Raw genomic sequence first — 56,232 nt, forward strand, 5'->3', positions numbered from 1 at the left:
AGGTCTTCGTGGCCAATCCGCGCGGCTGGGCCACCCCGCCCGGAAATCCGGCCCAGGACGAGCTGTTCCGGTCCCGGTGCCACCAGGAGTCGATACCGGCGTACGTCCACGCCCCGTATCTGATCAACTTCGGCTCGCACACCGAGGCGACGGTGGACAACTCGGTGCGGTCGCTGCGCCACTCGCTGCGCCGGGCCCGGGAGATCGGCGCCCTCGGTGTGGTGGTCCACACCGGCTCGGCCACCGGCGGGCGCCCGCGCGAGGTGGCGCTGGCCCAGGTGCGCGAGCGGCTCAGGCCGCTGCTGGACGAGCTGACCCACGACGACGACCCGTTCCTGCTGCTGGAGTCGACCGCCGGGCAGGGCTCCTCGCTCTGCTCCCGGACCTGGGACTTCGGCCCGTACTTCGAGGCCCTGGACTCCCATCCCAAGCTCGGCGTCTGCCTGGACACCTGCCACATCTACGCGGCGGGCCACGACCTGACGGGCCCCGCCGGGATGCGGCAGACGCTGGACCTGCTGGTGGACACCGTGGGCGAGGGCCGGCTGAAGCTGATCCACGCCAACGACTCGAAGGACGTGGTGGGCGCGCACAAGGACCGCCACGCGAACATCGGGGCGGGCCACATCGGGGCCGAGCCGTTCCGCGAGCTGTTCGCGCACCCCGCGACCGACGGCGTACCGCTGGTCATCGAGACGCCTGGCGGCACGGAGGGGCACACGGCGGACGTGGCCCGGCTGAAGGGCCTCCGGGACCGCCCTTGAGGCGCGAGTCCGAGGATCTCGGGACGTCGGCCCGCCACGGCGCACGGCCCCCGCCGCCGAGCCGGTACGGGTCTCAGAGCTCGGGGCCGTCCCCGGGCTCCTCCTGGTAGGAATAGCGCTGCTCGCTCCAGGGATCGCCGATGTTGTGGTATCCGCGCTCTTCCCAGAAACCACGGCGGTCGGCCGTCATGTACTCGATACCGCGGACCCATTTCGGGCCCTTCCACGCGTACAGATGGGGCACGATCAGACGCAGCGGGAAACCGTGTTCCGCGGTGAGCAGTTCGCCGTCCTTGTGGGTGGCGAAGAGGGTCCGGTCGGAAAGGAAGTCGGCCAGTCTGACATTGGAGCTGAAGCCGTATTCGGCCCACACCATCACATGGCTGACCTCGGGCGCGGGCGGCGCGAGTTCCACGATCTCGCGGGCGCGCACACCACCCCATTCCGCGCCCAGCATGCTGAATTTCGTCACGCAGTGCAGGTCGGCGACCACGGTCGAGAACGGCAGCTCGCTGAATTCACGATGGTTCCAGCAATGCTTGTCGCCGTCCGCCGTGGCACCGAAGACGCGGAACTCCCAGCGCTCCGGTCTGAAGGTGGGCACGGGACCGTAATGCGTGACCGGCCAGCCGCGTTGCAGCCGCTGGCCCGGCGGAAGTCCGGACTGCTCCGCTGTGCCGCGTTCCCGGCTTTCCGGCTGGTCCATACCTCCATGGTGACAGACAGGCGGGGGTGGTCATGACCACGGAGAGTCGATCCGGACAATCCATACTAAGCATGCACTTACTGGACGGCCGGGAAGCGCGGTGCGAGGATGCGCGCACACGTGCCCGCCCATCGGTTGGAAGGAGCCTTGACGATGCAGGGCGACCCCGAGGTCCTCGAGTTCCTGAACGAACAGCTGACCGCCGAATTGACCGCCATCAATCAGTACTTCCTGCACGCGAAGATGCAGGATCACCGAGGCTGGACGAAGCTCGCCAAACACACCCGGGCCGAGTCGTTCGACGAGATGAAGCACGCGGAGATCCTCACCGACCGGATCCTGCTGCTGGACGGACTGCCCAACTACCAGCGGCTCTTCCATGTACGGGTGGGCCAGACCGTCACCGAGATGTTCGAGGCGGACCGCCAGGTCGAGGTCGAGGCGATCGACCGGCTGCGGCGCGGCGTCGACCTGATGCGCGCCAAGAGCGACATCACGTCCGCCAACATCTTCGAGCGGATCCTGGAGGACGAGGAGCACCACATCGATTACCTCGACACCCAGCTGGAACTGATCGAGAAGCTCGGGGAACCGCTCTACCTCGCCCAGGTCATCGAGCAGGTCGAGCTCTGATCCACGGCCTCAGGCGGCGTCGCGGAGCCCGGTGACCGCGGTCGCGGCGGACCGGGCGCGGGGGGCGAGCGGCTCCCGGCGCGGGCTCTCGCCACGGCCCAGCAGCGCCTGGATCCGGCGGACACAGCCACCGCAGTCGGTGCCGGCCTTGCAGGCGGACGCGATCTGGCGGGGTGTGCACGCGCCGTCGGCCGCATGCTGCTCGACCTGCTGCTCGGTGATGCCGAAGCAGGAGCAGACGAACATGCGGTACACCTCCCGACGGGTCGGTCGCGGCGCCGTCCCGACGTTTCGGTGAGGCATGCCTTACCTTACTCGTCACCCCTGGTCGGTGAAAGCCCGGTACGGACGGTGGGGCACGGATCACATGGATCCGTGCCCCACCGTCGTACCGCGCGAGGTGCGCCGCGCCTACTGGTCGCGGTACATCTCGGCGACCAGGAAGGCCAGGTCGAGGGACTGGCTGCGGTTCAGGCGCGGGTCGCAGGCCGTCTCGTACCGCTGGTGCAGGTCGTCCACGAAGATCTCGTCACCGCCGCCGACGCACTCGGTGACGTCGTCGCCGGTGAGTTCGACGTGGATGCCGCCCGGGTGCGTACCGAGGGCCTTGTGCACCTCGAAGAAGCCCTTGACCTCGTCCAGGACGTCGTCGAAGCGGCGCGTCTTGTGGCCGGAGGCGGCCTCGAAGGTGTTGCCGTGCATCGGGTCGGTCACCCACACCACGGCGGCACCGGAGGCGGTGACCTTCTCGACCAGCTCGGGCAGCCTGTCGCGGACCTTGTCGGCGCCCATGCGGACGATGAAGGTGAGCCGTCCCGGCTCGCGCTCCGGGTCGAGGCGGTCGATGTAGCCGAGCGCCTCGTCGACGGTGGTCGTGGGACCGAGCTTGATGCCGATGGGGTTGCGGATCTTCGAGGCGAACTCGATGTGCGCGCCGTCCATCTGGCGGGTGCGCTCGCCGACCCAGACCATGTGGCCGGAGGTGTCGTAGAGCAGGTCGGTGCGCGAGTCGGTGCGGGTGAGCGCCGACTCGTAGTCCAGCAGCAGCGCCTCGTGCGAGGCGTAGAACTCGACCGCCTTGAACTCGGCCGGGTCCGTGCCGCAGGCCTCCATGAAGTTCAGCGCGTTGTCGATCTCGCGGGCCAGCGCCTCGTAACGCTGCCCGGACGGCGAGGACTTCACGAAGTCCTGGTTCCAGGCGTGCACCTGGCGCAGGTCCGCGTACCCGCCGGTGGTGAAGGCGCGGACGAGGTTGAGCGTGGAGGAGGACGCGTGGTACATCCGCTTCAGCCGCTCGGGGTCCGGGACACGGTCCTCTTCGGTGAACGCGAAGCCGTTGACCGAGTCGCCGCGGTAGGTCGGCAGGGTCACGCCATCGCGGGTCTCGGTCGGCTTGGAGCGCGGCTTGGAGTACTGGCCCGCGATCCGGCCGATCTTGACGACGGGCACCGAGGCCGCGTAGGTCAGGACGGCGCTCATCTGGAGCAGCGTCTTGAGCTTGGCGCGGATGTGCTCGGCCGACACGGCGTCGAAGGCCTCGGCGCAGTCGCCCCCCTGGAGCAGGAACGCCTCGCCCTTGGCGACGGCTCCCAGGCGGGCGCGCAGCTGGTCGCACTCGCCCGCGAAGACGAGCGGCGGATAGGTTTCGAGGTCCGCGATCACATCGCGCAGTGCCTCGGCATCCGGGTACTCGGGCTGCTGCGCCGCGGGAAGGTCTCGCCAGGTGTGGCCACCGGCGACGGAGGTATTGGCGTTCACGGTCACCTCCCCCACATTACGGGGTCGGACAGGGCGTCCATCCGGGCGCTCAGTAAGTGAGACGCGCGCTCGTCCGGGCGGCGGGTCCGCTAGGGTTCGCTCCATGTTCGCGCAGACGACCCAGAACTGGTGGTGGACCGCTCATCCGGCGGCCCACTGACACATCGCGCGCACAGACTTCGCGAAGGCCGCCCGAGGGGCGGCCTTCTCCGCGTTCGGGAGCCGGAGCCGTTCCTCCATCCGGAAGGAACTCCCATGCCCGACCACGCCACCGCCCTCCTGGACAGACTGCTCCGGGACGACGCCCCGCCGTTCGCCCTGCTGAGACGGCGTACCCCCGGCCGCGACCAGGACACCGTGGAGGTCCTGACCGGGACCGTGCGGGAGGTGGACCGGCTCGCCGCGATCCCGGTCGGTGAGCGGCCCTCGCTGGCCCTGGTGCCGTTCCGGCAGATCGCCGAGCGCGGCTTCGACGTACGGGACGACGGCACCCCGCTGGCCGTGCTCACCGCCGACGAGTACGTCGAACTCCCGCTGGAGGAGGTGCTGGCGGCGCTGCCCGCGCACGCCGTACGGGTCGAGGACGGCGCCTTCGACGTGCCCGACGACCGGTACGCGGAGATCGTGCGGCGGATCGTCGAGGACGAGATCGGCCGGGGCGAGGGGGCCAACTTCGTGGTCCGGCGCACTTTCGGGGGCGAGATCCCCGGTTTCGGCCGGGCCGACGCGCTGGCACTGTTCCGCCGGCTGCTGGCCGGCGAGCGGGGCGCGTACTGGACGTTCGTCGTGCACACCCCGGACCGCACCCTGGTCGGTGCCAGCCCGGAGGTCCATGTGCGGATGTCCGGCGGCACCGTCGTGATGAATCCGATCAGCGGCACCTACCGCTACCCGGAGCAGGGGCCGACCGTGGAGGGTCTGCTGGCCTTCCTGGCCGACCGCAAGGAGACCGAGGAGCTCTCCATGGTGGTCGACGAGGAACTGAAGATGATGTGCACCGTGGGCGACATGGGCGGCGTGGTCGTCGGCCCCCGGCTCAAGGAGATGGCCCACCTCGCGCACACCGAGTACGAACTGCGCGGGCGCTCCACGCTGGACGTGCGCGAGGTCCTCAGGGAGACCATGTTCGCGGCGACGGTCACGGGCTCCCCGGTGCAGAACGCCTGCCGGGTCATCGAGCGGTACGAGAGCGGGGGCCGCGGCTACTACGCGGGCGCCCTGGCGCTGCTGCGCGCGGAGCCCGGCGGGACGCAGAGCATGGACTCGCCGATCCTGATCCGCACGGCGGACATCTCGCCCGCCGGGCGGCTGCGCGTCCCGGTCGGGGCGACGCTCGTACGCCACTCCGACCCGGCGGGCGAGGTCGCCGAGACGCACGCCAAGGCCGCCGGTGTGCTGGCGGCGCTGGGGGTGCGGCCGGGGCGGCCCGCGGCGGAGGCGGACCGCCCCCGGCTGGGCACGGACCCCCGGGTACGGATGGCGCTGGACGACCGGCGCGGGGCGCTCGCCCCGTTCTGGCTGCGGATGCGGGGACGGCCGGCGGAGCCCTCGGGCCACGCGCTGGTGGTGGACGGCGAGGACACCTTCACCGCGATGCTGGCGCACCTGCTGCGGTCCTCGGGCCTCACGGTGTCGGTGCGCCGGTACGACGAACCCGGGCTGCGCGCGGCCCTGGCGGCGCACGAGGGACCCGTCGTGCTGGGGCCGGGGCCCGGTGACCCGGGGGACACGGCCGACCCGAAGATGCGGCTGCTGCGGGGGCTCGCCGCCGAGCTGGTGCGCGACCACCGGCACGGGCTGCTGGGCGTGTGCCTGGGCCATGAGCTGATCGCCGCCGAACTGGGCCTGCCCGTGGTCCGCAAGGCCGTGCCGTACCAGGGGGCGCAGACCCGTATCGATCTGTTCGGGCGGCCGGAGACCGTCGGCTTCTACAACAGCTTCGCGGCGCGCTGCGACACGGCGGCGGCCGCCGAACTGGCCGCCCATGGCATCGAGGTGAGCCGGGAGGAGGCCTCCGGGGAGCTGCACGCGCTGCGCGGGGACGGCTTCGCCTCGGTGCAGTTCCACCCGGAGTCGGTGCTGACCATCCGGGGCTCCGCGATCGTGACGGAGCTGCTGGCGGGGCTGCCGGTGGCGCGCTGAGGTCGCCGTGTGGGGGCCCCGGAGCGCGCGGCCGGGGCCCCGCGAGGACACGGCCGCGGTCCCCCGAGCGCCGCAGGGGCCCTCACACGGCGGGGACGAGCACGTTCTCGCTGCGGCGGCCGGCCAGGTAGTCGGCGACGTTGCGCACGGTGGCGTCGATGATCTGGCCGACCGCCTCGCGGGTGTAGTACGCCTGGTGCGAGGTGACGACGACATGGGGGAAGGTGACGAGCCTGGCCAGGGTGTCGTCGTCGATGCCCTCCAGCGACTTGTCGACGTAGAAGAGGCCGGCCTCCGCCTCGTAGACGTCGAGCCCGACCCCGGTGAAGCGGCCACGGCGCAGTTCGGCGACGAGCGCGGTGGTGTCGACGAGGCCGCCGCGGCTGGAGTTGACCAGGATCGCGTCGTCCTTCATGGTCGCGAGCGCCTCGGCGTCGACGAGGTGCTGGGTGGCGGGGAGCAGGGGGACGTGGAGGCTGATGAGGTCGGCCTCGGCGAAGAGGCGTTCCTTCTCGACGTACGTCATGCCGAGCGCCGCGCAGGCGGGGTTCTCCGTGACGTCCCAGCCCAGCAGGTTCATGCCGAAGCCGTGGGCGATCCGGGTGAACGCCTCCCCGATCTTGCCGGTGCCGACCACCCCGACGGTGCGGCCGTGCAGATCGCGGCCGAGGAGCCCGTCGAGCCGGAAGTCGAAGTCACGGGTGCGGCTGACCGCGCGCACGATACGGCGGTTGACGGCCATGGCGAGGGTCCAGGCGAACTCCGCGACCGACTGCGGCGAGTAGTGCGAGACCCGGGCGACGCGCAGGGCGAGGCGTTCCGCGACGTCCAGGTCGATGTTGTTGAAGCCGGTGGAGCGCTGGGCGATCATCTGGGTGCCGCCGGCGGCGAGGGTCTGCAGCACCGGGCCGCCGAGGTCGGCGTTGACGCTGGTGGAGACGATCTCGTACCCGGCGGCGATCGGGGCGGTGTCCCGGGTGAGGAAGACGTCCAGGCAGCGCACGTCGTGCTGCCCCTCGAAGGCCTTCTCGATCAACGGCCTCTCGTCGGACTGCACTCCGAAGGCGAGGATCTCCATGGCATCTCCCGGGGTCGGGGGTACGGGCCCTGGTGAATATACGGCCCGTCCCCCGGCGGCGCGGGACCCCCCGCCCTCAGGCGTCGTCGAGGCCGGTCTCGATCGCGTACCGCACCAGCTCCACCCGGTTGTGCAGTTGGAGCTTGCCCAAGGTGTTCTGGACGTGGTTCTGCACGGTGCGGTGGGAGATCACCAGGCGCTCCGCGATCTGCTTGTACGAGAGGCCCTTGGCGACCAGCCGCAGGACCTCGGTCTCGCGTTCGGTGAGCTGCGGGGCCTTCGGCTCGTCGGAGGCGGCCGGCGCCGGGTCGGAGGCGAGACGGCGGTACTCGCCCAGGACGAGCCCGGCCAGGCCCGGGGTGAAGACCGGGTCACCGGCGGCCGTGGCGCGCACGGCGTCGGTGAGCTCCTGGGTGCTGGCCGACTTCAGCAGATAGCCGGTGGCGCCCGACTTCACGGCCTCCAGCACGTCGGCGTGCTCGCCGCTGGCGGAGAGCACCAGGACCCGCAGCCCGGGGTGCGACCCGACGAGCTCCTTGCAGACCTGGACGCCGGGCATCCCGGGCAGGTTGAGGTCGAGTACGAGGACGTCGGGGACGACGGCACGGGCACGGCGTACGGCACCCGGACCGTCCCCGGCGGTCGCCACGACGTCGAAACCGGACTCGGACAGGTCGCGGGCCACCGCGTCGCGCCACATGGGGTGGTCGTCGACGACCATCACCCTGACGGGACGCTCCGCGGACCGCGGCGCGGTGGACTCCCGCGGGTGCGGTGTGCTCGGGGCGCCTGGTGTGGGCGGTGTTGCCGGTGTGGGCGGTGTCGTCGGTGTGGTCATCGGGTCGTCCCTGCCTTCCCCCGTGAAGCCTTCGGTACCTTCAGTTCGACCTCGGTGCCCTGGCCGGGTACCGAGATCAGTTCCGCCGTGCCGCCCAGGTCGCGCAGCCGGCCGCGGATGGACAGGGCGACGCCGAGCCGCCCCTCCCCTTCCGCCTGGTCCAGCCTGCCCTCCGGGATGCCCGGTCCGTCGTCCCGGACCGTGACGATCACCTCGTCCGGCTCGTCCTCCACCAGGATCCACGCCTGGGCGCCGCTTCCGGCGTGGGCCCGGACGTTGTCCAGGGCCGCGCTGACCGCGGCGGCGAGTTCCCGTGCCGCCCCCGCGGCCAGCACCACCGGCGCTCCGGGTTCGGCGAAGCTGACGCGGGCTCCGGCGTGCGGGGCGAGCAGGGTGCGCAGATCGGCCTCGGCGGCCTCCGGGGCATCCGCGTCGCCGGGGTCCGGTCCACGGACGACGGCGCCCTCGGCGGGGTCCTCGGAGGCCCGGCGGGCGGGCACCAGGCCGCTGGAGACCAGGGTGCGCAGGGCGATCTCCTGCTCCCCCGCCATCCGGCCCAGCTCGGCGGCCTCACCGCCGAGCGCGGTGCCGCGCCGCTGCACCATCGCCAGGACCTGGAGGACGCTGTCGTGGATGTCGCGGGCCAGGCGTTCGCGTTCGCGGGTGGCCGCCTCGATCTCCAGGGCGCGGGCCAGGGTGCGTTCACTGGCGCGGGCGACCTCGACGACGTAGCCGATCGCTATGGACGCCACCCAGACCAGCAGGACGTTGTGGATCGTGTCCCGGGAGGGCTCGCCGCGTTCGACGATGTTGGCGGCGGCGACGAGGGTGGAGGCGAAGGCCGCCCACCGCCAGCCGCCCTTCAGCGCGAAGGCCAGGACCGCGCCCGCCGTCCAGATCGACGGCAGGGTGGAGCCGTCCTCCTGCTGGGCCTGGAAGTCGGCGAGCGGGGTGAGGAGTATGCCGGTGAGGGCCACCGTGAGATCGACGCCGAGGAAACGCTTGGTGCAGCTCGCCGCGTTGGCCACCCGGGGCAGGGTGGCGAGCGTCCACACGGCCAGGACGGCGAGGAAGGCGACGGCCACCCAAGGGCGTTCGTACTGGTCGCGGCGCAGGCACGCCAGCAGGACCGCGTAGACCAGCGTCAGCACGCGGTACGCGGTCAGGGCCTGCCACAGCGGCTGCTCGACCGACATCCGCACGACCCGTTCGCCCCTGGTCATGTCCTCCCCCGCCCCCTCCCGGAGTCCGGCCGGTGCGGTCACCCGCCGGGCCGCTCCGTCCCCGCCTTCGCCTCGTCGGCCTTCCGCTTCGCCTCGTCGGCGACCCGCTTCGCCTCGTCGGCGATCTGCCGCTTGGCCGCGGTCGCGTAGATGTCCACGTACTCCTGGCCGGAGAGCTTCATGATCTCGTACATCACCTCGTCGGTCACCGACCGCAGGATGAACCGGTCGCCGTCCATGCCCTGGTAGCGGGTGAAGTCGAGGGGTTTGCCGATGCGGATGCCCGGACGCATCAGCCGGGGCATCACCTGGCCGGGCGGCTGGATCTTCTCCGTGTCGATCATCGCGACCGGGATGACCGGGGCGCCGGTGGCGAGGGCCACCCGGGCCAGACCGCCGGGCTTGCCCCGGTAGAGCCGGCCGTCGGGCGACCGGGTGCCCTCCGGGTAGATGCCGAAGAGCCCGCCGCTCTCCACGACCTGTATCCCGGCCTTGATGGCGGCCTCCCCCGCGCCGCGGCCGCCGGAGCGGTCCACCGGGAGCTGGCCGACGCCCTTGAAGAAGGCCGCGGTCAGCTTGCCCTTCACGCCGGGGGCGGTGAAGTACTCGGCCTTGGCGATGAAGGTCACCTTGCGGTCGAGGACGGCGGGCAGGAAGAAGGAGTCGGAGAAGGACAGATGGTTGCTCGCGAGGATCGCCGGTCCCCGCGCGGGGATGTTCTCCAGGCCCTCCACCCACGGCCGGAAGGCAAGCTTCAGGGACCCGCCGATGGAGAACTTCATCGCGCCGTAGATCAACTCGGGTGCCTCCTGGTTGCTGTCGGTCAGACCTTAGCCTGTGGTCTCCTTGCCTCCTGCCCCGTTCGGGGCGGTGTGCCGCGTTCCGGGACGGCCGTGCGGTGTCCGGTCCTCCGGGCGGCGGCGCCGACGGGGTCGCCGCCTGCCCGGTGACGACGGCCCTGGTCGGTGTCGGCCCGGTCGCGTACGGTGAGGTCATCCTTTCGCACTCCTCCCGCACACCTCCCGCACACCCCGCCACGCTCACGAACAGGAGACCCCCGGTGCCGGTCCTCCCCGGAGCCGAGCCGTTCCGCCACGAGGGCGGAGAGGTCGGCGTCCTTCTCTGTCACGGATTCACCGGTTCACCCCAGTCGATGCGCCCCTGGGCCGACCACCTGGCGGAGCGCGGCCTGACCGTGTCCCTGCCGCTGCTGCCCGGCCACGGCACGTGCTGGCAGGACATGGCGGTCACCGGCTGGCAGGACTGGTACGCGCAGGTGGACCGGGAGCTGCGGGAGTTGCGGGACCGGTGCGCCCAGGTCTTCGTCTTCGGCCTCTCCATGGGCGGTGCGCTGGCCCTGCGTCTGGCCGCGAAGCACGGGGACACCGTCACCGGCCTGGTGCTGGTCAACCCGGCGAACAAGGTGCACGGCCTGTCGGCGTACGCGCTGCCGGTCGCCCGGCACCTGGTGCGGACGACGAAGGGGCTGGCCAACGACATCGCGCGGGAGGGTTCCAAGGAGCTGGGCTACGACCGGGTGCCGCTGCACGCCGCGCACTCGCTGCGGTCTTTCCTGCGGCTGGTGGACGCCGATCTTCCTCAGGTCACCCAGCCGTTGGTGCTGCTGCACAGTCCTCAGGACCACGTCGTGCCGCCGGCCGACTCGGCGCGGATCCTGAGCCGGGTGTCCTCGACGGACGTCGAGGAGATCCTGCTGGAACAGAGTTACCACGTCGCGACGTTGGACCATGACGCGGAGCGGATCTTCGGCGAGGCCTACCGGTTCATCGGCCGCCTCGCACCCGGCGTCGGCAAGAAGGGGGGTACGTCCGGTGGCTGAGCACGACGCGGAACTCGCGGGCGGCGACGAGGAGCGCGAACCGCGCCCCACGGAGGGGACGGCCGTCCCGGAGGGGGTGGAGGAGGCCGCGCCCCTGGACGAGACGGCGGCCTGGGAGGCGATCGTCGCCGGGTACGGCGAGGAACCGCCGGACCCGCCGGGCGCCAAGCCGTTCAAGTCGGTGGAGGACATGGCGCGGCTGGTGAACGACCAGCTGAACACCTTGCCGGACGCGAAGCCGGATCCGGCCGGCGCCCCGGACAAGGGGGACGGCGGCAAGACCGGCGGGCCGCCGGAGAAGAAGCCGCTGGGCAGTTCGATCGTGTTCGCCCCGGGGGTCGCCGGTCCGCGCGACTACCAGGTGGCGGAGCCGCAGGACGGCGACATCGACGATCCGGACGACGGCGAGGAGGGGCACTTCGTCCCGCCCGAGCCGCCGCCGCTGCCGGAGTCCGACGCCACGGCGAAGTTCGCGTGGCTGGCGGTGATCGGCGGTCCGGTGCTGATGCTGCTCGCAGTGCTGATGCGCTGGGAGATGACGTGGTGGCTCACCACGCTGAGCATCGGCGGGTTCCTGGGCGGCTTCGTCACGCTGGTGGCGCGCATGCCGCACGACGAGGAGGAGGACGACGACCCCGGACGCGGCGCGGTCGTCTGACCGGTGGTGCCGTCCGACCGGTGGTCTTGTCCGACCGGTGACGGGCCGGGACCGGTCGGGCGATCGCCGAGGCCCCGGCGGACCGGGCCGGGACCGGTCGCTGAGGCTGCGGCGGACCGGGCCGGGCGCCCGGTCAGTCCCCCGCCGGAATCCGCAGGGCGGCCAGCACGGGCAGATGGTCCGTGGCCGCCCCCAGGTCGGCGGCGGTGACGCCGGGCAGCGCGTCCGGCACACCGCAGCCGAGCACCTCGATCCCACCCGTCGCGAACACCGCGTCGATCCGCCTGACCGGTTCCCGGGAGGGGAACGTGGGTCCCCCGCCCCAGGGCCGTACCGTCCGGCCGTCCTGGAGCCGCCCGGCCAGCCGCCGGAAGGCCGCCCCCTCCGGTACGTCGTTGAGGTCGCCGCCCACCACCGCGTGCGGCACGTCCAGGGCGTCCAGCCGGTCCAGCAGCGTTCCGGCCTGGGCCCGCCGTTCCTCCCGCTCCAGGCTCAGGTGGCAGCTCACCACGCCGAGCCGTGCCCCGGCCAGGCGTACGACGGCGGTGGCCAGCCCGCGCCGGTGCAGCCCCGGGGTGCGGGGCAGCAGGACGTCCTCGGTGCGCTCGACCGTCGCGCGCAGCGAGCAGAGCAGCATCGGCCCGGCCGCGGTCGCACCGCCCGAGAGCATGACCAGGTCGGTCATGGCCGCGAGCCGGGCAGCCGCCTTGCGCCACCGGAAGAAGCGCGGGGCCTCCTGGACGCACACCAGGTCCGGCGCACAGGCGCGGACGACCCGCGCCAGCGCCTCGGTGTCGTCGCGCAGCGAGCGGACGTTGTAGCTGAGCACCCGGACGACGGCCGAACCGTCCGGCTCGGTACGGGACTCGGGCAGCACGCTCGGCGGGGTGTCCATGCGGTGCACGATATGCCGGACGCCCGCCGCTCCCCGGGAGGGCGCGACGGGCGTCGGAGGTGGCGTGGGCGGTGTCAGCCCTGGCGGGCCAGGTCGGCCGCGCCCACCAGGCCGGCCTTGCCGCCCAGTTGCGCGGCGAGGACCTGGGCGTGCGGACGCCACTCGCCGCCGATCAGCCAGCGCCGGAACGACTTGCGGATCGGGTCGAGGACCAGCTCGCCCTCGTCGGACACACCGCCGCCGACGATGAACGCCGACGGGTCGAAGAGCGAGGCGAGGTCGGCCAGTCCGGCCCCGGCCCAGCGGGCCAGTTCACGGAAGGAGTCGACGGCGACGGGGCAGCCCTGCCGGGCGGCCTCGCTGATGTGCTTGCCCTCGATGCCGTCCACCGTGCCGTCCCCGAGCGACAGCAGGATGGTGGCGTTCTCCGGTGTGGCGTTGGCGCGCTGCCTGGCGTACCGGACGAGGGCCCGCCCGGAGGCGTACTGCTCCCAGCAGCCCTGGCTGCCGCAGCCGCACAGCAGCCCGTCCGGGACCACCCGGACATGGCCGAATTCCGCCGCTACGCCGAAGCGTCCCCGGCGCAGTTTGTTCCCGATGATGACGCCGCCGCCCAGACCGGTGCCGAGCGTGATGCAGATGACGTCGTCGTGTCCCTGCCCGGCGCCGAAGCGGTATTCGCCCCAGGCGGCCGCGTTGGCGTCATTCTCGACGACGACGGGGAGGCCGGTGCGCTGTTCGACCTTGTCCTTGAGCGGCTCGTGCCGCCAGTTGATGTTCGGGGCGAAGAGCACGGTGGCGCGCTTGTCGTCGACGTATCCGGCCGCGCCGATGCCGACGGCCTCGATGTCGTGCCCCTCGCTCGCTCCGGCCACGGCCGAGCTGATCGCGTCGACGATGCCTTCGGCGGTCGGCGGGGTCGATACCTTGAACGTCGAGAGGATCTGGCCCTCTTCGTCGACCACTCCAGCCGCGATCTTCGTGCCGCCGATATCGACGCCGATGGTGAGTCCCATGAATCCCTCAGTTTCGGTCGAGCCCCGCTAGGGCCAACCGTACCCGAGCCGGGGACGGGTATTTCCGGCCGTGGGTCAGTCCAGGTCGATGTGCCCGCCGCCGCGGGGGCCCTCGTGACGCGGGTCGGAGGGGTCGTCGGCCGCCTTGCCGGCCGGTCCCGGACCGCCGGGACCGGTGTCCTCGGCTCCCTCGGCCGCGCCCGGGGCCGTGCCGGAGGCGCCGTCGGTGCCCTGGGTCCAGCGGGCCTCCTGGCCCTCGACGGCGGAGCGGTAGGCGGCGAGCAGCTCGTTGCCCGCGGCGGCGAGGTGGTCGAAGACGTCCGGGTTGCGCTCGATGACCGGTCCCACGGCGGATCTGGCCTGCCGGATCACCTGCTGGACGGTGCCCTGGGCGGCGGCGCCGAGCAGCGGCGACTGGAGGGCGGAGACCTTGTCCGCGACGGCGTCGAACAGCTTGCGCAGCTCCTCGGCGGCCGACCCGGGCGGCGGCCCGTACGCGGCCTTCCGGCGGGCCTTCTCCGCCTCCAGGTCCTCGGCGCAGGCCTGTGCCCACGCGTCGTCGTCGGCGGGACGATCGGTGGCTTCACTCATGGTGGACTCCTGCGACGCGGTTGCCTGCGACGTGGCCGTGCGGGCCACTCCTACCGACGGTACCCGAACGGCGGTGCGGTGTTCACCGTGCGCGCGGCCAGAGCTCGGGGTCCGGGGCGAACCGGACACGCAGCACCCCGTCGGTCAGGGCGGCCCCGGCGACGGTGCACCGGCGCAGTGCGGACTCCAGGCGCAGGGTGCGGTGGAACTCCCCCGCCGTGAGGAGGAGTTCGTCGCCGCGCCGGACGAGGCGCAGCTCCTCCTTGACGGCGCCGGGCAGCGGCAGGCACCAGGTCAGCAGGGCGTCGCCGCCGGGCTCGTCCCGGGTGTCCTCGGTCCACCAGGGGTCGGGGGCGGGCCCCGGTGTCCGCTCGTCGGGTACGCAGTGGGCGCCGAGCGGGGCGAGGTCTTCGGCGGTGCGGGGGTCGCGCCCCAGGTGGGGGACCTCGGTCAGCGCCTCGGGGCCCTCACGCCAGAGGTCCAGGCACTTGTCCTGCCGGGCCGCGAGGTCCGCGAACCAGGGGTCGGACGAGTGCCGCGGCAGCACCCGGTTGGCCACCAGGGTGTCCACGCGCAGTCCGTGCAGGGCTATCCCGGTGCGGGCGCGGCCGAGGGCGTCCTCGGCGGCGGGGCCGGGTTCGGCGACCAGCCGCAGGGTGGTCGCGCGGTCCCCGAGCAGGCGCTCGACCGCGGCGAGTTCGGTGTCCTTGCGGGCGGCGGCCTCGTACAGCCACTGCGCGGGCATGGGGACGCCGGCGATCTGGGCGAGCATCGGGCGCAGCGCGCGGGCGGCCTGGCGTTCGGGGGGCAGGAGGCGGCGCAGATAGCGGCGCAGCTGGCCGGGGAGGGCCAGCAGGGCGAGGGCGTCGGCCAGCGGGGGGAGATCCACGACGAGGACGTCGTAACGGTCCTCGGACCAGTCGCCCGCGGCCGCCCGGTGCAGGGTGTGCAGGAGGGCGAGCTGGTGGCTGCCCGGCAGTTCGGTGAGCTCCTCGCCGTCCATGCGGTTGGCGCCGAGGAGGTCGAGCACCCCGGACGCCCGGTCCTGGAGCGCGGTCAGCTCGGCGCGGAAGTGCCCTGCGGAGTCGGTGCGGACGTGGTGCAGACCGTCGGCGGTCACGGCCGGTGCGGCACCGGCCGGGGAGCCGGTGAGCCCGGGGACCGGATCGGTGGTGACCAGGAGTGTGCGCCGGCCTTCGCGGGCGGCGGCCAGGGCGCTCGCGGCGGCGAGCGTCGTACGGCCGGAGCCGCCGGGACCCGTGACGAGGACCGTGCGCATCGCGGTCAGCCCTGGGAGACGGACTCGACGCGCTTCTTCAGACCGGCCAGGGCGCGGTCGATGATGACCTTCTCGGCCTTGCGCTTGATCATGCCGAGCAGCGGGATCTTGACGTCCACGGCGAGCCGGTAGGTGACCTGGGTGCGGTCGCCGTCGCCGAGCGGTGCCAGCGCGTAGCTGCCGTCGAGGGCGCGCAGCATCTGGGACTTGACGAGGGTCCAGTCCACTTCGTACGGGCTGTTCCAGGTGTAGGCGAGGACGTGGTCGTCCTTGATCGCCCCGGCGTCCAGCACGAGGCGGACCTGCTCGGCGCGGCCGAGGTCGTCGGTGGCCAGGATCTCGGCCTCCTTCACCTCGCCGGTCCACTCCGGGTAGCGGGCGAAGTCGGCGATCACGTGCATGACGTCGGCCGGTGCCGCCTCGATCGTGATGCTCGAGCTGGTGTGTTCAGCCATCGCCGTGGCCCTCCAGTGCGGTGTACCGGTCGCGTTCGGCAGTGACCTGCCGTGTGCAGGCTATCGCGTGCCCGCGCCCGTCCCGCCCACGGCCCGGTCCCCGCCGCGGGCCGGGTGGTTCACCACTCCATGACCCAGGGGCGGCCGGTGGCGGCGAAGTGGCCGACGTTGACGCATTCGGTGGCGCCGATCCGCATCCGGCGTGCCAGGGGCTGGTGGACGTGGCCGAACAGCGCGTACGCGGGGCGGGTGCGGTGGATGGCGTCGAGCAGGGCGCGGCTGCCGCGCTCGAAGCGGCGGGCGACCGTGTCGTACGTCAGCTCGGGCACCTCGGGCGGGATGTGCGAGCACAGGACGTCCACCTGGCCGAGCGCCTCGACCTTGGCGGCGTACTCCTCGTCAGCGATCTCGTACGGCGTGTTCATCGGGGTCTTCAGGCCGCCGCCGACGAAGCCGAAGACCCGGCCGCCGATCTCGGCCCGCTCCCCGTCCAGCACCGTCGTACCGCTCCCGGCGTACTCCGGCCAGAGCGTGGGCACGTCCACGTTGCCGTAGGTGGCGTACGTCGGGGTGGGCAGAACGGCGAACATCTCGGCGTACTGCGCGCGTACGGCGCCCAGGACGGCGGCGTCGCGGTCCAGGCCGGCCCAGAGCCCGCGGCCGAAGGCGCGCGCCTCGTCGAAGCGCCGGGCGGTGCGCAGTTCGACGATGCGGTCGGCGGCGGCCTCGCCGAACAGGTCGGGGAAGATGCCCCGGGAGTGGTCGGCGTAGTCGAGGAAGAGCACGAGGTCACCGAGGCAGACCAGGGCGTCCGCGCCGTCCCCGGCGCGTGCCAGCGCCTCCGCGTTGCCGTGTACGTCGCTCACCACGTGTACGCGTGTGCCCCGGGTGGTGCCCGCGTCTCGACCCTGCGGTCCGCTGCCTCGCATGGGCTCACCCTAGGTCCCCGCGCCCACGCCCGGTAGAGGCCGCCGGACCTGCGGTTACTTCCGGACGGTGAGGCGGGTGCACTACTGTGCGCCCCAGGACCACGGATATGTGTGATGCATAAGACATATGGCCCGGACCCCCTATCCGGAACCGTCTACCGGTGGGTAACGTCCGGGCAGTCCAGTCGTGCTCACCCCGCTGAGCACCTGCCAGTCTTGGACCGCGTCCGGTGCGTCACACAGAGCCGTGGAACCGGAGCCCGATGAGGAGCAGCAGTCTTGCGCGAGTTCAGCCTTCCGGCCCTGTACGAGGTCCCCACGGACGGCAACCTGACGGATCTCATCCGCCGCAACGCCGCTCAGCATCCCGATGTCGCGGTGATGAGCCGCAAGGTCGCCGGCGCCTGGACCGACGTCACCGCCACCCGCTTCCTCGCCGAGGTCTCCGACGCCGCGAAGGGCCTGATCGCGGCGGGTGTCGAGCCCGGTGACCGGGTCGCGCTGATGTCCCGCACCCGGTTCGAGTGGGTGCTGCTGGACTTCGCGATCTGGAGCGCGGGCGGGGTCACCGTACCGGTCTACGAGACCAGTTCCCCCGAGCAGGTGCAGTGGATCCTCGGGGACTCCGGCGCGGTCGCGGTGATCGTGGAGGGCGACGCGCACGCCGGGACCGTCGCGGCGGTACGCGACCGGCTGCCCGCCCTGCGCCATGTGTGGCAGATCGACGCGGACGCGGTCGCCCGGCTCACCGAGGACGGCGCGGGGGTCTCCGACGAGACCCTGGGGCTGCGGACCCGGAGCGCCAAGGCGGACGACCCGGCGACCCTCGTCTACACCTCCGGCACCACCGGGCGCCCCAAGGGCTGTGTGCTGACCCACCGCAGCTTCTTCGCCGAGTGCGGCAACGTGGTCGAACGGCTGAAGCCGCTCTTCCGTACCGGCGAGTGCTCCGTCCTGCTCTTCCTGCCCACGGCGCACGTCTTCGGGCGGCTGGTCGAGGTGGCCTCGGTGATGGCGCCGATCCGGCTCGGCTGCGTGCCGGACATCAAGAACCTCACCGACGAACTGGCCTCCTTCCGGCCGACGCTGATCCTCGGGGTGCCCCGGGTCTTCGAGAAGGTCTACAACGCGGCGCGGGCCAAGGCGCAGGCCGACGGCAAGGGGAAGATCTTCGACCGGGCCTCCGACACGGCGATCGCCTACAGCCGGGCCCTGGGCACCGCCCGGGGGCCCTCGCTCGGGCTGCGGATCAGGCACAAGGTCTTCGACAAGCTCGTCTTCGGCAAGCTGCGGGCGGTGCTCGGCGGCCGCGGCGAGTACGCGATCTCCGGCGGCGCCCCGCTCGGCGAGCGGCTCGGCCACTTCTTCCGCGGCATCGGCTTCACCGTGCTGGAGGGCTACGGCCTCACGGAGAGCTGCGCCGCCACGGCCTTCAACCCGTGGGACCGGCAGAAGATCGGTACGGTCGGCCAGCCGCTCCCCGGCTCGGTCGTGCGGATCGCCGACGACGGCGAGGTCCTGCTGCACGGCGAGCACCTGTTCACCGGGTACTGGCAGAACGAGGCGGCGACCGCCGAGGCGCTGGCCGACGGCTGGTTCCACACGGGTGACATCGGGACGCTGGACGAGGACGGCTATCTGGCGATCACCGGCCGGAAGAAGGAGATCATCGTCACCGCGGGCGGCAAGAACGTCGCCCCCGCGGTCATCGAGGACCGCATCCGCGGGCACGCCCTGGTCGCCGAGTGCATGGTGGTCGGCGACGGGCGGCCGTTCGTCGGCGCGCTGATCACGCTGGACGAGGAGTTCCTCTCCCGGTGGGCCGAGGAGAACGGCAGGCCCGCCGGTTCGACGGCCCTGTCGCTGCGTGAGGACGCCGGGCTGCTGGCCGAGGTGCAGCGGGCGGTGGACGACGGCAACGCGGCGGTGTCCAAGGCGGAGTCGGTCCGCAAGTTCCGTGTCCTGGCCACCCAGTTCACCGAGGAGGCGGGGCACATCACACCGTCGCTGAAACTGAAGCGCAACGTGGTCGCGAAGGACTTCGCGGACGAGGTCGAGTCGATCTACCGGTCCTGAGGGAACGGCACCCCGGTCCGTGACCGGGGGCCCGGAGGCGTCGAGGGGTCCGCACGGCACCGTGCGGACCCCTTCGCGTACCCGGCCCGCCCCGGGTCCCGTTCACAGCGGAGCCCGGGCACGGAGCCCGGCCCCACGACCGGCGGGACCCGGAGCCCGGCCCGGCTCACACCACGGCCCGGAGCCCGGCCCCGCTCACAGCAGCGTCCGGAGCCTCTCCGCGAGCAGGTCCCAGCGCCACTTCTCCTCGACCCAGTCGCGCCCCCGCTCCCCCATCCGCCGCCGCAGCGCCGGGTCGCCGAGCAGCGTGGTGATCCGGTCGGCGGTCTCCTCGGCCGATCCGCCGCGCACCACCCACCCGGTCTCACCGTCGAGCACCGCGTCCGGGGCACCCCCGGAATCGCCCGCCACCACCGGGAGCCCGGTCGCGGACGCCTCCAGGTACACGATGCCGAGGCCCTCCACGTCGAGTCCGCCGCGCCGGGTACGGCAGGGCATGGCGAAGACGTCACCCGCCCCGTAGTGCGCGGGCAGCTCCTCCCAGGGCACCGGTCCGGTGAAGCGCACCGAGTCCTGGACGCCCGTCTCGGCCGCCAGCTTCCTCAGCCGCCCCGCGTACGGTCCGCCGCCGACGATCAGCAGGACCGTCTCCGGCTCCCGCGCCAGGATCGCCGGCATGGCGAGGATCAGGGTGTCCTGGCCCTTGCGCGGGACGAGCCGCGACACGCACACCACGACGGGCCGGTCCGTGAGGCCGAGCCGTGCCCGGACCAGGTCGCCGCCGGAGGCCGGGTGGAAGGTCTTCTCGTCCACCCCGGGCGGCAGCTGGACCATCCGGTCCGCGGCGGCCGGGGTGAGCGCGGCGGCGATCCGGGAGCGGGTGTACTCGCCGAGGTAGGTGAGGGTGTCGGTGCCCTCGCCGATCCGGCGCAGCGCCTGCCGGGCGGCGGGCAGCTGGGCCCAGCCGGCCTCGTGCCCGTGGGTGGTCGCCACGATCCGGCCCGCCCCGGCCCGGCGCAGCGCGGGTGCCATCAGCCCGAGCGGGGCCGCCGCGCCGAACCACACGGAGCCGCAGTCGTGTGCGCGCAGCAGCCGGACCGCCCGCCGGGTGACCGCCGGGGTGGGCAGCAGCATCGTGGTGCGGTCGCGGACGACGGTGAACGGCTGCTCGGCGTCGAACTCGGCGGTGGCCCGGACGCCCTCGGCGCCGCGCTTCCAGGTGGAGGCGTACACGACGAGCCGGTCCGGGTCCAGCCGCAGCGCCATGTTGTGCAGGAAGGCCTGGATGCCGCCGGGGCGGGGCGGGAAGTCGTTGGTCACGATCAGGGTCTTGTCCATCGCCGCCGACAGTACCGGGCGCCCGCACGGCCCTGCCTGACGGCTCCCGCGCGGGGCGGTCCCGCATGATGGCGTGCATGACGGTCAGGACAGGAGCGGGCGGCCGGGTCATGGCCCCGGCCGTGTGGGCGCTCACCCGGGCGGTGCTGCTGCTCTGTGTGTTCAAGGTGTTCACGCTGCCGGGACCGGACGTCACGGTCGACGTCTCGGTGATCTACCAGGGCTGGTACGAGGTGTTCCGCTCCGGCACGTACCCGCTGGACGACGTCACCTGGCAGTACCCGCCCGCCGCGGCGCTCGCCGTCGCCTCACCGGCGCTGCTGCCGTTCCTGGAGTACGCCTCGGCCTTCTTCGTCCTGGTGCTGCTCTGCGACGCGCTGGTGCTGGGGCTGCTGCTGTACGCCGCCGGGCGCCCCGGGACCCGTACGGCCGGCGCGTGGGTCTGGGTGGCGGGGGTGCCGCTGCTGGGCCCGACCGTGTACGCCCGGTACGACCTGATGGTGACGGCCGTGGCGGTCGCGGCGGTGCTGGCCGGGGTGCGTCATCCACGGGTGATGGGGGCGCTGGCGGCCTTCGGGGCGCTGCTGAAGGTGTGGCCGGTGCTGCTGCTGGTGGGCACCGCCAAGGGCCGGACGACCCGGCGCGCCTGGTCGGCGGCGGCGGTGGGTGCCGGGGCGATGGCGCTGCTGGCGGCGGTGGCGATGCCGGGCGCCTGGGCGTTCCTGGCGTTCCAGCGGGACCGGGGCCTGGAGATCGAGGCGCCGGCGGCCCTCTTCTTCCACCTGGCGCGGCGGTCCGGCTGGCAGGGCGGGATCGAACTGCGGTACGGATCCATGGAGTTCACCGGCCCGCAGGTCGCGCTGGTGAGCAGCCTGGCACTGTGGCTGAGTGTCCTCGCGTTCGGCTGGCTGCTGCTGTGGCGGCTGCGGGCCCGGACGTTCGCGGCGCACACCCCGGCGGACGCGGCGTTCACGGCGGTGCTGCTGTTCACCGCCACCAGCCGGGTCGTCAGCCCCCAGTACATGGTGTGGCTGGTCGGTCTCGCCGCGGTGTGCCTGGTGTTCCGGGGCAGCCGGATGGTGCTGCCCGCGTGGCTGGTGCTGGTGGCGACGGGGGTGACCGTGCTGGAGTTCCCGCTGGGCTTCGCGCACGTCGTGGCCGGGGACGTCCAGGGGGTGGCCCTGATGGCCGTACGCAACGGTCTGCTGCTGGTGGCGACGGCGGCCGCCGGGTGGCGGCTGTGGCGGGCCGCCGTGCCCGGCCGGGCGGGCGCGGCGGCGCCGGAGGTCAGCCCAGCCGGTCGCGCAGATACTCCCGCCAGCGCGCCGTGAAGTCCTCCGGGGTGGTGCCCAGCACGCTCTGCAGGGCGTGTTCCACCGCCCCGTCCCGGTCCGAGGCGCCTCCCACGGCCCGGTAGAAGGCGATCAGGTCCTGGTCGCCCCATTCCTCGGCGATCATCTCGCAGGCCAGCCAGCCGCCCTCGTACGCCCGCGCGAGCTTCTCCGGGTCGCCCTCGAAGCCGAAGTCCTCGTCCGTGGGCAGCCGGGCGGGCAGTTCGCCGCGCCGGACCGCGGCGGCCAGTTCGGGGGCGAGCTCACGGGCGGTGCGGGGCTCCTGCCGGTAGGCGGTCCGGTCGGCGAAGCCCTCGGAGAGCCAGACGGGGGTGGCGGCGGTGGTGTCGGACCGGGTCGCGACGTGGGTGGTCTCGTGGGTGAGGACCACCCGCTGCCCGAACTCCCCGAGCATGCCGTACGCCTGCGGGTTGACGATCACCCGGTCCGCGGGCCGGCGGCCGGTGCCGCCGACCGCGCCGGTGGTCACGGCCGCTATCCCCCGGTAGCTCGCCGCGGGCCGGTCGAGCAGCCCGGCCATGTCCTCGACGGACTCGGGGACGAGCACCACCACCCGGCCCGCCCAGGGCACCGGCCAGGACTCGTCGACGGCCGGGACCGCCCGGTCGACGGTGTCCGCGATCCGGCGCAGCTCCGCGGTGCGGCGCCCGACGCCCAGGACGAGGCTGCGCGCGCCGCGCACCACCTCGACGTCGCCCTGCTGCCAGAGCTGCTCGGGGGCGTCCTTTCCGGCCCGGTCGGCGGCTATGTACCAGGGGCCGCCCTCGCCGTGGCGGACCAGTTCCACCGTGCGGGCCGAGGACATCGGGGCGTCGTCGTACCCCTTGACGCGGTAGCGCAGCTCCACGTCCGCGGTGGCCCGGTCCGCGCCCTCGCGGGTCACGCCCTTCACCCGGTACGTCCAGGACTCCAGGGGCACGTCGGCGAGGTTGCCGAGCTCGGTGCGCTGGGCCTCGCGGAACGCGGTGGCCCCGGGGTCGGTCGCCGCCAGGTACCCCTCGGTGTCGTGGGCCAGCACGGCGGCGGCCCGCCGGTCCAGGGTGGCGCCGACCTCCTGGGCGGTGAGGCCGGTGGCGGTCTCCTGCGGGGCGGCGCAGGCGGAGGCCAGCAGCAGCCCGGCGAGCACGGCGCCCGCCGTGTGCCGTCTGCGGGTACGCTCCCGCCGCGCGTCCTGCGTCCGTACAGCCATCCAGCCGATCGTACGGTCAGACGCGGGTGACCGAGGAGACGGGCAGCATGCCGACGGGGTCGTAGCGCACCGGGGCTCCGGGGTGGGGGGCGTGGATGACCTGCCCGTTTCCGGCGTACATCGCGATGTGGCTCGCGTCGGCACGGTAGGCGACCAGGTCGCCGGGCCGGGCCTGGGAGAGCGGCACCACGCGGCCCGCGTGGCGCTGCTCCTGGGAGGTCCTGGGCAGGCTCACCCCGGCCTGGGCGTACGCCCACTGGGTCAGTCCGGAGCAGTCGAACGCGGCGGGGCCGTTGGCGCCCCACACATAGGGGCGGCCCAGGGCCTGCCGGGCGGCGTTCAGGGCGGCCGTGGCCCGGGGGGAGCCGGTGCCGGGCGCGGACGGGGCGTCGGACGCCGTGTGCTCCAGGGCCGTGCGGTCCTCGGCGGGCAGCGAGGCCAGCAGGCGCCGGGCGCGGGCGAGCCTGTCCTCGACGGTGCGCTTGTGGCGGGCGACGGCCTCCCGGTCGCGCTCCAGCCCGGCGAGGGCCCGTCCGGCCTCGGCACGGGTCCGGGCGATCGTCCGGGCCGCGCCCCGGAGCCTGCTCAGGAGCGCGGCGCGGCGTTCGCCCTCCCGGTCCAGGAAGGCGGCCCGCTCCAGATAGCTGTCCGGGTCCGAGGAGAGCAGCAGTTGCACGGACGGGTCGACGGCACCGGAACGGTACTGGGCGCCGGCCATCGCCCCCAGGGTGTCCCGCATCCGGTTGACGCCCTCCTGGGTGCGGGCCGCCCGGTCCTGGGCCCGGTCCACCTCGGCGCGCAGCCGGCGGGTGTTCTCGCGGGCCGCGTTGTACCGCTCAGTGGCCGCTTCCGCCTCCCCGTACAGCCGGTCGACCTCCGCCTTCGCACCGGCCCGGCCGTCCTGCGGGCCGGCGGCGGCGGGGGCGGCGCCGAGTGCGGCCGCCGCGGTGGCGGCGGCGGCCGCCAGGACGGTGGCCCGGACGCCCCGGCCGGAGCCGGGACGGGTGGGGCGGCGATGCGAGACCACGGGTGGCCGCACTCCCTTCCGCTGGACGCAGATGTGCGCAGCCCCTTGCCGCCCTGGGCGGGCGGACCGACGACCGGGAGCTGCACGGCAGCGCAGACAGTAACCGGGCGGCTACACCCCGGCCAAAGGGCCCACCGGAGCGTACGGGGCGCGAAAACACCGGCGCCCCGCCGGTGACCTGTGGTCTCCGGCGGGGCGGGCGTCAACGAAGGGAGCGGCGATTCGCCCGTTCGGGTGTCAGATGCGCACGCCGAACTGGAAGGAGCCGAGGTACTGCATCGCCTCGTAACGGACGTTCTTGCCCGGGTACGGGGCGTGCAGGACCTGGTTGTTGCCGGCGTAGATACCGACGTGCGTGGTGTTGCTGAAGAAGACCAGGTCGCCCGGCTGCAGGGCGCTGCGGCCGATCCGCACACCGTCGTTGACCTGCGTGTACGTGGTACGGCTGATCTGGACACCGGCCTGGCCGAACGCCCACTGGGTCAGACCCGAGCAGTCGTACGAGTAGGGGCCGGACTGCCCGGAGGCGTACGGCTTGCCGATCTGCGTGGCGGCGGCGGCGAGGGCGGCGGCGCCGCGACCGGACGCGGGCGCCTCGTTGCCCAGGTCCACCCGCTCGCTGGCGGCACGGCTGGCCCGCTTGTCCTGCTCCTCCATCTTGGCGCGCTCGGCAGCCGTGAGGGTGTTGAGCAGCGCACGGGCGTCGGCCAGCTTGCCCTGGTACTTCTTCTTGTTCTCGCCCAGCGTCTTGCGGACGTCGGCGAGGTCACCGAGCTTGCTCTGCGCCTCCTTGCGCTGCTGCGCGAGGGCACGCTGCTTGGCCTGGATCTTCTGCAGCGACTCGGCCTGCTTGGCCGTCAGCTGGTCGAGCGCGGAGGCCTGGTCGAGGAAGGTGTCCGGGTCCGAGGAGAGCAGCAGCTGGACCGACGGGTCGAGGCCTCCGGAGCGGTACTGCGCCGTGGCGAGCGAACCCAGTTCACCGCGGAGGTTGTTGAGCTCCTCCTGGCTGCGGGCGGCCTTGTCCTGGAGGGCGTCGACCTCCTTCTTGAGCTTGTCCTGCTGCTCCTTGGCGCCGTTGTACTTCTCGGTGGCGGCCTCGGCCTCGTGGTAGAGCTTGTCGACCTTCGCCTTGACCTCTTCCTTGGTCGGCTTGGGGTCGGCCTGAGCGGCCTGGGAGGACAGGGCGACGGCTGCGGCTGCGGTCGCGGTGAGCACGGTCACGCGCATGCGGCTCGGCTGCTTGGGACGACGGTGGGACGCCACGAAGGCGAGCTCCTTCTTCCTCGAGCCGCCTACCGGGCTGTGGGGGAGAGCGGATCCCCGGCTCCGTGCATGTCACGGACGCGGCGGTTCCTTCGCTGTCACCCCGGGTGGGTGATCAACCGTGCGAAGGTTCGAGGCCTGACCCTAGTGACCATCTTGTGATCAGTTCAAATCCTCACAGGAAAAAACTCGTCACACCAGGCACTTCTTTACTTTCACCGCACCGCGTGTAGCCACGACTTGACGGTACGTTCCCTGAATACCGGCAAGCCGCCCATGCCACCCAAGGGGAACTAGACGCGCGAAAGGCGCTTCAGGAGCAAGGCGGACGCGACCGGACGCGCCCCGGCCTTCGCCACCCCGTCGGCCACCTCACGGTCGGTGGAGACCACCACGACGGGCCTGCCCGGGGGTTCGGCGCGCGCCAGCTGCCTGATCAGCTCGTCGGCGGTGACCCCGGCCTTGCTGAACAGGACGCGTACCCCGCGCGGCGGGGCGAGCAGCACCGGAGCCGCCAGTTCCGCGCCGTCGAAGACACAGGTCATCTCGGCGCCGGTACGGGCCGCGAGCACCGAGAGGCCGCCCAGCAGCCGCAGTCTCTGCTTCTCCAGGGGCATCTGGGGATAGCCGGTCTTGGTGACGTTGTAGCCGTCCACGATCAGATGGGCCTGCGGCAGGGCGAGCAGTTGGTCCAGCAGCGCCGGATCGGTCTCCGAAAGGGCCCTGGCGGCGATGTCCTTCGGGGACATCCGGCCCGGCTCCACCGCGTCCACACCGTCCGCCGGGCGGATCGAGGAGGGGGGCAGGGCCAGTTCGCGCCGGAGCCCCTGGGCGGCGTCGAGCACGGTGTCCAGCAGCAGCCGCAGCCGCATGTCCTCGACCGAGCGCCCTTCCCTGGCGGCCCGGCGGCTCGCCTCGACCGCGGCCTCCGCCTCGGCGAGACGGGCCTTGAGCCGCCGGGACTCGCTCTCGGCGGCGGAGACCTGGGCGGCGGCCGCGGCCCGCGCGGCGTCGGCCCGCGCGCTCTCTTTGCGCAGGGCCGCCTCGCCGCGCTTCACCTCGCTGAGGGCGCTGCGCAGCTTGCGCTGGAGGGAGTCGGACTCCTTGCGCCTCGCCTCCAGCTCCGCGCGCAGCCCCTCGGTCTCGGCCCTGGTCCGCTCGCGGGCCTGGCCGAGCTCCTCGCGCAGCCTGGCCAGCTCGCGCCGGCTCTCCTCGTCCGCGCGTTCGGCGTCGGCGCGCTGGACCTCCTCGCCCACCGCGGCCACCAGCTTGACCCAGCCGTCCGGCCGCAGCACGTAGGCCACCGCGGCCACGTCCACCGGGTCGGCCGCGGCGGGCGGCGCGCCGGACGTCAGCGCCTCGGCCAGCTCCGGATGGCTCCGGCCGACGCGCTCGCCGACGCGCCGCCGGAACGCCGGATCGCTCTCCAGCGCGGCGGCCATCGCGTTGCCGGCGAACCTGGCCCGGCGGGTCGGGGTGAAACGGGCGTACTGTCTGAGCTGCGCGGGCAGTTCACCGACGGTCAGCCCGCCGAAGGCGTCCGAGACCAGGGCGACGACCTTGCGGCGCACACCCTCGGGCAGCGGGCGGTCGAGCGACTCCGCGTCGCCGTCGGCCTCATCGGCCGGTTCGGCGCCGCCTGCCGGCTGCTCCACCATCCATCACCCCAAAGTGTCTGTCCCGACGGCCCTGTCAGGAGTCGGAGCCCGGCCGGTCGACCAGCTCGATCTGGTCCACCGCGTTGCACCAACGGCACCGCACCGACTCGATGGTCTCACTGACCACCTCGCGCTCCTCGACACTCGACTCCCCGGCCAGGTCGAGATGCACGTACTCCACGACCTTGGAGGACCGCGTCACGTCGAAGCGGGTGAGGTTGCCGCAGAGCGTGCAGCGCCAGCGGGTGGCGTGGGTCGGCTGGGGAACCGTCGTCATCGTTGCGTCCTCTTTCGTCGTCCGCCGAGCCTCGTGCGTGCCCAGGTTCCGTCTCGCGGTGCGCCGTCGAACTGCGAATGTCGTGCGGTAACCCTACGGCCTGGGCGGCACCCGCCGACACGGCGAGGCGGCCTGTCCCGCTCTCCCCCGGTGCGTCATGCTCTGGGGGTGATCGACGGACGGGCGGCCCGCTGGCGGCGGCGGGTCAGGGACATCGGGGCGGCGGCCGCGGCGGGCGGCGCGCCGGTGACGTACGGGCTCATCGCGCTGTGCGGCGCGGTCTTCCTGGTCAGCCCGCTCTCCGGCTTCAACCCGTCCTACGGTCCGGCCGACGCCCTGCTCGCCGCGCAGGCCGGGTACTTCGAGCGGTGGGGCGTGATCCCCGCCGAGCTGCTGGACGGCTCCGCGCACGCCGTACTCACCCCGCTGACCGCGCTCTTCGTCCACGGCAGCTGGCTGCACCTGCTGGGCAACCTGCTCTTCCTGTACGTGTTCGGCGCGATGACCGAGGAGCGCATGGGCCGCGCCGAGTTCCTCTTCTTCTACCTCTTCTGCGGCTACTTCGCGCTGGTGTCCTACGCGGTCGCGCACGCCGGTTCGGACCAGACCCTGGTCGGCGCGTCGGGAGCCATCTCCGCGGTGCTCGGCGCGTTCCTCTACCTCTTCCCCCGGGCCCGGGTGACCAGCCTCTTCCCGTTCCTGTTCTTCCTGCCGCTGCGCTTCCCCGCCTGGATCGTGCTCGTCTTCTGGTTCGTCCTCCAGTGGCTGGCGGCACGGGACGCGGGCAGTGGTCCGGGCGTGGCCTACCTGGCCCATGTGGCGGGCTTCGCGGCCGGGTTCCTCTACGCCTGGGGGCGCTACCGGGGTGGGGTTAGGGTGAAGGCTCCAGCCACGGCCACCGAGGGAGAAAGCCAGCCGTGATCACCGCGATCGTGCTCATCAAGACCAGCGTGAACCGGATTCCCGAGATCGCCGAGGCCATCGCCGCGCTGGACAGCGTGAGCGAAGTCTTCTCGGTCACCGGCACCTACGACCTGATCGCCATGGTCCGGGTGGCCAGGCACGACGACCTGGCCGACGTCATCCCCGGCCGGATCAGCAAGATCGAGGGCGTGGAGGCCACGGACACCCACGTCGCCTTCCGCACGTACTCGCAGCACGACCTCGAAGCCGCCTTCGCCATCGGCCTGGACGCCTGAGGGCCGTCCTGTGATCGTCGGCCCCGGCGGGGGCCGTCCGGGGCCCGCCGCCCCTGACGGCCCGGCCGGTCAGACCTGTGCCGCCCCCCGGTCCGGGACGCAGCGGCCGTCCTCGGTGCGGTAGGTCCAGCGGGCCCCGTCCCCCACCAGCTCCCGGACCGCCCCCAGGAACCGGTCGATGTGCTCGTCGGGCGTGCCCGCGCCGAAGCTCACCCGGATCGCGTTGAGGGACTTCTCCCCCGGCCCGGCCTCCGGCGCCCCGCACTCCCCCGGCTCCAGCGGCTCGCCGCCCAGCAGGGTGCGCACCAGCGGGTGGGCGCAGAACAGTCCGTCGCGCACCCCGATCCCGTACTCCGCCGAGAGCGCGGCGGCGAAGTGCGAGCTGTTCCAGCCCTCCACCACGAAGGAGAGGACGCCGACCCTCGGGGCGTCGTCACCGAACAGCGAGAGCACCCGGACCTCGGGGACCTCGGCCAGTCCGGCGCGGACCCGGTCCACCAGCGCGCGTTCCCGGGCGACCAGGGCGGGGAAGCCGGCCTCGGTCAGCGCCCGGCAGGCGGAGGCGATGGCGTACACCCCGATCACGTTGGGCGATCCGGCCTCGTGCCGGGCCGCGGTGGTGTGCCACTGGACGTCCACCCCGCCGTCGGGGCGCCGGATGACCGAGCGGGAGGCGCCGCCGCCCGCGAGATAGGGCTCCGCCTCCAGCAGCCAGTCGGACCGGCCCGCGAGGACACCGGAGCCGAAGGGCGCGTACAGCTTGTGTCCGGAGAACGCGACCCAGTCGACGTCCAGTTCCGTGATGTCCACCGGGTGGTGGGGCGCGAGCTGCGCGGCGTCCAGGACGATCCGCGCCCCGTGCGCGTGCGCGGCGGCGGCCAGTTCCCGTACCGGCCACAGCTCCCCGGTGACGTTGGACGCGCCGGTCACGCAGACCAGCGCCGGCCCGTAGGGCTCCCGGTCGGCCAGCGCCCGCTCCAGCGTGGCCACGGCCTGCGCCGGGGTGCGCGGGGCGTCGAGGCAGGTCACCCGGGAGTCGCCCCAGGGCAGCAGCGAGGCGTGGTGCTCGGTCTCGAACACGAACACCCGGCAGTCGGCGGGCAGTACGGCCGCCAGCAGGTTGAGGGAGTCGGTGGTCGAGCGGGTGAAGACGACCTGGTCGCCCTCCCGGCACCCGAGGAACTCCGCGACCGCGGCCCGGCTGCTCTCGAACAGGTCGGTGGAGAGCTGCGAGAGGTACCCGGCGCCCCGGTGCACACTGCCGTAGTACGGGGCGTAGGCGGCCACGTCGTCCCACACCCGCCGGAGCGCCGGGGCGCTCGCCGCGTAGTCCAGGGCGGCGTAGGTGACCTCTCCGCCGGTGACCAGCGGAACGGTGACATCAGCTCCCAGAACGGGCAGAGGGGCACAAAGGGACGGGTCGACGGCAGCGGTGGAGACGGACATGGCTCACTCCGGTCAGAGGCAGGCGAAACCCTCGCGCCGGCGGTACGCGGCAGCGCGGGGTGAAGAAAAAGGGGGTGCGGGAAGGGCTCGGCGCCCTAGCGCATTCGCTTGCTCACAAGAGGCTCCCTAGGGACCAGGACCCCAAGGGGCGGCATACGAGATGCCGAGGGGCCCGCGCTTGCCACAGACCTCGCTGCCTGCGGCCCGGTCTTCACCCGGGGCACCCCGCCACGGACGGAGGGTTGCCGGACAGCGGGCCGGGGCCGTAGTCGCTGTCACTCATGACCTGCCGAGCATCTTGCCACAGGTGCCCGTACGCGCAAGGGCGCGGTCCGCCATCCGGACCGCGCCCCCATGTACCGCGGCCGTCTCAGCGGTTGCTGGCCGCCACCCAGCGGTCCAGGGCGGCCTTGGCCGCGCCGGAGTCGATCGCCTCGGCGGCCCGGGTGATCTGGGCCGCGATCCGGTCGTTCAGCGGCCCGTCGCCCGCCTCCAACGCGGTCAGCGCGGCCGCCGAGTTGAGCAGCACCGCGTCCCGTACGGGTCCCGTCGCGCCGTCCAGCAGCCGGCGGGCGACATCCGCGTTGTACGAGGCGTCGGCGCCGCGCAGCGCCTCGACCGGCACCAGCTCCAGGCCGACGTCGCGCGGGTCGAACGCCTCCTCGCGCACCGCCCCGTCCCGCACGGTCCAGACGCGGGAGGTCGCCGTGGTGGTCAGCTCGTCCAGGCCGTCGTCGCCCCGGAAGACGAGGGCCGAGTTGCCGCGGGCCGCGAGCACACCGGCGACGATGGGCGCCATCTTGAGGTCCGCGACCCCGATGGCCTGGGCGCGCACCTGGGCCGGGTTGGTGAGCGGTCCCAGGATGTTGAAGGTGGTCTGTGTGCCGAGCTCCTTGCGGGCACGGGCCGCGTAGCGCAGGGCGGGGTGGAACTTCACGGCGAAGCAGAAGGTGATGCCCGCCTCCTCGGCGACCTCGACCACGCGCTGCGGCGTGAGTTCGAGGTTGACGCCGAGCTTCTCCAGGACGTCGGAGGCGCCGCTCGCGGACGAGGAGGCGCGGTTGCCGTGCTTGACGACCTTGGCGCCCGTCCCGGCCACGACGATCGCCGACATGGTGGAGATGTTGACCGTCTTGGCCATGTCCCCGCCGGTGCCCACGATGTCCACGGTGCGTCCGGGCACGTGGATGGTGTGCGCGTGGTCGTACATGGCGCGCACCAGCCCGGTGACCTCGTCCACGGTCTCGCCCTTGGCCCGCAGGGCGACGGCGAACCCGGCGATCTGCACATCGGTGGCCTCGCCGCTCATGATGCGGTCCATGGCCCAGGCGGTGTCCTCGGCGGCCAGGTCCTGGCCGCGCAGCAGGGGGGTCAGCACGCCGGGCCAGGTACGGTCCGCCACGCTGTCGCCGCCGTCCGGGGTCACAACGTTCATGGTCCGCTCCTGGGTCCACAGCCGGTAAAAGGTTTCGGCCCCACCCTATCCAGCGCCGGGGACAGCGAAGAGCCCCGTCCGGCGAATGGACGGGGCTCCCGCTGTGGCGGTCAGCTGAGGTGATCAGTGGTGGCCGTGGCCGCTGGTGATCTCCTTGTACTCCTCGGCGGTGGGCTTGGGGATCTGGTTGCCCTCGCCGTAGTAACTCCGGCTCAGCCGGGCGCGCAGCTTCTGCACCGCGGACGGCTTGCGCTCCACACCGTTCTCGTCGACCGTGGGGCCGACTTCGAGCGGCTCGTACTGCTCGTGGGCCGTGAGCGCGTACCGCGCCTCCGGGCCGAGCAGCTCGTGGATCTCGACGAACTCACCGTGCGGCAGGCGCTTGATGGTGCCGGACTCCCGTCCGTGCAGCACCTTCTCCTTGTCGCGGCGCTGGAGGCCGAGGCAGATGCGCCGGGTGACGATGAACGCCAGGACCGGGCCGGCGAAGAAGGCGATCCGTACGAACCAGCTGATCGCGTTGAGCGACAGATGGAAGTGGGTCGCCCAGATGTCGTTGCCGCCGCCGATCAGCATGACGAAGTAGATCGTCACCCAGGCGACACCGAGCGCGGTCCGGGTCGGGGCGTTGCGCGGCTTGTCCAGGATGTGGTGCTCGCGTTTGTCCCCGGTGATCCACGACTCGATGAACGGGTAGAGCGCGAGCGCCCCGAGGACGACGCCGAACAGGACCAGCGGGATCAGTACGCCCAGGACCAGCGTGTGGCCCCACAGGTTGATCTCCCAGCCCGGCATCACACGGACGAAGCCTTCCGCGAAGCCCATGTACCAGTCCGGCTGGGCGCCCGTGGACACCTGGTCGGGCCGGTAGGGGCCGATCCCCCAGATCGGGTTGATCGTGGCGATCGCGGCGATGGCGGCGATGAAGCCGAAGACCAGGAAGAAGAAGCCCCCGGCCTTCGCCATGTACACCGGCAGCAGCGGCATGCCGACCACGTTCTTGTTGGTCTTGCCCGGTCCGGCGAACTGCGTGTGCTTGTGGAAGAACACCAGGATGAGGTGGGCGACCACGAGCCCGAGCATGATGCCCGGCAGCAGCAGGATGTGGACCGAGTAGAACCTCGGGATGATGTCCGTGCCGGGGAACTCCCCGCCGAACATGAACATCGAGATGTACGTGCCGACGATGGGCATCGACAGGATCGCGCCCTGGGTGAACCGGACACCCGTACCGGAGAGCAGGTCGTCCGGGAGCGAGTAGCCGGTGAACCCGGTGAACATGCCGAGCACGAACAGCAGGAAGCCGAACAGCCAGTTGATCTCACGCGGCTTGCGGTACGCACCGGTGAAGAACACCCGGAACATGTGCACGAACATGCCGGCGAGGAAGATCACCGCTGCCCAGTGGTGGATCTGCCGGACCAGCAGACCGCCGCGGATGTCGAAGCTGATGTCCAGCGTCGAGGCGTAGGCGGCGGACATCTGGATGCCCTGCATCGGCTCGTACGAGCCGTGGTAGACGACCTCGGACATGCTCGGGTCGAAGAACAGCGTCAGGTACACACCCGTGAGGATGATGATGATGAAGCTGTAGAGGCAGATCTCACCCAGCATGAAGGACCAGTGGTCCGGGAAGATCTTGCGCATGTTGGCCTTGGCCAGACCGTAGATGCCCAGTCGGCCATCCGCCCAGTCGGCCACCCGCTCACCGGCGGGCGCCTTGCGCTTGGTGTCTGTCACGGTACTCATCCGCGCTCCCAGAAGGCAGGACCGACGGGCTCTGCGAAGTCGCCGAGCGCCTCGAGGTTGCCCTCGCTGTTCACGCCGATCCGCAGCTGCGGCAGGGGGTGACCGGCCGGGCCGAAGATGACGCGGGCGCCGTCGGAGAGGTCGAAGGTGGACTGGTGGCACGGGCACAGGACGTGGTGCGTCTGCTGCTCGTAGAGGCTGATCGGGCAGCCGACGTGGGTGCAGATTTTGGAGAAGGCGACGATCCCCTCGTGGCCCCACTCACGCGACTGCTTGTCCTTGATGTCGTCCGGCTCGATGCGGACGATCATCAGGGCGGCCTTGGCGATCTGGGTCTGGAAGTCGTGCGAGCCCTCCTCCAGGCCCTCGGGCATGGCGAAGGTCAGCGAACCGACGGTCACGTCCTCGGGACGCAGCGGCTGGTTCGTGTTCATGTTGACCAGCTGCTTGCCCTTGGCCCACAGGGTCTTGCGCAGCTTCTCCTCCGGCAGCGGACCGAGGTCGCGCAGCAGCACCACACCGGAGAGCGGCACCAGGGCCAGCGCACCGAACATGGTGTTGCGGATCAGCTTCCGCCGCCCGATCGCGGACTCCCTGGCACCGTCCGCGAAGTCGGCGAGAACCTTCGCCTTGACCTCGGGCGTCGCCTCGATGGGGTGCCGGTCGTCGGCGACCTCCACGTCGGACATCAGGGTGCGCGCCCAGTGGACGGCCCCCGCGCCGATGAGGAAGAGCGCCGCGCCCAGCGTCAGTCCCAGCGAGAAGTGGAGCGCGCTCACATGGCCGATCGGCCAGATGAAGACGATCTTGTCGACCGGGAAGATGACGTAGGAGGCGATGAAGCCGACCGTCGCCAGCATGGACAGCGTGAACATCAGGGCCACGGTGCGCTCGGAGCGCTTGGCGGCCCTTTCGTCGATGTCCTGGATGCGCGGCTTGTGGGCCGGCAGCCCGGGGTCGGCGAACGGGTCGTCCGCGACCTTGACCGCACCGTGCGCGGTGTCCTGCTCTGCGGGCAGGCCCTCTTCTGGAATCTCTTGGCTACTCATGACTTCTTGGCCTTAGCGGTGTGTGCCGCGACCCAGACGGCGATGGCGATCAGTCCGCCGAGTCCGAAGATCCAGCCGAAGAGACCTTCGCTGACGGGACCGAGGCCACCGAGCGAGAGCCCGCCGGGGCTCGCGGTTTCGTCACCGTTCACGGTCTTGATGTACGCGATGATGTCTTTCTTCTCCTTCTCCGGCATGGTGCTGTCCGGGAAGGAGGGCATGGCCTGGGGGCCGGTCTGCATGGCCTCGTAGATGTGCTTGGGGCTCACACCTTCGAGGTTGGGGGCGTACTTGCCGTCGGTCAGCGCACCGCCCTTGCCGGTGAAGTTGTGGCACTGGGCGCAGTTGGTGCGGAACAGTTCGCCGCCCTTGGCCACGTCGGCGCCCGAGGGGTCCACCTGGCTCTCGGTCGGCGTGATCGGACCGGCGCCCAGGGACGCGACGTACGCCGCGAGCTGGTCGATCTCGGCCTGGTTGTAGATGACCGGCTTCTTCGGCACCTGGGCACCCGGCTGCTGGGCCGGCATACGTCCGGTACCGACCTGGAAGTCGACGGCGGCGGAGCCGACGCCAACGAGGGACGGCCCGTCGGTGGTGCCCTGACCGCCGGTTCCGTGGCAACTGGCACAGCCCACGGAGTAGAGCTTCTTGCCCTCGTCGATGGCGAGGGACTGGGCGGTGTCGTCGGCCTGCGCCTTACCCGCAGGTGCGAACGCGGCGTACAGCCCCCCGGTAGCCGCCAGCGCGAGGAGTAGTACGACGACCGCCGCCAGCGGATGGCGTCGTCGTGCGGAGAGCTTTTTCACGGATTACCCCGGTGTCAGGATCTTCTGCGTCGATGGTGGTGGGTGCGAGCCCGGCTACTTGATCATGTAGATCGTGGCGAACAGGCCGATCCAGACGACATCGACGAAGTGCCAGTAATAGGACACGACGATGGCGGCGGTGGCCTGCTCGTGGGTGAACCTGGAGGCCGCGTATGTCCTGCCCAGGACGAGCAGGAAGGCGATGAGACCGCCTGTCACATGCAGCCCGTGGAAGCCGGTCGTCAGGTAGAACACGGAGCCGTAGGGGTCGGAGGACAGGGACAGGCCCGCGTCCTTGACCAGCTCGGTGTACTCCAGGATCTGGCCTCCGATGAAGATCGAACCCATCACGAACGTGATGATGAACCAGGTGCGGAGCTTCTTCACATCGCCCCGCTCCGCGGCGAAAACGCCGAGCTGGCAGGTGAGGGAGGAAAGCACCAGGATCGTGGTGTTCGTCGCCGAGAACGGGAAGTTCAGATGGTGGGTCATCTCCTTCCAGTGCTCGGGACCCATCACCGATCGCAGGGTGAAGTACATCGCGAAGAGGGCCGCGAAGAACATCAGCTCGGAACTCAACCAGATGATGGTTCCGACGCTGGTGAGGTTCGGTCGATTGACCGACGGGTGCGCGTGCCCGGTTTCTACTGTCGTTGCTGTCGCCACGACCGACATTATGTCGGTCGCTTATCCCGCCCTCACTCCGGGGGGTGCTCTTCGGTGTGTCAGTGGGGTGTGTCCACACCGAACAGCCCATCGAAACGCTGTCCTTACCGGTGCTGACAGGCTGTCCGCCGGAGTACGATCCGCCCATCGGTACGTGCCCCGAGAGCCCCTGAAGACACAGACGTCACGGAGGAACAATGCAGCCGACCGCCACGGTCCTGGTCTACAGCGACGACTCCCACACCCGTGAGCAGGTGAGGCTGGCTGCCGGACGCAGGCCGGCGACGGACGTCCCGGAGGTGGAGTTCCTGGAGTGCGCCACCCTGCCGGCCGTCCTGAGCGCGCTGGACCGGGGCGGTGTCGACGTCTGCGTGCTGGACGGGGAGACGGCCCCGGTGGGCGGCATGGGCGTCTGCCGGCAGATCAAGGACGAGATCTTCCACTGCCCGCCCGTGCTGCTGCTGATCGGCCGGCCGCAGGACGCGTGGCTGGCCACCTGGAGCCGCGCCGACGCCGCGGTGACCCATCCGGTCGACCCCGTCGACTTCGCGGACGCCTTGGCCGCCCTGCTGCGTCAGAGGCTCGCCGTGGGGGCCTGAGCCCCCCTGTCCGCGGCGCGGCGCGCTCCTTCGGTCCCGGGACCGACTCTCAGACCTGGGGGCGCAGCCGCGCCGCGGTCACGTCGGTCCCGGTGTCCGGGGTGCCGCCGCCGTGCAGCGCGCTGCCCTTGAGCCACTCCTGCCAGGAGAGGTTCCAGTCGCCGAAGCCGTTGTCGAACGGCGTCATGGTCTCGCCGTCGCTCCCGACCACCTCGACGATGTCGCCCTCGCGTACGGTCTGGAAGAACCACTCGGCGTCGGCGGTGCTCATGCCCGTGCAGCCGTGGCTGACGTTGGCGCTCCCCTGGGATCCGGTCGACCAGGGTGCCGCGTGCACGTACTCGCCGCTCCAGGTGACCCGGGTCGCCCAGTAGACCGGCAGGTCGTAGGACTCCGACGAGCCGGCGGCGATGCCGACGGTCTCCCCGCGCATGCGGACGAACTGCTCCTTGGCCAGCACCACCTTGATCCCGTTGCGGGTGTCGAAGCCCGGCTTGCCGGTGGTGACCGGCAGGGTGTTGATCACCTCGCCGTTGCGCAGGACCGTCATCTGGTGGTCGGAGGCGTCGGTGACGGCTTCTATGCGGTCGCCGGTCTTGAGTCTGAGGTCCTTGGTGGCGTCCGCGTACAGGGTCTTGGTCACCTTTATGCCCTTGAGGTTGCTGCGGACGTCGATGGTGGCGTTGGCGGGCCAGTACTCCTTGGGGCGGTAGTGCAGGGTCTTGGCGTCCACCCAGTACCAGGAGCCGGTGACGGCGGGGGTGGAGCGGACCTGGAGGCCGCGTTCCACGGTGGCCCGGCCCGCCTTGTCGGTGACCGGAGCGCTGAGTTCCGCTGTGACGGGCTGTCCGACCCCGTAGGTGCCCGTCTGGGGGCCGAAGGAGACCTCCATGAGCTTCTCCGCGGCCGTCGTGCCGAAGTCGTACGTACGGGCGCCCGGGGCGCCGTCGCCGTCCTCGGTGGCCACCTTGACGGTGTAGCGGGTGCCCGCGGCGAGCGAGGTGGTGGAGTGCCACCTCTTGCCGTCGGCGTCGAGTTCGCCCGCCAGGTGGCGGCCCTCCGTGTCGACGGCCGTCACGTCCGTGATGCGCGCGTCGTCATCCTTGACGGTGACTTCGATGGGCTTGTCGGGGTCGGCCTTCTGGTCCTTGGCGGGGCCGTTGAACGAGATGAGGTCGGCGGCGTCGTAGGGCGTGCGTGAGAGGGCGTGGCCGTCCGGCTCGCCACAGGCGGTCGCACCTGCAACCAGGGCAACGACCAGCAGAGTGCAGCTCACTACGGTGCGGATGCGCGGCGTGTGGTTCATGAACCCACGCTAAGAAGATTCATCCGATCCAGCGCGCCCAATGACTGCAAACGGGGGCCCGGCCCGCTCGTAGCCGAGCGGGCCGGGCCCCCGTGCGGGTGGTGCGGCGCTGCTACTGGGTGCGGTTCTCACCGCGGTAGTACTCGAAGACCCAGCCGAAGAGGCCGATCAGGAGCATCGGCGCCGAGAAGTACGCCAGCCACCAGCCGAAGACGACGCCCAGGAAGAGGAAGGCGCCACCGATGGCCAGCGAGAGCGGCTGCCAGCTGTGCGGCGAGAAGAACCCCACCTCGCCGGCCTCGTCCGCGACGTCGGCCTCCTTGTTGTCCTGGGCCATGGCGTCGACCCGGTTGGCCGTGAAGGCCAGGTAGAAGCCGATCATGATGGCCAGCCCGAAGGCCAGGACCAGGGCGGTGGTGCCCACCGGCTCCTTGGACCAGACGCCGTAGGTGATGGCCATGATCAGCAGGAAGACGCTCAGCCAGATGAAGAGCTTGCCCTGGATCTTCACTTGCCGTCCTCCTTGCCACCGACGAGGACCTTGTCACCCTCGGAAAGGTGATCGAGCTGCTCGAGAGCCGCGATCTCCGGGTGGTGCAGGTCGAACGCGGGGGATTCCGAGCGGATGCGCGGCAGGCTGAGGAAGTTGTGCCGCGGGGGCGGGCAGGATGTCGCCCATTCGAGCGAACGGCCGTAGCCCCAGGGGTCGTCGACCTCGATCTTCTTGCCGTACTTGGCGGTCTTCCAGACGTTGTACAGGAACGGCAGCATCGACAGACCGAGCACGAAGGACGAGATCGTCGAGATCGTGTTCAGCGCGGTGAAGCCGTCGGCCGCCAGGTAGTCCGCGTAGCGGCGGGGCATGCCTTCGGCGCCCAGCCAGTGCTGCACGAGGAACGTGCCGTGGAAGCCGACGAACAGCGTCCAGAAGGTCATCTTGCCGAGCCGCTCGTCCAGCATCTTGCCGGTGAACTTCGGCCACCAGAAGTGGAATCCGGCGAACATCGCGAAGACCACGGTGCCGAAGACGACGTAGTGGAAGTGCGCCACGACGAAGTACGAGTCGGAGATGTGGAAGTCGAGCGGCGGGGAGGCCAGGATCACACCGGTCAGACCACCGAAGGCGAAGGTGATCAGGAAGCCGACGGACCAGAGCATCGGTGTCTCGAAGGACAACGACCCCTTCCACATCGTGCCGATCCAGTTGAAGAACTTCACACCGGTCGGTACCGCGATCAGGAAGGTCATGAAGGAGAAGAACGGGAGGAGTACCCCGCCCGTCACATACATGTGGTGCGCCCACACCGTCACGGAAAGACCGGCGATGGCGATCGTGGCGCTGATGAGTCCGATGTAACCGAACATCGGCTTACGGCTGAAGACCGGAATGATCTCCGAGACGATTCCGAAGAACGGCAAGGCGATGATGTACACCTCTGGATGCCCGAAGAACCAGAAGAGGTGTTGCCACAGCAATGCGCCACCGTTCGACGCATCGAAGATATGTGCGCCGAATTTACGGTCGACTTCCAGTGCGAAGAGCGCGGCCGCGAGAACCGGGAACGCGAGCAGGACCAGAACACCGGTCAGCAGGACGTTCCAGGTGAAGATCGGCATACGGAACATCGTCATGCCGGGGGCGCGCATGCAGATGATCGTGGTGATGAAGTTGACCGAACCGAGGATCGTGCCGAATCCGGAGAAGGCCAGACCCATGATCCACATGTCGGCGCCCACGCCCGGCGAACGGACCGCGTCCGACAGCGGGGAGTAGGCGAACCAGCCGAAGTCGGCCGCACCCTGCGGGGTGAGGAAGCCGGCCACCGCGATCAGCGAACCGAAGAGGTACAGCCAGAACGCGAACATGTTCAGCCGCGGGAACGCCACGTCGGGCGCGCCGATCTGGAGCGGCATGATCCAGTTCGCGAAACCGGAGAACAGCGGCGTCGCGAACATCAGCAGCATGATCGTGCCGTGCATCGTGAACGCCTGGTTGAACTGCTCGTTCGACATGATCTGCGTGCCCGGACGGGCCAGCTCGGCGCGCATGAAGAGCGCCAGGAGTCCGCCGATGCAGAAGAACGCGAACGAGGTGACCAGGTAGAGCGTACCGATCGTCTTGTGGTCGGTGGTGGTGAGCCACTTGACGACGACGCTCCCCGGCTGCTTGCGCCGCACCGGCAGCTCGTCCTCGAACGAGTCGTCTGCTGCCGCGGCACCCTGGGATTCGTTGAGGATGCTCACAGTTTGTTCGTCTCCGCATTCCTGGCCGGGTCCGTCTGCTCGATGCCGGCCGGCACGTAGCCCGTCTGACCCTTGTCCGCCAGCTCCTTCAGGTGCTGCTGGTAACGCTCGGGAGAGACGATCTTGACGTTGAAGAGCATTCGGGAGTGGTCGACGCCGCAGAGCTCGGCGCACTTACCCATGTAGGTGCCCTCCTTCATCGGAGTCACCTCGAAGGCGTTGGTGTGGCCCGGGATCACGTCCTGCTTCATGAGGAACGGCACCACCCAGAAGGAGTGGATGACGTCACGCGAAGTCAGGATGAAACGGACCTTCTCCCCCTTCGGCAGCCACAGGGTCGGACCCGGGTTGCCGTTCTGCGGGTTCCTCGTACCGGGGACGCCCACGTCGTAGACGCCGTTGGCGTCCTTGGGGAAGTCCGCGCGGAACTTGTCGGGGATGGCGTCGAGCTCCTTGGGGAACCCGGTGCCCGCGGCGGGCGCGCCTTCCACGTTCTCGATGTAGTTGAAGCCCCAGCTCCACTGGTAGCCGACCACGTTGATGGTGTGGGCGGGCTTGGGGCTGAGCTCGATGAGCTTGGTCTCATCCCGTGCGGTGAAGTAGAAGAGCACCGAGACGATGATGAGGGGTACCACTGTGTACAACGCCTCGATGGGCATGTTGTACCTGGTCTGCCGAGGTACCTCCACCTTGGTCCTGCTTCGCCGGTGGAAGATGACGCTCCACAGGATCAGCCCCCAGACAAGGACACCCGTGGCGAGCGCTGCCGCCCACGAGCCCTGCCAGAGGGAGAGGATCCGCGGGGCCTCTTCCGTTACCGGGGTGGGCATTCCGAGGCGGGGGAAATCCTCCCAGTTGTATTCACAACCGGAGGCCGTCGCCAGGACCAGGCCCGCAGTCAGCACCTGCGGCAGCTTCCGCCGCATCGGGCGCCGCGACGAGCGGTCGGAGCCGTTGGGACTCACGTAGCGCCTTCCCGAGAGTCTCGCCCGCACGGTTCGGCGCGGCCGTCTCGCTTGGTCGGTCGCCGGCCCTGTCGCGGGCAGGGGTTTGGATGTTTATGCGGACCAAACCCTACTGGACGCTATTTGGGGTCGCGCGGGGAGGGTGCCCAACGCGCCGCCCGTCACCCCGAAGGGGTGGAATCGGGGCCTCCGGCCGTCATCTGACGGCCCCTCTCCCCTTGTACACGGCGGCCCCCGCCCGTCCGGGGCCTTCGCGCGGGCTAGCGTGGCGGCGTGTCCTACTTCGATGCCGCCTCCTCCGCTCCCCCGCACCCGGTCGCCCGCCAGGCGTTGCTTGCCTCCCTGGACGAGGGCTGGGCCGATCCCGCCCGGCTGTACCGCGAGGGGCGGCGGGCCGGAATGCTGCTGGACGCCGCCCGGGAGGCCGCGGCGGAGGCCGTCGGGTGCCGGTCGGACGAGCTCGTCTTCACCTCCTCGGGGACCCGGGCGGTGCACACGGCGGTCTCCGGGGCGCTGTCCGGCCGTCGGCGTGTCGGACGCCATCTGGTGCTCTCCGCGGTCGAGCACTCCTCGGTGCTCCACGCGGCGGCGGCGCTGGAGGCGGCGGGCGGGTCGTTCACCGAGGTGCCGGTGGACCGGACCGGCGCGGTGGACGCGTCCGGGTTCGGCCGGGCCCTGCGGGCGGACACCGCGCTGGCCTGCCTCCAGTCCGCCAACCACGAGGTCGGCACCGAGCAGCCGGTGGCGGCGGCGGCCGAGCTGTGCGCCGCGGCGGGCGTGCCCCTGCTGGTGGACGCCGCGCAGTCGTTGGGCTGGGGTCCGGTGGAGGGCGGCTGGTCGCTGCTGACCGCCAGTGCCCACAAGTGGGGCGGCCCGGCCGGGGTGGGGCTGCTGGCCGTACGCAAGGGGGTCCGGTTCGCTCCCCAAGGCCCGGCGGACGAGCGGGAGTCGGGGCGGGCGCCCGGCTTCGAGAACATTCCGGCCGTCGTGGCGGCGGCGGCCTCGCTGCGCGCGGTACGCGCCGAGGCGGAGGCCGAGGCCGCCCGGCTGCGCGCCCTGGTGGACCGGATCCGCGCCGAGGTGCCCCGGCTGGTGCCCGATGTGGAGGTCGTCGGTGATCCGGAGCGGCGGCTGCCGCATCTGGTCACCTTCTCGTGTCTCTATGTCGACGGAGAGACCCTGCTGCATGAGCTGGATCGGGCCGATTTCTCCGTTTCGTCCGGTTCCTCCTGCACGAGCAGCACCCTGACGCCGAGTCATGTCCTGAAGGCGATGGGCGTGCTCACGGAGGGGAACGTCCGTGTGTCGCTGCCCACCGGCACCGCCGCCGCCGAGGTCGACCGCTTCCTGGAGGTCCTGCCGGGCGTGGTGGCGGAGGTACGCCTCAGGCTCGGGGCACCCGCCGCGCCGGCCCCCTCCCCCGCGCCGGCCGCGTCGCTCGTCGTCGACTCCCTGGGCAGGCGCTGCCCGGTCCCGGTGATCGAACTCGCAAAGGTGATCGGAGAGGTACCCGTGGGCGCCACGGTGACGGTCCTCGCCGACGACGAGGCCGCCCGCCTCGACATCCCGGCCTGGTGCGAGATGCGCGAGCAGGAGTACGTGGGCGAGGAGCCGGCGGACCGCGGCTCGGCCTATGTGGTCCGCCGGCTGACGTGAGGCCCCGGCGGTCTCAGGAGAGGTGCACCCGGACCTCGGCGGCCGCCTCGTCCCCGTACGCCTTGGTGAAGCGGTCCATGAAGTGGGTGCGGCGCAGGGTGTACTCCTGGGTGCCGACCGTCTCGATGACCAGGGTGGCGAGCATGCAGCCGACCTGGGCGGAGCGCTCCAGGCCCACGCCCCAGGCGAGGCCGGAGAGGAAGCCGGCCCGGAAGGCGTCGCCGACGCCGGTGGGGTCGGCCTTGCGCTCCTCCTCGGCGCAGTGCACCTCGATGGGGTCGTGACCGGTGCGCTCGATGCGGACGCCGCGGGCGCCGAGGGTGGTGACCCGGTGGCCGACCTTGGAGAGGATCTGCTCGTCGCTCCAGCCCGTCTTGCTCTCGATGAGCCCCTTCTCGTACTCGTTGGAGAAGAGGTAGGTGGCGCCGTCGAGGAGGATACGGATCTCCTCGCCGTTCATCCGCGCGATCTGCTGCGAGAAGTCGGCGGCGAACGGGATGGAGCGGGTGCGGCACTCCTCGGTGTGGCGGAGCATCGCCTCGGGGTCGTCGGCGCCGATGGAGACGAGGTCGAGGCCGCCGACGCGGTCGGCGACGCTCTGCAGCTCGATCAGCCGGGCCTCGCTCATCGCGCCCGTGTAGAAGGAGCCGATCTGGTTGTGGTCGGCGTCCGTGGTGCAGACGAAGCGGGCGGTGTGCAGGACCTCGGAGATCCGCACCGAGCCGGTGTCGACGCCGTGCCGGTCGAGCCAGGCGCGGTACTCGTCGAAGTCGGCCCCGGCGGCGCCGACCAGGACCGGCCGGGTGCCGAGGGTGCCCATGCCGAAGGCGATGTTGGCGCCGACGCCCCCGCGCCGCACGTCGAGGTTGTCGACCAGGAACGAGAGCGAGACCGTGTGCAGCTGGTCCGCGACGAGCTGGTCGGTGAACCTTCCGGGGAAGGTCATCAGATGGTCGGTGGCGATGGAGCCGGTGACTGCGATACGCACGGGAAGGCTGCTCCTGCGGAAGGCGAAGGGACCGCGGGAGCGAACCCTCCGGGACGGCGTGACAGTTCACGCTACCCGGTGGCGCCCTCCGGCAACCCGGCGCCGCCACCTGGGCGGAAAAGGGGAAACTACCCGATAGTAGGGCTTTCCGCCCGAGCCGTGCTCTGCGTACGGTGCCGCTATGCCGAACGAGATCGCTCCGCGTGAGCACCGGACCAGCCTGTCCGAGACAAGTCTGTCCGAGCTGCGCGGTGACTGCGCGCGCATGGCGCCGCGCTGGGTCGCCGCCGCCGGGAGGACCGCCGTGGGGCCGGTGGACGCGCCCCGGATCCACGGGGTCACGGTCCCGCCCGGCTCGGCCCGGCTGATCGACGCCATGGCCGACTACGGGGACTGACCGGCGGGCCCCGGCGCGGTTCCCGTACCTCCGGGGAACCGCGCGCTCCCCTGCTCCGTCCCACCGTCGTCCCCGCCGGGGACGGGCAACACGCGTGACGGACCCGCAGTCGAAGGAGCGATCCGGTGAGCACCGAGGATTCCGAGAAGGACGTGACCCGCTCCCGGCGGCGTTCGCCGCTGGCCGTGGTCTCGGTGGCGGCGGTCCTGTTGGTGGGCGGCGGTACCGCGTACTGGGCGGCCGCCGCCACCCAGGGACGGGCCGCTCCGGCCTCCGGGGACGCGGCTCCCCGGCCGCCGGCGCTGAACCTCGCGGCGGACGGTTCCACGGACCCCGGTCCGGGTATCGCCCCGGGCGAGCCGGACCCGCGCGGCGGCGCCGTCGTCTACCGGGCGGCCGGCCAACTGCCGGACGGACCGGGCGAGGCGGCCGTGCACCGTGCCGAGGGAGCGGTGGGCGCGGACGCGGTGGCGCGGCTGGCGAAGGCGCTCGGGGTGCCAGGCACGCCCCGGGCCGACGGCGCGGCGTGGACGGTGGGCAGCGGCGGGGACGGTTCCGGGCCGTACCTGCGGGTGGCCAAGCAGGCGCCCGGGACCTGGACCTTCGCGCGGTACGCCTCCGGCGGGCCGGACGCCTGCGCGTCCGCGGCGGCCTGCGCCAAGCCGGGCGCGGGTTCGGGCTCGGGCTCGGGCGCGGGTTCGGACACGGATGCCCCGGTCGACGCGAAGACCGCCGAGGCCGCGGCGGCCCCGGTGCTCAAGGCGGCCGGGCAGGAGGGCGCCGCCCTCGACACCCGTCAGCTGATGGGCTCGGTCAGGGTGGTGAACGCCGATCCGGTGGTGGGCGGGCTGCCGACCACCGGCTGGACGACGGGGATCCAGGTGGGTGCCGGGGGCGAGGTCGTCGGAGGCGGCGGGCACCTCACGCCCCTGGAGAAGAGCCATGACTACCCGGTGATCGGCGCCCGCGCGGCCCTGGACCTGCTGAACGCGGAGAGCCGGCCGGGCCCCGGTCCCGCCGTCGGCGGGTGCGCGACCCCCGTACCGCTGAAGGACGGCGCCCCCTCCTCGGCCGCGGCCGGCTGCGCCCCGCGCGGCGACGCGTCGCGGACCACCACCCTGACGGTCGAGAAGGCGGTCCTGGGTCTCTCCGCCCGGTACGCGGACGGTGAGCAGGTGCTCGTGCCCTCGTGGCTCTTCTCCGTACGGCCGGAGGGCGGCGGCGAGGCGTCCACCGTGGCCCGGGTCGCGGTGGATCCGGCGTACCTGGCCGAGGGCAGCACCGCCCCCGAGGACGGGCCCACGCCCGGCACGGGGGACGTCGGCTCCGGGGAGCGTCAGGTGCTCTCGTACGGCGCGGACGGCCGGACGCTGGAGGTGCGGTTCTGGGGCGGGGTGTGCGCCGCGTACGAGGCGCACGCCGAGGAGGACGACGCGACCGTCCGCATCACGGTCACCGAGTCGGCGCCGGAGCCCGGCAAGGCCTGCGTCATGATCGCCAAGGAGCTGACCCGTACGGTGACGCTGGACGCGCCGCTCGGCGGGCGCACGGTGCTCGACGCCCGGACGGGTGCCACCGTGCCGCGCGCCTGAGCGCACGTACGACAGCGGCGGCGCTTCCCGTCCGGGAGGCGCCGCCGCTGTCGTCGGCGGATCAGCTGAAGGAGTCGCCGCAGGCGCAGGAGCCGGTGGCGTTCGGGTTGTCGATCGTGAAGCCCTGCTTCTCGATGGTGTCCACGAAGTCGACCGAGGCGCCGCCCAGGTACGGGGCGCTCATCCGGTCGGTGACGACCTTGACGCCGCCGAAGTCCTTCACGACGTCGCCGTCGAGCGAACGCTCGTCGAAGAAGAGCTGGTAGCGCAGGCCCGAGCAGCCTCCGGGCTGGACGGCGACGCGCAGCGCGAGGTCGTCCCGGCCTTCCTGCTCCAGCAGGGCCTTGACCTTGGCTGCGGCGGCGTCGGACAGGAGGATGCCGTCGCTCACGGTGGTGGTCTCGTCCGATACGGACATCTGCTTCTCTCCCGGGTTGTACGGACTCTGCTTGCCGACGGTGCAACCGCCGAGGCCGCGGATTCATTCCGGGCCACGCGCGTACGTCTCTCCCTCATGCTCGCACACCGCCCCCGCCGGGGGATGCGTCACATCGACGCTATCGGCATCGCCAGGCCGCCGGGCAGCGGGTTATGATAGATAACGTCAATTAGACGAAAACTCGTCAGCAGAAAAGAAAGGGTGCGTGTCGTGACCACCGCCCAGCCCCTGGATGTCCAGCCGACCCCCCTCGCCCTTCTGCTCCTCGGCCGCGACGCCGACCCGCGCAGCGAGCGCGGGGTCGAGTGCCCCGGCGACCTGCCCTCCCCGTCCGACCCGGACCTGGTCGAGCGTGCCCGCGCCGCCAAGGAGAAGCTCGGCGACAAGGTGTTCGTGCTCGGCCACCACTACCAGCGCGACGAGGTCATCCAGTTCGCCGACGTCACCGGCGACTCCTTCAAGCTCGCCCGGGACGCGGCGGCACGGCCCGAGGCGGAGTACATCGTCTTCTGCGGCGTGCACTTCATGGCCGAGTCCGCGGACATCCTGACGGGCGACGACCAGAAGGTCGTGCTCCCCGACCTGGCGGCCGGCTGCTCGATGGCGGACATGGCGACCGCCGAGCAGGTCGCCGAGTGCTGGGACGTGCTGACCGAGGCGGGCGTCGCCGACCAGGTCGTCCCCGTCTCGTACATGAACTCCTCCGCCGACATCAAGGCGTTCACCGGCCGGCACGGCGGGACGATCTGCACCTCGTCCAACGCGAAGCGGGCCCTGGAGTGGGCCTTCGAGCAGAGGGAGTCCCCGGCGGCCAAGGTGCTGTTCCTGCCGGACCAGCACCTGGGGCGGAACACCGCCGTCCGCGACATGGGGATGTCGCTGGAGGACTGCGTCCTCTACAACCCGCACAAGCCGAACGGCGGACTGACCACCGAGGAGCTGCGCGGCGCCAGGATGATCCTGTGGCGCGGGCACTGCTCGGTGCACGGCCGCTTCTCGGTGGAGTCGGTGAACGACGTGCGCGAGCGGATCCCGGGCGTCAACGTGCTGGTGCACCCGGAGTGCAAGCACGAGGTCGTGGCGGCCGCGGACCAGGTGGGCTCGACGGAGTACATCATCAAGGCCCTGGAGGCGGCCCCGGCCGGTTCGAAGTGGGCGATCGGTACGGAACTGAACCTGGTGCGCCGGCTGGCGAATCGTTTCGCCGCCGAGGACAAGGAGATCGTCTTCCTCGACAAGACGGTCTGCTTCTGCTCGACCATGAACCGCATCGACCTGCCGCACCTGGTGTGGACCCTGGAGTCGCTGGCCGAGGGCGCCCTCGTCAACCGCATCCAGGTGGACCCGGAGACCGAGAAGTACGCGAAGCTGGCCCTGAAGCGGATGCTGGCGCTGCCGTAACCCGCCCCGCTTCCCGCGCCCCCGGGGGCCGGGAACGGGAGAAGGTCCCCGACGCCGTGTGCGTGGCGTCGGGGACCTTCTCGCGTGGTACGGGCCGTCGCGTCAGGCCTTCGCGGGCTCCGGCTCGTCGGAGGCGGCGTCCTGGGCCGCGTCCGGGCCGGCGTCGCCGGACTTCGCCGCCCGCTTGGCCGCCTTCTTCCCGGCGCGGCGCTCCTTGCGGAGTTCGACCACCGCGTAGAGCGTCGGCACCAGGAGCAGGGTCAGCAGCGTCGAGGTGATCAGACCGCCGATCACCACGACCGCCAGCGGCTGCGAGATGAAGCCGCCCTCGCCGGTGACGCCGAGCGCCATCGGCAGCAGCGCGAAGATCGTCGCCAGGGCCGTCATCAGGATCGGGCGCAGACGGTGGCGTCCGCCCTCGATCACCGCTTCCACGACGCCCATGCCCCGCGCCCTGTACTGGTTGATCAGGTCGATCAGCACGATCGCGTTGGTCACCACGATGCCGATCAGCATCAGCATGCCGATCATCGCCGGAACGCCCATCGGGGTGCCGGTGACGACGAGGAGGCCCAGGGCGCCCGTCGCGGCGAACGGGATGGAGACCAGCAGGATCAGCGGCTGGATCAGCGACCGGAAGGTCGCCACCAGCAGCATGAACACGATCGCGATGGCCGCCAGCATGGCGAGGCCCAGCTTGGCGAAGGCGTCGTCCTGGTCCTGGGTGACGCCGCCGATGGTCGCGGTGGCGCCTTCCGGGAGGTCCAGGGCGTCGAGCTTCTTCTGGAGCGAGGCGCTGACCGCGCCGGTGTTGTCACCGGTCGGCTTGGCGGTGATCGTGGCCGCGCGCTGGCCGTCGATCCGGGTCATGGAGACCGGGCCGGGCACCAGCTTCACGTCGGCGATCTGGCCGAGCTTCACCGGGCCCAGCGGCAGGGCCTTCAGCTCCGCCATGGTGGCGGCCGGGTGGGAGGAGCGGATGACGACGTCACGCTCGGTGTCGTCCATGACCGCCTTGCCGGACGGTGTGCCGCGCACCGCGCCGCCGACGACCATGCCGAGGGTGGCCTGGTCGAAGCCCGCGTCCGCGGCCTTGTCGTTGGCCTTGACGGAGATCCGCGGGACGCTCTGCGCCAGGTCGCTCTGGACGTCGGTGACGTCCTTGATCGTGGCGACCTCGGTGCGCACCAGCTCGGACGCCTTCTCCAGGACGTCTCCCTCGGAGGCCTTGACGACCACGCTGAGGTCCTGGCTGCCGAAGCCGTCGCCCGCGGCGATCGTCGTCTCGCCGATGCCGTCGAGCTTGGCGAGGGCCTCCGAGATCCGCTTCTCGGTGGCGTCGTACTCGGCGGAGTCCTTGAGGGTGATCTGGTACGAGGCCTGGTTGGCCCCCGTACCGCCGCCGAAGGCCGCCATGAAGCCGGACGAGCCGACGGTGACCTGGTAGTCCTCGATGCCCTTCTCGTCGGTGAGGACCTTCTCGACCTTCTTCGCGGCCGCGTCGGCCGCCTCCAGGCTGGTGCCGGGGGTCAGCTCCTGCTTGAGGGAGAGGACCTCCTGCTCGCCCGTGTCGAAGAAGTTCGTCTTCAGCAGCGGGGCCATGCCGAACGTGCCGAGCAGGACCACCAGGGCGATGACGACGCTGGTGACGCGGCGCCGGGTCGCGAAGCGCAGCACCGGGACGTAGATCCGCTGGAGCCGGCTCGCGGCCTCCTTCTCCTCGGCCTGGCGGCGGGCCTCCTCCGGGTTCTCCGCGGTGCCCTCGGGGGACCGGAGGAACCAGTACGAGAGGACCGGGATGACCGTGAGGGAGACCAGCAGGGAGGCCAGCAGGGCCGCCGTGACGGTGAGGGAGAACGAGCCGAAGAGCTGGCCGACCATGCCGCCGACCAGACCGATGGGCAGGAAGACCGCGACGGTGGTGAGCGTGGACGAGGTGACGGCTCCCGCCACCTCCTTGACGGCGGTGATGATCGCCGTCTGGCGCTCCTCCCCGTAGCCCAGGTGCCGCTTGATGTTCTCCAGGACCACGATCGAGTCGTCCACGACACGGCCGATCGCGATGGTCAGCGCGCCGAGGGTGAGCATGTTCAGCGACAGGTCGCGGGTCCAGAGCACCAGCAGCGCGAGGACCACGGAGAGCGGGATGGAGACCGCGGTGACCAGGGTGGAGCGGATCGACGCCAGGAAGACCAGGATGACGACGACCGCGAAGACCAGCCCGAGGGCGCCTTCGGTGGTCAGGCCGGAGATGGCCTTGGAGACCGCCGGGCCCTGGTCCGAGACGACCGTCAGTTCCGCGCCGGCGCCGAGGTCCTTGCGCAGGTCCGGCAGGAGGTCCTGGACGGCGTCCGAGATGGCGACGGCGCTGCCGTCCTTGTCCATGGTCGCCATGACGGCGAGGCTCGGCTTGCCGTTCGTCCGGGTGATGGAGACCGCGGTGGCGGGCTCCTGCTTCACGGTGGCGATGTCACCGACCCGGACCGGCTTCGCGGGCGTGCCGTCGCCGGTGCCCTTCGGGGCGACCTTGAGGTCCTCGATCTCCTTCAGCGAGGTGAAGGCTCCGCCGACCTGGATGGTGCGGCTCTTGCCCGCCTCGGAGAAGGAACCCGCCGGGACGGTGGCGCCGCCGGACTGGAGGGCCTGGGACAGCGAGGCGACGTCCAGTCCGGCCGCGGCGAGCTTCTTGTCGTCCGGGACGACGGAGATCTGGAGTTCCTGGACGCCGTCGACCGAGACCTGCCCGACGCCGTCGATGTCCTGGAGCGCGGGGACGACCGTGCGGTCGAGCTGGTCGGCCAGCGCCTGCTGGTCCTTGTCGGAGGTGACGGCGAGCACCACGGTCGGGATGTCGTCGGTCGATCCGGCGATGACCTGGGGATCGACGTCCGTGGGCAGTTGGGCCCGCGCCCGGTTCACCGCCTGCTGGATGTCGGCGACGAGCTGCTTGGTGCCCTCGTCGCCGAAGTCGAAGGTCGCCATCAGGACGGCGTTGCCCTCGCTGGCGGTCGAGGTGATGCCCTCGACGCCGTCGACGGCCTTGATGGCGTTCTCCAGCGGTTCGACGACCTGCTTCTCGACCACATCGGGGGACGCACCCTGGTAGGGGGCCAGCACCGACACCATCGGCAGCTCGATGGTGGGCAGCAGCTGCTGCTTGAGCTGCGGGATCGCTATCGCTCCGAACACGAGCGCGACGATCGAGATCAGCCCGATCAGCGCCCGCTGGGCAAGGCTGAATCTGGACAGCCAGGACATGGGTGGGTCTCTCTTCTGTGGCGTACGCGGCAGGTGGGCGGCTGCTCGAAGGTCCGGGGGACACAGCGCGCCCACCTATACGATGACGGCTCCCGAGGGCGCGGACGTCGCCCCTCGGGCTGCTTTCTCACCCCGGGCATACCGCAGCTGGAGTACGCCCGGTCTCCTCCCTGTCAGTCCGCCCGGGGACGGACAAGGCCCGATTCGTAGGCAATGACCACCAATTGGGCCCGGTCACGCGCCCCGAGTTTCGCCATCGCCCGGTTCACATGGGTCTTGACGGTGAGCGGGCTGACGGCCAGCCGTTCGGCGATCTGGTCGTTGGAGTGCCCGCCCGCGACCAGGACGAGCACCTCCCGCTCGCGCCCGGTGAGGGCGGCGAGCAGTTCGGAGTACGCGGCGGCCTCGCCCGGGTCCCGGCCGGGCCCGCCCGCCTGCGCCAGGAACGTGGCGATGAGCCCCTTGGTCGCCACCGGGGAGAGCAGCGCCTCACCCGCCGCGGCGATCCGGATGGCGTTCAGCAGCTCGTCGGGTTCCGCGCCCTTGCCGAGGAAGCCGGCCGCGCCCGCGCGGAGCGACTGCACGACGTACTCGTCCACCTCGAACGTGGTCAGCATGACGATCCGCACGCCGGACAGCTCCGGGTCTGCGCTGATCGCCCGGGTGGCGGTGAGCCCGTCGGTGCCCGGCATCCGGATGTCCATCAGGACCACGTCGGCCCGGGTGGACCGGGCCAGCTCCACGGCCTCGGCGCCGTCCGCCGCCTCCCCGACGACCAGCATGTCGGGCTCCGAGTCGACGAGCACCCGGAAGGCACTGCGCAGCAGTGCCTGGTCGTCGGCGAGCAGCACCCTGATCGGTGTTGTCATCCGTGTCCCCCCGTCCCGTCCGCCGTGTGCGGCGCCTCCGCCTCGTCCGCGCGGGACGTGAGGGGCAGGATCGCATGCACGCGGAACCCGCCGCCGTACCGGGGGCCCGCGGTGAGGGTTCCGCCGAGCGCGGCGACGCGTTCGCGCATGCCGACCAGCCCGTGGCCGCCGCCGTCGGCGCGCCGGGCGCCGGGGACGGTCGCGGCGGGCACCGTGCCGGCGCCGTCGTCGATCACGGTGACCTCCGCGGTCGCCCCGACCCGGATGACGCTCACCTCGGCCCTCGCTCCCGCGCCGGCGTGCTTGCGGACGTTGGTCAGGGCCTCCTGGACGACCCGGTAGGCGGTCAGGTCGACGGCCGACGGCAGCGGGCCGTCGCGGTCGGCGCAGGCCACCTCGACGGGGAGCCCGGCGTTGCGGAAGGTCCCGACCAGGTCACCGAGGACGGCGAGTCCGGGGGCGGGTTCGGTGGGGGCCGCCGGGTCGCCGGACTGGCGCAGCAGTCCCACGGTGGACCTGAGTTCGTCGAGCGCGGAGCGGCTGGCCGCGCGTACGTGGGCCAGCGCCTCCTTGGCCTGGTCGGGGCGTCTGTCCATGACGTGGGCGGCGACCCCGGCCTGGACGTTGACCAGGGCGATGTGGTGGGCGACGACGTCGTGCAGGTCGCGGGCGATCCGCAGGCGCTCCTCGGCGACCCGGCGGCGGGCCTCCTCCTCACGGGTCCGCTCCGCGCGCTCGGCGCGTTCCCTGATCGCGTCGACGAACGCGCGCCGGCTGCGGACGGCGTCCCCGGCGGCGCACGCCAGTCCGGTCCAGGCGAGTACGCCGACGTTCTCCTGGCTGTACCAGGGGGTGGATCCGGCCACCATGGCGGCCACGGTCAGCACGAGCGCGGTCAGCAGGCCGACCCGCCAGGTGGTGGGGCGGTCGGTGCGGGCGGCCACGGTGAACAGGGCGACGACCGTGCTGATCACCACGGGGGCGGGCGGGTCGGCCAGCACCAGCCCGGCCGCGGCGAGCACCCCGGTCGCGGCGAGCACCCCCATGGGCCGGTGGCGGCGCTGCACGAGGGCGGCGGCGGCGAGCACCATCAGCAGCACGCCGCCGGGGGCGGGGGCGCGCACCCCGAAGGTGGGCCCGTGGCCGGTGCTGGGTTCGGTGAAGGACGCGCAGACCATGCAGGCCAGCACGGCGGCGGCGAGGGCTCCGTCGAACGCCAGGGGATGGCCGCGCAGCCAGCGTCGCCCGCGCGCGAGCCCGCTTCCGAGGGTGGTCACGTCGAGCAACGGTACGGCGTGCCGTGGCATGAGCGCTCCGATACGGCCACGGCGGCTCCCGGGACGCCGACGGCCGTGCCCCGGACCGGTGGGGACGACGACCGTGCCCCGCGCCGGTGGAGGACCGGGCGGGGCACGGGGGGAGTGCGGTCGGAGGCGTCCGCTCAGCCGGGGATCAGCCCGTCGTCGGTGAGCATGGCGCGGACCTCTTCGAGGGTGGCGTCGGGGGCCGGCAGGATCAGCTCCGACGGCTCCAGGGAGTCGTCGGCCAGTGGAGTGCCGAGCTCACGCACCTTGTCCAGGAGTGCGTGGAGCGTGGACCGGAAGCCGGGCCCGTCGCCGTTCTCCATCTCGGTGAGCAGGTCGTCGTCGAGCTTGTTCAGCTCCGGGACGTGACTGTCGGCCAGCTTGACCTGGCCCTCCCCCATGACCCGTACGATCATGACGCCGCCCTCACTGCTTGTCGAACTTGTGCGGGGACTGCTCCTGCGACTGCGGCGCCGCGTCCTGCGCGCCGCCCTCGATGGCCTGCTGCCGGTCGGAGGGTCCTCCGGCCAGCTCGGCCTTCATGCGCTGCAGTTCCAGTTCTACATCGGAACCGCCCGAGATCCGGTCCAGCTCGGCCGCGATGTCGTCCTTGGCGGTCCCCGACTGGTCGTCGAGGGCACCGGAGGCGAGCAGCTCGTCGATGGCTCCGGCACGCGCCTGGAGCTGCTGGGTCTTGTCCTCGGCCCGCTGGATCGCCAGACCGACGTCGCCCATCTCCTCGGAGATGCCGGAGAAGGCCTCCCCGATCCGGGTCTGCGCCTGGGCGGCGGTGTAGGTGGCCTTGATGGTCTCCTTCTTGGTGCGGAAGGCGTCGACCTTGGCCTGGAGCCGCTGGGCCGCGAGGGTGAGCTTCTCCTCCTCGCCCTGCAAGGTCTGGTGCTGCGTCTCCAGGTCGGTGACCTGCTGCTGGAGGGCGGCGCGCCGGGACAGCGCCTCGCGGGCCAGGTCCTCGCGGCCGAGCGCGAGCGCCTTGCGGCCCTGGTCCTCCAGCTTGGACGACTGACCCTGCAGCTGGTTGAGCTGCAGCTCCAGCCGCTTGCGCGAGGTCGCCACATCGGCGACGCCGCGGCGCACCTTCTGAAGCAGCTCCAGCTGCTTCTGGTACGAGTAATCGAGGGTCTCGCGCGGATCCTCGGCCCGGTCAAGGGCCTTGTTTGCCTTCGCGCGGAAGATCATCCCCATACGCTTCATGACACCGCTCATGGGCTTCGCGCGCCCCCTTCTGACGGACTGAGCTCCAGCACTCCAACAGGACCCACAGTACGGGTCCTGCCTCTATTACCGCACTGTTCGGTGCCGGATGTGGTCCTACCCAAGGACGACTGCCCGTGGAGAGGGCTCCCGCCCAGGGAGTAGACGAACACCGGGGGAAGCGCGGGTGACGTCCGTTCTGCCCCTGTCGGCACACTTATCAGGACGTGGTCCGTTGCCGGATCGTTCCCGCCCGGTCCCCGGTCGCCCGCACCGACCCCGTACCCTTGGGCCTTGTGTTCCGTAGCCGTTCCAAGGAAGAGAAGGCCCCCACCGGCAAGGTGACGGCGGACCTCTCCAAGCAGCCCCGCGACCCGCAGGCCCCCAAGGGTCGCCCCACCCCCAAGCGAAGTGAGGCCCAGACACAGCGACGGCGGGCCTCCAGCGGTGCTCCGCTGGACCGCAAGGCCGCCGCCAAGCGCCAGCGCGAGGCACGCCGGGCCGACCTGGCCCGCCAGCGTGAGGCGCTCGCCTCGGGCGACGAGCGCTATCTGCCCGCGCGCGACAAGGGTCCCGTGCGGCGCTTCGTCCGCGACTTCGTGGACTCGCGTTTCTGCATCGCGGAGTACTTCCTTCCGCTCGCGGTGATCATCCTGGTGCTCAGCGTGATCCAGGTCCGCAACATCCAGAACATCTCGCTGCTGCTCTGGCTCGGCGTGATCGTGCTGATCGTGGTGGACTCCATCGGCCTCGGCTTCCGGCTCAAGCGGCAGCTGAAGCAGCGCTTCCCGGACCAGCCCAAGCGCGGAGCGGTGGCGTACGGCCTGATGCGTACGCTCCAGATGCGCCGGCTGCGGCTGCCGAAGCCGCAGGTCAAGCGCGGGGAACGCCCCTGAGTACGGAGACCTCCGGCTTCACCGGGGCCTCCTCCCGGTGGCTGGAGGGACTCGGCGGGCTCAGCAACGTCGTGCGCCAGGAGCTGGTCGGACGGCAGCTGGACGAGCAGATAGCCGCCCGCTTCCCGGTGGGGCGGCGGCTGCGGGTGCTCGACGTCGGGATGGGCCAGGGCACCCAGGCGCTGCGGATGGCACGGGCCGGGCACTCGGTGACCGGCCTGGAGTCGGACGACGCGATGCTCCAGGTCGCCCGGGACGCCCTCACGGGCGAGCCCGAGGGCATCCGGGAGCGGATGCGGATCATCCAGGGCGACGGGCGCGACACCGGGGTGCACTTCCTGCCCGGCAGCTTCGACGTGGTGCTCTGCCACGGCGTGCTGATGTACGTCTCCGAGCCGGACCCCATGCTGGCCGGCCTGGCACGGATGCTGGCCCCGGGCGGTCTGCTCTCGCTGCTCGTGCGGAACGCGGACGCGCTCGCGATGCGGCCCGGGACGGCGGGTGACTTCGCGGGGGCCCTGGCGGCGTTCGACTCGGACACCTGCACCAACCGGCTCGGCCTCCGGACACGGGCGGACCGGCTGGACACGCTGACGGCCACACTGGCCGGGATCGCCGCCCCGCTGCACACCTGGTACGGCGTACGCGTCTTCACGGACAACGCCGACAACGAGGCGCCGCTGCCAAAGGACAGGGAGCTGGAGCGGGTGCTGACCCTGGAGGACCGGGCCGGCCGCACCGACCCGTACCGCCGGGTGGCCGCCCTGCTGCACCTGTTCGGGGTACGCGGCTGACGCCCTGGAGGACCGTACGTCTGATCGGCCCAGCAGCGCGGGCAGCGGGCCGCGGCCGCCGCCGATACTCCGGCCATGAACTCATCGCCCTCCCGCCCGCGGGTACGCCGCTCCCTCCTGACCCTGACCGCCGGTGCCTGCGTCCTCGCCCTGGCGGGCGGCTGCGCGGGCGGCGCGGACACCCCTTCCTCGGGTGCCCCGGTGCGCGAGGCCGCGGCGGTCGCCGCGACGGACGGTCTCCAGGAGCAGTACCAGTCGGTCATCAAGAACGTGCTGCCCTCGGTCGTGCAGATCAGCGCCTCGAACAGCCTCGGCTCCGGCATCGTCTACGACGACAAGGGCCACATCGTCACGAACGCCCACGTGGTGGGTGACGAGAAGTCCTTCGACGTCAGCGCCGCCACGGGCGAGAAGGACCTCAAGGCGTCCCTGGTCTCCTCCTACCCGGAGCAGGACCTCGCGGTCATCAAGCTCGACCAGGTCCCCGACGGGCTGCGGCCCGCGAAGTTCGGCGACGCCGACAAGGTCGAGGTGGGCCAGATCGTGCTGGCCATGGGCTCGCCGCTCGGCCTGTCCAGCAGCGTCACCCAGGGCATCGTCTCGGCGCTCGGCCGCACGGTCAGTGAGAGCCGCTCGGGCGGCGGCACGGGGGCGACGCTCGCCGACATGGTGCAGACGTCCGCGGCGATCAACCCGGGCAACAGCGGCGGGGCGCTGGTGAACCTGGACAGCCAGGTGATCGGCATCCCGACCCTCGCGGCGACCGATCCGCAGCTCGGTGACAGCGCGGCCCCGGGGATCGGGTTCGCGATCCCGGTCTCCATGGTGCGTACGGTCGCCGACCAGATCATCGAGCACGGCCGGGTCACCGACTCGGGCCGCGCGGGGCTCAACATCACGGGGCGCACGGTCGTGGACGCCGACTACCGTCCGGCCGGGGTGGCGATCGTGAGCGTGAAGAAGGGCGGGGCGGCCCA

The 56,232-nt window shown here is 71.7% G+C and carries 54 protein-coding genes and 1 riboswitch (2 of these 55 only partly in view); of the genes, 18 read left to right on the forward strand and 36 right to left on the reverse strand.

Annotated features, from left to right (window positions below):
• Positions 1-764, forward strand: the 3' portion of a protein-coding gene (locus tag B9S64_RS07350; RefSeq protein WP_103491786.1) for a deoxyribonuclease IV. Its footprint begins 112 nt before the window's first position; 764 of the gene's 876 nt are visible here — the last part of the coding sequence; its start codon lies off the left edge, out of view; it ends in the stop codon at positions 762-764.
• A 73-nt stretch (positions 765-837) separates the two neighbouring features.
• Here the strand turns inward: B9S64_RS07350 and B9S64_RS07355 are convergent, their stop codons facing one another.
• Positions 838-1,470, reverse strand: coding sequence for a sulfite oxidase-like oxidoreductase (locus B9S64_RS07355; protein WP_103491785.1), 633 nt, complete (start codon positions 1,468-1,470; stop codon positions 838-840).
• Between the two features lie 153 nt (positions 1,471-1,623).
• Here B9S64_RS07355 and bfr point away from each other — a divergent pair, with 153 nt between their 5' ends.
• Entirely contained in the window at positions 1,624-2,103 is a 480-nt protein-coding gene (bfr, locus tag B9S64_RS07360) for a bacterioferritin (RefSeq protein WP_103491784.1), read from the forward strand.
• Between the two features lie 9 nt (positions 2,104-2,112).
• Here the strand turns inward: bfr and B9S64_RS07365 are convergent, their stop codons facing one another.
• The gene (locus B9S64_RS07365) at positions 2,113-2,349 is read right to left on the reverse strand and encodes a bacterioferritin-associated ferredoxin (protein ID WP_103491783.1); all 237 of its coding nucleotides are present in this window, start codon (positions 2,347-2,349) and stop codon (positions 2,113-2,115) included.
• 165 nt (positions 2,350-2,514) lie between these two features.
• Positions 2,515-3,861 carry a class II 3-deoxy-7-phosphoheptulonate synthase gene (locus tag B9S64_RS07370; protein WP_164347676.1) on the reverse strand — a complete coding sequence of 449 codons (1,347 nt, stop codon included), beginning with the start codon at positions 3,859-3,861 and terminating at the stop codon, positions 2,515-2,517.
• A 103-nt stretch (positions 3,862-3,964) separates the two neighbouring features.
• On the opposite strand from B9S64_RS07370, the gene B9S64_RS35500 reads away from it, so the two are divergent.
• Positions 3,965-4,021 carry a trp operon leader peptide gene (locus B9S64_RS35500; protein WP_078513512.1) on the forward strand — a complete coding sequence of 19 codons (57 nt, stop codon included), beginning with the start codon at positions 3,965-3,967 and terminating at the stop codon, positions 4,019-4,021.
• A gap of 95 nt (positions 4,022-4,116) precedes the next feature.
• Positions 4,117-6,003, forward strand: coding sequence for an anthranilate synthase family protein (locus B9S64_RS07380; protein ID WP_103491781.1), 1,887 nt, complete (start codon positions 4,117-4,119; stop codon positions 6,001-6,003).
• 82 nt (positions 6,004-6,085) lie between these two features.
• Here the strand turns inward: B9S64_RS07380 and B9S64_RS07385 are convergent, their stop codons facing one another.
• From B9S64_RS07385 to B9S64_RS07400, 4 genes are all read right to left on the reverse strand, one after another.
• The gene (locus B9S64_RS07385; RefSeq protein WP_103491780.1) at positions 6,086-7,081 is read right to left on the reverse strand and encodes a 2-hydroxyacid dehydrogenase; all 996 of its coding nucleotides are present in this window, start codon (positions 7,079-7,081) and stop codon (positions 6,086-6,088) included.
• Positions 7,082-7,157: 76 nt separating this feature from the next.
• The gene (locus B9S64_RS07390) at positions 7,158-7,802 is read right to left on the reverse strand and encodes a response regulator transcription factor (RefSeq protein ID WP_028440146.1); all 645 of its coding nucleotides are present in this window, start codon (positions 7,800-7,802) and stop codon (positions 7,158-7,160) included.
• Positions 7,803-7,915: 113 nt separating this feature from the next.
• Positions 7,916-9,142 (reverse strand): MacS family sensor histidine kinase, encoded by a 1,227-nt coding sequence (macS, locus tag B9S64_RS07395; RefSeq protein WP_103491795.1) that lies wholly within the window; start codon positions 9,140-9,142, stop codon positions 7,916-7,918.
• A 38-nt stretch (positions 9,143-9,180) separates the two neighbouring features.
• Complete coding sequence (locus tag B9S64_RS07400; RefSeq protein ID WP_093530163.1) at positions 9,181-9,939, reverse strand: 1-acyl-sn-glycerol-3-phosphate acyltransferase; 759 nt, start codon at positions 9,937-9,939, stop codon at positions 9,181-9,183.
• A gap of 263 nt (positions 9,940-10,202) precedes the next feature.
• Here B9S64_RS07400 and B9S64_RS07405 point away from each other — a divergent pair, with 263 nt between their 5' ends.
• Together B9S64_RS07405 and B9S64_RS07410 are read left to right on the forward strand one after the other, a co-directional pair.
• Entirely contained in the window at positions 10,203-10,982 is a 780-nt protein-coding gene (locus B9S64_RS07405; RefSeq protein WP_103491794.1) for a carboxylesterase, read from the forward strand.
• Entirely contained in the window at positions 10,975-11,640 is a 666-nt protein-coding gene (locus tag B9S64_RS07410) for a hypothetical protein (RefSeq protein ID WP_103491779.1), read from the forward strand. Before B9S64_RS07405 ends, B9S64_RS07410 begins: the two co-directional genes overlap by 8 nt.
• Positions 11,641-11,773: 133 nt before the next feature.
• Here B9S64_RS07410 and B9S64_RS07415 read toward each other — a convergent pair whose 3' ends face one another.
• The 6 genes from B9S64_RS07415 to B9S64_RS07440 form a co-directional block, all read right to left on the reverse strand.
• Positions 11,774-12,535, reverse strand: a complete 762-nt coding sequence (locus tag B9S64_RS07415) for an endonuclease/exonuclease/phosphatase family protein (protein ID WP_103491778.1) — start codon at positions 12,533-12,535, stop codon at positions 11,774-11,776.
• Between the two features lie 74 nt (positions 12,536-12,609).
• A complete protein-coding gene (locus tag B9S64_RS07420; RefSeq protein WP_103491777.1) occupies positions 12,610-13,551 on the reverse strand; it encodes an ROK family glucokinase in 942 nt (313 codons plus the stop codon).
• 75 nt (positions 13,552-13,626) lie between these two features.
• Positions 13,627-14,142 carry a DUF5304 domain-containing protein gene (locus B9S64_RS07425; RefSeq protein ID WP_103491776.1) on the reverse strand — a complete coding sequence of 172 codons (516 nt, stop codon included), beginning with the start codon at positions 14,140-14,142 and terminating at the stop codon, positions 13,627-13,629.
• 82 nt (positions 14,143-14,224) lie between these two features.
• Positions 14,225-15,421 carry an ArsA family ATPase gene (locus B9S64_RS07430; RefSeq protein WP_103491775.1) on the reverse strand — a complete coding sequence of 399 codons (1,197 nt, stop codon included), beginning with the start codon at positions 15,419-15,421 and terminating at the stop codon, positions 14,225-14,227.
• Between the two features lie 5 nt (positions 15,422-15,426).
• Positions 15,427-15,876: an SRPBCC family protein gene (locus B9S64_RS07435; protein WP_103491774.1), complete on the reverse strand. Its 450-nt coding sequence runs from the start codon at positions 15,874-15,876 to the stop codon at positions 15,427-15,429.
• Between the two features lie 119 nt (positions 15,877-15,995).
• Complete coding sequence (locus B9S64_RS07440) at positions 15,996-16,805, reverse strand: metallophosphoesterase (protein WP_181012325.1); 810 nt, start codon at positions 16,803-16,805, stop codon at positions 15,996-15,998.
• Between the two features lie 279 nt (positions 16,806-17,084).
• Here B9S64_RS07440 and B9S64_RS07445 point away from each other — a divergent pair, with 279 nt between their 5' ends.
• Complete coding sequence (locus tag B9S64_RS07445; protein ID WP_103491772.1) at positions 17,085-18,881, forward strand: long-chain fatty acid--CoA ligase; 1,797 nt, start codon at positions 17,085-17,087, stop codon at positions 18,879-18,881.
• 195 nt (positions 18,882-19,076) lie between these two features.
• Here B9S64_RS07445 and B9S64_RS07450 read toward each other — a convergent pair whose 3' ends face one another.
• Positions 19,077-20,219, reverse strand: coding sequence for a glycosyltransferase family 4 protein (locus B9S64_RS07450; protein ID WP_103491771.1), 1,143 nt, complete (start codon positions 20,217-20,219; stop codon positions 19,077-19,079).
• A gap of 77 nt (positions 20,220-20,296) precedes the next feature.
• Here B9S64_RS07450 and B9S64_RS07455 point away from each other — a divergent pair, with 77 nt between their 5' ends.
• A complete protein-coding gene (locus tag B9S64_RS07455) occupies positions 20,297-21,550 on the forward strand; it encodes a glycosyltransferase 87 family protein (RefSeq protein ID WP_258317538.1) in 1,254 nt (417 codons plus the stop codon).
• On the opposite strand, the gene B9S64_RS07460 is transcribed toward B9S64_RS07455, so the two are convergent.
• From B9S64_RS07460 to B9S64_RS07480, 5 genes are all read right to left on the reverse strand, one after another.
• Entirely contained in the window at positions 21,507-22,760 is a 1,254-nt protein-coding gene (locus B9S64_RS07460) for a hypothetical protein (RefSeq protein WP_181387622.1), read from the reverse strand. The genes B9S64_RS07455 and B9S64_RS07460 overlap by 44 nt on opposite strands.
• Before the next feature lie 16 nt (positions 22,761-22,776).
• Complete coding sequence (locus B9S64_RS07465) at positions 22,777-23,787, reverse strand: C40 family peptidase (protein WP_109492003.1); 1,011 nt, start codon at positions 23,785-23,787, stop codon at positions 22,777-22,779.
• 237 nt (positions 23,788-24,024) lie between these two features.
• Positions 24,025-25,050 carry an NlpC/P60 family protein gene (locus B9S64_RS07470; RefSeq protein ID WP_103488646.1) on the reverse strand — a complete coding sequence of 342 codons (1,026 nt, stop codon included), beginning with the start codon at positions 25,048-25,050 and terminating at the stop codon, positions 24,025-24,027.
• 293 nt (positions 25,051-25,343) lie between these two features.
• Positions 25,344-26,705 carry an NYN domain-containing protein gene (locus tag B9S64_RS07475; protein WP_372454102.1) on the reverse strand — a complete coding sequence of 454 codons (1,362 nt, stop codon included), beginning with the start codon at positions 26,703-26,705 and terminating at the stop codon, positions 25,344-25,346.
• Between the two features lie 37 nt (positions 26,706-26,742).
• The gene (locus B9S64_RS07480; RefSeq protein WP_028440128.1) at positions 26,743-26,985 is read right to left on the reverse strand and encodes a hypothetical protein; all 243 of its coding nucleotides are present in this window, start codon (positions 26,983-26,985) and stop codon (positions 26,743-26,745) included.
• A 168-nt stretch (positions 26,986-27,153) separates the two neighbouring features.
• Here B9S64_RS07480 and B9S64_RS07485 point away from each other — a divergent pair, with 168 nt between their 5' ends.
• Entirely contained in the window at positions 27,154-27,906 is a 753-nt protein-coding gene (locus tag B9S64_RS07485; RefSeq protein ID WP_103492240.1) for a rhomboid family intramembrane serine protease, read from the forward strand.
• Positions 27,903-28,184 (forward strand): Lrp/AsnC family transcriptional regulator, encoded by a 282-nt coding sequence (locus tag B9S64_RS07490; RefSeq protein ID WP_028440126.1) that lies wholly within the window; start codon positions 27,903-27,905, stop codon positions 28,182-28,184. The genes B9S64_RS07485 and B9S64_RS07490 overlap by 4 nt, the downstream gene beginning before the upstream one ends.
• Positions 28,185-28,253: 69 nt before the next feature.
• Here the strand turns inward: B9S64_RS07490 and B9S64_RS07495 are convergent, their stop codons facing one another.
• The 6 genes from B9S64_RS07495 to B9S64_RS07520 all read right to left on the reverse strand — a co-directional run bounded on the left by B9S64_RS07495 (position 28,254) and on the right by B9S64_RS07520 (position 35,344).
• The gene (locus B9S64_RS07495) at positions 28,254-29,630 is read right to left on the reverse strand and encodes an aminotransferase class V-fold PLP-dependent enzyme (RefSeq protein ID WP_103492241.1); all 1,377 of its coding nucleotides are present in this window, start codon (positions 29,628-29,630) and stop codon (positions 28,254-28,256) included.
• A gap of 169 nt (positions 29,631-29,799) precedes the next feature.
• Positions 29,800-29,917, reverse strand: a riboswitch (SAM riboswitch).
• Positions 29,918-30,000: 83 nt separating this feature from the next.
• Positions 30,001-31,065: an anthranilate phosphoribosyltransferase gene (gene trpD / locus B9S64_RS07500; protein WP_103492242.1), complete on the reverse strand. Its 1,065-nt coding sequence runs from the start codon at positions 31,063-31,065 to the stop codon at positions 30,001-30,003.
• A gap of 123 nt (positions 31,066-31,188) precedes the next feature.
• Complete coding sequence (locus B9S64_RS07505) at positions 31,189-32,814, reverse strand: ubiquinol-cytochrome c reductase cytochrome b subunit (RefSeq protein WP_103492243.1); 1,626 nt, start codon at positions 32,812-32,814, stop codon at positions 31,189-31,191.
• On the reverse strand, positions 32,811-33,863 hold the full coding sequence (locus B9S64_RS07510; RefSeq protein ID WP_103492244.1) for a ubiquinol-cytochrome c reductase iron-sulfur subunit: 1,053 nt from the start codon (positions 33,861-33,863) through the stop codon (positions 32,811-32,813). Before B9S64_RS07510 ends, B9S64_RS07505 begins: the two co-directional genes overlap by 4 nt.
• Positions 33,860-34,669 (reverse strand): c-type cytochrome, encoded by an 810-nt coding sequence (locus B9S64_RS07515; RefSeq protein WP_103492245.1) that lies wholly within the window; start codon positions 34,667-34,669, stop codon positions 33,860-33,862. Before B9S64_RS07515 ends, B9S64_RS07510 begins: the two co-directional genes overlap by 4 nt.
• Positions 34,670-34,723: 54 nt before the next feature.
• The gene (locus tag B9S64_RS07520) at positions 34,724-35,344 is read right to left on the reverse strand and encodes a heme-copper oxidase subunit III (RefSeq protein ID WP_028440120.1); all 621 of its coding nucleotides are present in this window, start codon (positions 35,342-35,344) and stop codon (positions 34,724-34,726) included.
• A gap of 188 nt (positions 35,345-35,532) precedes the next feature.
• On the opposite strand from B9S64_RS07520, the gene B9S64_RS07525 reads away from it, so the two are divergent.
• On the forward strand, positions 35,533-35,934 hold the full coding sequence (locus B9S64_RS07525) for a hypothetical protein (RefSeq protein ID WP_028440119.1): 402 nt from the start codon (positions 35,533-35,535) through the stop codon (positions 35,932-35,934).
• Between the two features lie 49 nt (positions 35,935-35,983).
• Here B9S64_RS07525 and B9S64_RS07530 read toward each other — a convergent pair whose 3' ends face one another.
• From B9S64_RS07530 to coxB, 4 genes are all read right to left on the reverse strand, one after another.
• Positions 35,984-37,240, reverse strand: coding sequence for an Ig-like domain-containing protein (locus B9S64_RS07530; RefSeq protein ID WP_103492246.1), 1,257 nt, complete (start codon positions 37,238-37,240; stop codon positions 35,984-35,986).
• Between the two features lie 112 nt (positions 37,241-37,352).
• A complete protein-coding gene (locus B9S64_RS07535) occupies positions 37,353-37,751 on the reverse strand; it encodes a cytochrome c oxidase subunit 4 (protein ID WP_028440117.1) in 399 nt (132 codons plus the stop codon).
• Positions 37,748-39,484, reverse strand: coding sequence for a cytochrome c oxidase subunit I (ctaD, locus tag B9S64_RS07540; protein WP_103505291.1), 1,737 nt, complete (start codon positions 39,482-39,484; stop codon positions 37,748-37,750). Before ctaD ends, B9S64_RS07535 begins: the two co-directional genes overlap by 4 nt.
• Positions 39,481-40,449 (reverse strand): cytochrome c oxidase subunit II, encoded by a 969-nt coding sequence (coxB, locus tag B9S64_RS07545; protein ID WP_103491464.1) that lies wholly within the window; start codon positions 40,447-40,449, stop codon positions 39,481-39,483. Before coxB ends, ctaD begins: the two co-directional genes overlap by 4 nt.
• 273 nt (positions 40,450-40,722) lie before the next feature.
• Between coxB and B9S64_RS07550 the strand changes: the two genes are divergently transcribed.
• On the forward strand, positions 40,723-42,105 hold the full coding sequence (locus B9S64_RS07550; RefSeq protein ID WP_103491463.1) for a cysteine desulfurase/sulfurtransferase TusA family protein: 1,383 nt from the start codon (positions 40,723-40,725) through the stop codon (positions 42,103-42,105).
• Between the two features lie 13 nt (positions 42,106-42,118).
• On the opposite strand, the gene B9S64_RS07555 is transcribed toward B9S64_RS07550, so the two are convergent.
• Positions 42,119-43,093 carry a carbohydrate kinase family protein gene (locus B9S64_RS07555; RefSeq protein WP_103491462.1) on the reverse strand — a complete coding sequence of 325 codons (975 nt, stop codon included), beginning with the start codon at positions 43,091-43,093 and terminating at the stop codon, positions 42,119-42,121.
• Between the two features lie 181 nt (positions 43,094-43,274).
• On the opposite strand from B9S64_RS07555, the gene B9S64_RS07560 reads away from it, so the two are divergent.
• Positions 43,275-43,490, forward strand: coding sequence for a hypothetical protein (locus B9S64_RS07560; RefSeq protein WP_103491461.1), 216 nt, complete (start codon positions 43,275-43,277; stop codon positions 43,488-43,490).
• Between the two features lie 125 nt (positions 43,491-43,615).
• The gene (locus tag B9S64_RS07565; RefSeq protein ID WP_109492005.1) at positions 43,616-45,082 is read left to right on the forward strand and encodes a hypothetical protein; all 1,467 of its coding nucleotides are present in this window, start codon (positions 43,616-43,618) and stop codon (positions 45,080-45,082) included.
• A gap of 61 nt (positions 45,083-45,143) precedes the next feature.
• On the opposite strand, the gene B9S64_RS07570 is transcribed toward B9S64_RS07565, so the two are convergent.
• Positions 45,144-45,500 (reverse strand): iron-sulfur cluster assembly accessory protein, encoded by a 357-nt coding sequence (locus B9S64_RS07570; protein ID WP_014045490.1) that lies wholly within the window; start codon positions 45,498-45,500, stop codon positions 45,144-45,146.
• Positions 45,501-45,722: 222 nt separating this feature from the next.
• Here B9S64_RS07570 and nadA point away from each other — a divergent pair, with 222 nt between their 5' ends.
• Positions 45,723-46,922, forward strand: a complete 1,200-nt coding sequence (gene nadA / locus B9S64_RS07580; protein ID WP_103488982.1) for a quinolinate synthase NadA — start codon at positions 45,723-45,725, stop codon at positions 46,920-46,922.
• A 102-nt stretch (positions 46,923-47,024) separates the two neighbouring features.
• Here the strand turns inward: nadA and B9S64_RS07585 are convergent, their stop codons facing one another.
• The 5 genes from B9S64_RS07585 to B9S64_RS07605 all read right to left on the reverse strand — a co-directional run bounded on the left by B9S64_RS07585 (position 47,025) and on the right by B9S64_RS07605 (position 53,565).
• The gene (locus tag B9S64_RS07585; protein ID WP_103488981.1) at positions 47,025-50,180 is read right to left on the reverse strand and encodes an efflux RND transporter permease subunit; all 3,156 of its coding nucleotides are present in this window, start codon (positions 50,178-50,180) and stop codon (positions 47,025-47,027) included.
• 173 nt (positions 50,181-50,353) lie between these two features.
• Positions 50,354-51,049: a response regulator transcription factor gene (locus B9S64_RS07590; RefSeq protein ID WP_103488980.1), complete on the reverse strand. Its 696-nt coding sequence runs from the start codon at positions 51,047-51,049 to the stop codon at positions 50,354-50,356.
• A complete protein-coding gene (locus B9S64_RS07595; RefSeq protein WP_109492217.1) occupies positions 51,046-52,326 on the reverse strand; it encodes a sensor histidine kinase in 1,281 nt (426 codons plus the stop codon). The genes B9S64_RS07590 and B9S64_RS07595 overlap by 4 nt, the downstream gene beginning before the upstream one ends.
• A gap of 164 nt (positions 52,327-52,490) precedes the next feature.
• Positions 52,491-52,769: a hypothetical protein gene (locus B9S64_RS07600; RefSeq protein WP_103489822.1), complete on the reverse strand. Its 279-nt coding sequence runs from the start codon at positions 52,767-52,769 to the stop codon at positions 52,491-52,493.
• A gap of 10 nt (positions 52,770-52,779) precedes the next feature.
• Entirely contained in the window at positions 52,780-53,565 is a 786-nt protein-coding gene (locus B9S64_RS07605) for a PspA/IM30 family protein (protein ID WP_028440106.1), read from the reverse strand.
• A gap of 296 nt (positions 53,566-53,861) precedes the next feature.
• Between B9S64_RS07605 and B9S64_RS07610 the strand changes: the two genes are divergently transcribed.
• From B9S64_RS07610 to B9S64_RS07620, 3 genes are all read left to right on the forward strand, one after another.
• On the forward strand, positions 53,862-54,461 hold the full coding sequence (locus B9S64_RS07610) for a DUF3043 domain-containing protein (RefSeq protein WP_103489823.1): 600 nt from the start codon (positions 53,862-53,864) through the stop codon (positions 54,459-54,461).
• Positions 54,462-54,532: 71 nt separating this feature from the next.
• Positions 54,533-55,255, forward strand: coding sequence for a bifunctional 2-polyprenyl-6-hydroxyphenol methylase/3-demethylubiquinol 3-O-methyltransferase UbiG (locus B9S64_RS07615; RefSeq protein WP_103489824.1), 723 nt, complete (start codon positions 54,533-54,535; stop codon positions 55,253-55,255).
• A gap of 75 nt (positions 55,256-55,330) precedes the next feature.
• On the forward strand, positions 55,331-56,232 hold the 5' portion of the coding sequence (locus tag B9S64_RS07620) for a S1C family serine protease (protein WP_103489825.1). The gene runs 175 nt beyond the window's last position; 902 of the gene's 1,077 nt are visible here — the first part of the coding sequence; the start codon lies at positions 55,331-55,333; the stop codon falls past the right edge of the window.

It is taken from the genome of Streptomyces sp. SM18, assembly GCF_002910775.2.
Taxonomy (GTDB): domain Bacteria; phylum Actinomycetota; class Actinomycetes; order Streptomycetales; family Streptomycetaceae; genus Streptomyces; species Streptomyces halstedii.

Bases quoted from the DNA above. Each gene is read 5' to 3' on its own strand.
- B9S64_RS07480 (WP_028440128.1), bottom strand. From the start codon at position 26,985: ATGACGACGGTTCCCCAGCCGACCCACGCCACCCGCTGGCGCTGCACG.
- B9S64_RS07425 (WP_103491776.1), bottom strand. From the start codon at position 14,142: ATGAGTGAAGCCACCGATCGTCCCGCCGACGACGACGCGTGGGCACAG.
- B9S64_RS07450 (WP_103491771.1), bottom strand. From the start codon at position 20,219: ATGGACAAGACCCTGATCGTGACCAACGACTTCCCGCCCCGCCCCGGC.
- bfr (WP_103491784.1), top strand. From the start codon at position 1,624: ATGCAGGGCGACCCCGAGGTCCTCGAGTTCCTGAACGAACAGCTGACC.
- B9S64_RS07430 (WP_103491775.1), bottom strand. From the start codon at position 15,421: ATGCGCACGGTCCTCGTCACGGGTCCCGGCGGCTCCGGCCGTACGACG.
- B9S64_RS07585 (WP_103488981.1), bottom strand. From the start codon at position 50,180: ATGTCCTGGCTGTCCAGATTCAGCCTTGCCCAGCGGGCGCTGATCGGG.
- B9S64_RS07435 (WP_103491774.1), bottom strand. From the start codon at position 15,876: ATGGCTGAACACACCAGCTCGAGCATCACGATCGAGGCGGCACCGGCC.
- B9S64_RS07600 (WP_103489822.1), bottom strand. From the start codon at position 52,769: ATGATCGTACGGGTCATGGGGGAGGGCCAGGTCAAGCTGGCCGACAGT.
- B9S64_RS07460 (WP_181387622.1), bottom strand. From the start codon at position 22,760: ATGGCTGTACGGACGCAGGACGCGCGGCGGGAGCGTACCCGCAGACGG.
- B9S64_RS07355 (WP_103491785.1), bottom strand. From the start codon at position 1,470: ATGGACCAGCCGGAAAGCCGGGAACGCGGCACAGCGGAGCAGTCCGGA.
- B9S64_RS07390 (WP_028440146.1), bottom strand. From the start codon at position 7,802: ATGGTCGTCGACGACCACCCCATGTGGCGCGACGCGGTGGCCCGCGAC.
- trpD (WP_103492242.1), bottom strand. From the start codon at position 31,065: ATGAACGTTGTGACCCCGGACGGCGGCGACAGCGTGGCGGACCGTACC.
- macS (WP_103491795.1), bottom strand. From the start codon at position 9,142: ATGACCAGGGGCGAACGGGTCGTGCGGATGTCGGTCGAGCAGCCGCTG.
- B9S64_RS07385 (WP_103491780.1), bottom strand. From the start codon at position 7,081: ATGGAGATCCTCGCCTTCGGAGTGCAGTCCGACGAGAGGCCGTTGATC.
- B9S64_RS07530 (WP_103492246.1), bottom strand. From the start codon at position 37,240: ATGAACCACACGCCGCGCATCCGCACCGTAGTGAGCTGCACTCTGCTG.
- B9S64_RS07415 (WP_103491778.1), bottom strand. From the start codon at position 12,535: ATGGACACCCCGCCGAGCGTGCTGCCCGAGTCCCGTACCGAGCCGGAC.
- B9S64_RS07510 (WP_103492244.1), bottom strand. From the start codon at position 33,863: ATGAGTAGCCAAGAGATTCCAGAAGAGGGCCTGCCCGCAGAGCAGGAC.
- B9S64_RS07380 (WP_103491781.1), top strand. From the start codon at position 4,117: ATGCCCGACCACGCCACCGCCCTCCTGGACAGACTGCTCCGGGACGAC.
- B9S64_RS07525 (WP_028440119.1), top strand. From the start codon at position 35,533: ATGCAGCCGACCGCCACGGTCCTGGTCTACAGCGACGACTCCCACACC.
- B9S64_RS07495 (WP_103492241.1), bottom strand. From the start codon at position 29,630: ATGTCCGTCTCCACCGCTGCCGTCGACCCGTCCCTTTGTGCCCCTCTG.
- B9S64_RS07590 (WP_103488980.1), bottom strand. From the start codon at position 51,049: ATGACAACACCGATCAGGGTGCTGCTCGCCGACGACCAGGCACTGCTG.
- B9S64_RS07570 (WP_014045490.1), bottom strand. From the start codon at position 45,500: ATGTCCGTATCGGACGAGACCACCACCGTGAGCGACGGCATCCTCCTG.
- B9S64_RS07605 (WP_028440106.1), bottom strand. From the start codon at position 53,565: ATGAAGCGTATGGGGATGATCTTCCGCGCGAAGGCAAACAAGGCCCTT.
- B9S64_RS07420 (WP_103491777.1), bottom strand. From the start codon at position 13,551: ATGGGACTCACCATCGGCGTCGATATCGGCGGCACGAAGATCGCGGCT.
- B9S64_RS07505 (WP_103492243.1), bottom strand. From the start codon at position 32,814: ATGAGTACCGTGACAGACACCAAGCGCAAGGCGCCCGCCGGTGAGCGG.
- B9S64_RS07365 (WP_103491783.1), bottom strand. From the start codon at position 2,349: ATGTTCGTCTGCTCCTGCTTCGGCATCACCGAGCAGCAGGTCGAGCAG.
- B9S64_RS07560 (WP_103491461.1), top strand. From the start codon at position 43,275: ATGCCGAACGAGATCGCTCCGCGTGAGCACCGGACCAGCCTGTCCGAG.
- B9S64_RS07520 (WP_028440120.1), bottom strand. From the start codon at position 35,344: ATGTCGGTCGTGGCGACAGCAACGACAGTAGAAACCGGGCACGCGCAC.
- B9S64_RS07455 (WP_258317538.1), top strand. From the start codon at position 20,297: ATGACGGTCAGGACAGGAGCGGGCGGCCGGGTCATGGCCCCGGCCGTG.
- B9S64_RS07440 (WP_181012325.1), bottom strand. From the start codon at position 16,805: ATGCGAGGCAGCGGACCGCAGGGTCGAGACGCGGGCACCACCCGGGGC.